Source organism: Massilia luteola (assembly GCF_034420155.1).
Classification (GTDB): domain Bacteria; phylum Pseudomonadota; class Gammaproteobacteria; order Burkholderiales; family Burkholderiaceae_D; genus Telluria; species Telluria luteola.
In genome coordinates, this window is record NZ_JAXOFN010000001.1 from 53,702 (window position 1) to 110,277 (window position 56,576).

At 69.3% G+C, this 56,576-nt stretch carries 52 protein-coding genes (2 of these 52 running past the window's edge); 34 read left to right on the top strand and 18 right to left on the bottom strand.

From position 1 onward, the window contains the following. Positions 1-452, bottom strand: partial view of a response regulator transcription factor gene (locus U9J41_RS00315; RefSeq protein WP_322399611.1) — the 5' portion only. It extends 229 nt beyond the left edge of the window; 452 of the gene's 681 nt are visible here — the first part of the coding sequence; its start codon is at positions 450-452; the stop codon falls past the left edge of the window. Positions 453-801: 349 nt separating this feature from the next. Here U9J41_RS00315 and U9J41_RS00320 point away from each other — a divergent pair, with 349 nt between their 5' ends. The 17 genes from U9J41_RS00320 (at position 802) to U9J41_RS00400 (ending at position 22,259) form a co-directional block, all read left to right on the top strand. Beyond that, positions 802-1,989, top strand: coding sequence for a porin (locus U9J41_RS00320; protein WP_322399612.1), 1,188 nt, complete (start codon positions 802-804; stop codon positions 1,987-1,989). Positions 1,990-2,020: 31 nt separating this feature from the next. Then, positions 2,021-3,043, top strand: coding sequence for an ABC transporter substrate-binding protein (locus U9J41_RS00325; RefSeq protein WP_322399613.1), 1,023 nt, complete (start codon positions 2,021-2,023; stop codon positions 3,041-3,043). An 85-nt stretch (positions 3,044-3,128) separates the two neighbouring features. After that, positions 3,129-5,360 (top strand): ABC transporter permease, encoded by a 2,232-nt coding sequence (locus U9J41_RS00330; protein WP_322399614.1) that lies wholly within the window; start codon positions 3,129-3,131, stop codon positions 5,358-5,360. A 22-nt stretch (positions 5,361-5,382) separates the two neighbouring features. Further along, positions 5,383-6,423: an ABC transporter ATP-binding protein gene (locus tag U9J41_RS00335; RefSeq protein WP_322399615.1), complete on the top strand. Its 1,041-nt coding sequence runs from the start codon at positions 5,383-5,385 to the stop codon at positions 6,421-6,423. A gap of 38 nt (positions 6,424-6,461) precedes the next feature. Beyond that, positions 6,462-8,087 carry a methyl-accepting chemotaxis protein gene (locus U9J41_RS00340; protein WP_322399616.1) on the top strand — a complete coding sequence of 542 codons (1,626 nt, stop codon included), beginning with the start codon at positions 6,462-6,464 and terminating at the stop codon, positions 8,085-8,087. Between the two features lie 20 nt (positions 8,088-8,107). Beyond that, positions 8,108-9,136 (top strand): type I phosphomannose isomerase catalytic subunit, encoded by a 1,029-nt coding sequence (locus tag U9J41_RS00345; RefSeq protein WP_322399617.1) that lies wholly within the window; start codon positions 8,108-8,110, stop codon positions 9,134-9,136. A 459-nt stretch (positions 9,137-9,595) separates the two neighbouring features. Further along, complete coding sequence (gene sctC, locus U9J41_RS00350; protein ID WP_322399618.1) at positions 9,596-11,524, top strand: type III secretion system outer membrane ring subunit SctC; 1,929 nt, start codon at positions 9,596-9,598, stop codon at positions 11,522-11,524. Further along, the gene (gene pilN, locus U9J41_RS00355) at positions 11,521-13,161 is read left to right on the top strand and encodes a PilN family type IVB pilus formation outer membrane protein (protein ID WP_322399619.1); all 1,641 of its coding nucleotides are present in this window, start codon (positions 11,521-11,523) and stop codon (positions 13,159-13,161) included. The genes sctC (U9J41_RS00350) and pilN overlap by 4 nt, the downstream gene beginning before the upstream one ends. A gap of 19 nt (positions 13,162-13,180) precedes the next feature. Further along, positions 13,181-14,461, top strand: a complete 1,281-nt coding sequence (pilO2, locus tag U9J41_RS00360; protein ID WP_322399620.1) for a type 4b pilus protein PilO2 — start codon at positions 13,181-13,183, stop codon at positions 14,459-14,461. Continuing rightward, entirely contained in the window at positions 14,451-14,954 is a 504-nt protein-coding gene (gene pilP / locus U9J41_RS00365; protein ID WP_322399621.1) for a type IV pilus biogenesis protein PilP, read from the top strand. The genes pilO2 and pilP overlap by 11 nt, the downstream gene beginning before the upstream one ends. Further along, positions 14,951-16,540: a GspE/PulE family protein gene (locus tag U9J41_RS00370; protein ID WP_322399622.1), complete on the top strand. Its 1,590-nt coding sequence runs from the start codon at positions 14,951-14,953 to the stop codon at positions 16,538-16,540. Before pilP ends, U9J41_RS00370 begins: the two co-directional genes overlap by 4 nt. Beyond that, positions 16,530-17,606, top strand: a complete 1,077-nt coding sequence (locus U9J41_RS00375; RefSeq protein WP_322399623.1) for a type II secretion system F family protein — start codon at positions 16,530-16,532, stop codon at positions 17,604-17,606. The genes U9J41_RS00370 and U9J41_RS00375 overlap by 11 nt, the downstream gene beginning before the upstream one ends. Before the next feature lie 22 nt (positions 17,607-17,628). Beyond that, the gene (locus U9J41_RS00380; protein WP_322399624.1) at positions 17,629-18,177 is read left to right on the top strand and encodes a type 4 pilus major pilin; all 549 of its coding nucleotides are present in this window, start codon (positions 17,629-17,631) and stop codon (positions 18,175-18,177) included. A gap of 9 nt (positions 18,178-18,186) precedes the next feature. Then, positions 18,187-18,687: a type IV pilus biogenesis protein PilM gene (pilM, locus tag U9J41_RS00385; protein ID WP_322399625.1), complete on the top strand. Its 501-nt coding sequence runs from the start codon at positions 18,187-18,189 to the stop codon at positions 18,685-18,687. A 10-nt stretch (positions 18,688-18,697) separates the two neighbouring features. After that, positions 18,698-19,969, top strand: a complete 1,272-nt coding sequence (gene pilV, locus U9J41_RS00390; RefSeq protein WP_322399626.1) for a shufflon system plasmid conjugative transfer pilus tip adhesin PilV — start codon at positions 18,698-18,700, stop codon at positions 19,967-19,969. Further along, entirely contained in the window at positions 19,966-20,415 is a 450-nt protein-coding gene (locus tag U9J41_RS00395) for a lytic transglycosylase domain-containing protein (RefSeq protein WP_322399627.1), read from the top strand. The genes pilV and U9J41_RS00395 overlap by 4 nt, the downstream gene beginning before the upstream one ends. Positions 20,416-20,483: 68 nt before the next feature. Then, positions 20,484-22,259: a type III effector protein gene (locus tag U9J41_RS00400; protein WP_322399628.1), complete on the top strand. Its 1,776-nt coding sequence runs from the start codon at positions 20,484-20,486 to the stop codon at positions 22,257-22,259. Here U9J41_RS00400 and pyrB read toward each other — a convergent pair. Continuing rightward, positions 22,231-23,250 carry an aspartate carbamoyltransferase gene (pyrB, locus tag U9J41_RS00405; protein WP_322399629.1) on the bottom strand — a complete coding sequence of 340 codons (1,020 nt, stop codon included), beginning with the start codon at positions 23,248-23,250 and terminating at the stop codon, positions 22,231-22,233. The two genes, U9J41_RS00400 and pyrB, sit on opposite strands and share 29 nt — an antisense overlap. 253 nt (positions 23,251-23,503) lie before the next feature. Here pyrB and U9J41_RS00410 point away from each other — a divergent pair, with 253 nt between their 5' ends. The 3 genes from U9J41_RS00410 to U9J41_RS00420 all read left to right on the top strand — a co-directional run bounded on the left by U9J41_RS00410 (position 23,504) and on the right by U9J41_RS00420 (position 26,002). Then, the gene (locus tag U9J41_RS00410; protein WP_322399630.1) at positions 23,504-23,701 is read left to right on the top strand and encodes a hypothetical protein; all 198 of its coding nucleotides are present in this window, start codon (positions 23,504-23,506) and stop codon (positions 23,699-23,701) included. A 96-nt stretch (positions 23,702-23,797) separates the two neighbouring features. After that, entirely contained in the window at positions 23,798-24,892 is a 1,095-nt protein-coding gene (locus tag U9J41_RS00415; RefSeq protein ID WP_322399631.1) for a type IV pilus twitching motility protein PilT, read from the top strand. 126 nt (positions 24,893-25,018) lie between these two features. Further along, positions 25,019-26,002 (top strand): pectate lyase, encoded by a 984-nt coding sequence (locus U9J41_RS00420; protein ID WP_322399632.1) that lies wholly within the window; start codon positions 25,019-25,021, stop codon positions 26,000-26,002. A gap of 44 nt (positions 26,003-26,046) precedes the next feature. Here U9J41_RS00420 and U9J41_RS00425 read toward each other — a convergent pair whose 3' ends face one another. The 12 genes from U9J41_RS00425 to sctU all read right to left on the bottom strand — a co-directional run bounded on the left by U9J41_RS00425 (position 26,047) and on the right by sctU (position 34,832). Further along, the gene (locus U9J41_RS00425; protein ID WP_322399633.1) at positions 26,047-26,262 is read right to left on the bottom strand and encodes a hypothetical protein; all 216 of its coding nucleotides are present in this window, start codon (positions 26,260-26,262) and stop codon (positions 26,047-26,049) included. Between the two features lie 46 nt (positions 26,263-26,308). Further along, positions 26,309-26,764, bottom strand: coding sequence for a CesT family type III secretion system chaperone (locus U9J41_RS00430; protein WP_322399634.1), 456 nt, complete (start codon positions 26,762-26,764; stop codon positions 26,309-26,311). A gap of 104 nt (positions 26,765-26,868) precedes the next feature. After that, the gene (locus tag U9J41_RS00435) at positions 26,869-27,018 is read right to left on the bottom strand and encodes a hypothetical protein (RefSeq protein WP_322399635.1); all 150 of its coding nucleotides are present in this window, start codon (positions 27,016-27,018) and stop codon (positions 26,869-26,871) included. A gap of 101 nt (positions 27,019-27,119) precedes the next feature. Next, positions 27,120-27,353, bottom strand: a complete 234-nt coding sequence (locus tag U9J41_RS00440; protein WP_322399636.1) for a hypothetical protein — start codon at positions 27,351-27,353, stop codon at positions 27,120-27,122. 9 nt (positions 27,354-27,362) lie between these two features. Continuing rightward, the gene (gene hrpD5 / locus U9J41_RS00445; RefSeq protein ID WP_322399637.1) at positions 27,363-28,346 is read right to left on the bottom strand and encodes an HrpD5 family protein; all 984 of its coding nucleotides are present in this window, start codon (positions 28,344-28,346) and stop codon (positions 27,363-27,365) included. A gap of 43 nt (positions 28,347-28,389) precedes the next feature. Further along, positions 28,390-29,241 (bottom strand): hypothetical protein, encoded by an 852-nt coding sequence (locus tag U9J41_RS00450; RefSeq protein WP_322399638.1) that lies wholly within the window; start codon positions 29,239-29,241, stop codon positions 28,390-28,392. Beyond that, positions 29,238-29,498, bottom strand: coding sequence for a type III secretion system export apparatus subunit SctS (gene sctS, locus U9J41_RS00455; protein ID WP_322399639.1), 261 nt, complete (start codon positions 29,496-29,498; stop codon positions 29,238-29,240). The genes U9J41_RS00450 and sctS overlap by 4 nt, the downstream gene beginning before the upstream one ends. A 4-nt stretch (positions 29,499-29,502) precedes the next feature. Next, positions 29,503-30,150 (bottom strand): type III secretion system export apparatus subunit SctR, encoded by a 648-nt coding sequence (gene sctR, locus U9J41_RS00460; RefSeq protein WP_322399640.1) that lies wholly within the window; start codon positions 30,148-30,150, stop codon positions 29,503-29,505. After that, positions 30,134-31,177: a type III secretion system cytoplasmic ring protein SctQ gene (gene sctQ / locus U9J41_RS00465; protein ID WP_322399641.1), complete on the bottom strand. Its 1,044-nt coding sequence runs from the start codon at positions 31,175-31,177 to the stop codon at positions 30,134-30,136. Before sctQ ends, sctR begins: the two co-directional genes overlap by 17 nt. Positions 31,178-31,185: 8 nt before the next feature. Beyond that, positions 31,186-31,836 (bottom strand): type III secretion system protein SctP, encoded by a 651-nt coding sequence (gene sctP / locus U9J41_RS00470; protein WP_322399642.1) that lies wholly within the window; start codon positions 31,834-31,836, stop codon positions 31,186-31,188. A 12-nt stretch (positions 31,837-31,848) separates the two neighbouring features. Next, entirely contained in the window at positions 31,849-33,765 is a 1,917-nt protein-coding gene (locus U9J41_RS00475; RefSeq protein WP_322399643.1) for an FHIPEP family type III secretion protein, read from the bottom strand. 14 nt (positions 33,766-33,779) lie between these two features. Continuing rightward, positions 33,780-34,832, bottom strand: a complete 1,053-nt coding sequence (sctU, locus tag U9J41_RS00480; RefSeq protein ID WP_322399644.1) for a type III secretion system export apparatus subunit SctU — start codon at positions 34,830-34,832, stop codon at positions 33,780-33,782. A 212-nt stretch (positions 34,833-35,044) separates the two neighbouring features. On the opposite strand from sctU, the gene U9J41_RS00485 reads away from it, so the two are divergent. The 10 genes from U9J41_RS00485 (at position 35,045) to sctC (U9J41_RS00530) (ending at position 44,387) form a co-directional block, all read left to right on the top strand. Further along, positions 35,045-35,515, top strand: coding sequence for an HrpB1 family type III secretion system apparatus protein (locus tag U9J41_RS00485; protein ID WP_322399645.1), 471 nt, complete (start codon positions 35,045-35,047; stop codon positions 35,513-35,515). A gap of 9 nt (positions 35,516-35,524) precedes the next feature. Beyond that, positions 35,525-35,932: a hypothetical protein gene (locus U9J41_RS00490; RefSeq protein WP_322399646.1), complete on the top strand. Its 408-nt coding sequence runs from the start codon at positions 35,525-35,527 to the stop codon at positions 35,930-35,932. A 1-nt stretch (position 35,933) separates the two neighbouring features. Further along, positions 35,934-36,701, top strand: coding sequence for a type III secretion system inner membrane ring lipoprotein SctJ (gene sctJ, locus U9J41_RS00495; protein ID WP_322399647.1), 768 nt, complete (start codon positions 35,934-35,936; stop codon positions 36,699-36,701). Beyond that, positions 36,698-37,309: a type III secretion protein HrpB4 gene (locus U9J41_RS00500; protein ID WP_322399648.1), complete on the top strand. Its 612-nt coding sequence runs from the start codon at positions 36,698-36,700 to the stop codon at positions 37,307-37,309. The genes sctJ and U9J41_RS00500 overlap by 4 nt, the downstream gene beginning before the upstream one ends. A gap of 53 nt (positions 37,310-37,362) precedes the next feature. Then, positions 37,363-38,124 (top strand): type III secretion system stator protein SctL, encoded by a 762-nt coding sequence (sctL, locus tag U9J41_RS00505; protein ID WP_322399649.1) that lies wholly within the window; start codon positions 37,363-37,365, stop codon positions 38,122-38,124. Then, complete coding sequence (sctN, locus tag U9J41_RS00510; RefSeq protein WP_322399650.1) at positions 38,121-39,443, top strand: type III secretion system ATPase SctN; 1,323 nt, start codon at positions 38,121-38,123, stop codon at positions 39,441-39,443. The genes sctL and sctN overlap by 4 nt, the downstream gene beginning before the upstream one ends. Beyond that, the gene (locus U9J41_RS00515) at positions 39,440-39,937 is read left to right on the top strand and encodes a hypothetical protein (RefSeq protein ID WP_322399651.1); all 498 of its coding nucleotides are present in this window, start codon (positions 39,440-39,442) and stop codon (positions 39,935-39,937) included. The genes sctN and U9J41_RS00515 overlap by 4 nt, the downstream gene beginning before the upstream one ends. After that, the gene (gene sctT, locus U9J41_RS00520) at positions 39,934-40,764 is read left to right on the top strand and encodes a type III secretion system export apparatus subunit SctT (protein ID WP_322399652.1); all 831 of its coding nucleotides are present in this window, start codon (positions 39,934-39,936) and stop codon (positions 40,762-40,764) included. Before U9J41_RS00515 ends, sctT begins: the two co-directional genes overlap by 4 nt. Positions 40,765-40,970: 206 nt before the next feature. Then, a complete protein-coding gene (locus U9J41_RS00525) occupies positions 40,971-42,419 on the top strand; it encodes a helix-turn-helix transcriptional regulator (protein ID WP_322399653.1) in 1,449 nt (482 codons plus the stop codon). Between the two features lie 12 nt (positions 42,420-42,431). Next, a complete protein-coding gene (gene sctC, locus U9J41_RS00530) occupies positions 42,432-44,387 on the top strand; it encodes a type III secretion system outer membrane ring subunit SctC (protein WP_322399654.1) in 1,956 nt (651 codons plus the stop codon). 410 nt (positions 44,388-44,797) lie between these two features. On the opposite strand, the gene U9J41_RS00535 is transcribed toward sctC (U9J41_RS00530), so the two are convergent. Both U9J41_RS00535 and U9J41_RS00540 read right to left on the bottom strand, forming a co-directional pair. Further along, positions 44,798-45,772 carry a hypothetical protein gene (locus tag U9J41_RS00535; RefSeq protein WP_322399655.1) on the bottom strand — a complete coding sequence of 325 codons (975 nt, stop codon included), beginning with the start codon at positions 45,770-45,772 and terminating at the stop codon, positions 44,798-44,800. A gap of 421 nt (positions 45,773-46,193) precedes the next feature. Then, entirely contained in the window at positions 46,194-46,880 is a 687-nt protein-coding gene (locus U9J41_RS00540) for a hypothetical protein (protein ID WP_322399656.1), read from the bottom strand. A 205-nt stretch (positions 46,881-47,085) separates the two neighbouring features. On the opposite strand from U9J41_RS00540, the gene U9J41_RS00545 reads away from it, so the two are divergent. Together U9J41_RS00545 and U9J41_RS00550 are read left to right on the top strand one after the other, a co-directional pair. Further along, entirely contained in the window at positions 47,086-47,985 is a 900-nt protein-coding gene (locus U9J41_RS00545; RefSeq protein ID WP_322399657.1) for an SET domain-containing protein, read from the top strand. Positions 47,986-47,998: 13 nt separating this feature from the next. Further along, positions 47,999-49,093 (top strand): type IV pilus twitching motility protein PilT, encoded by a 1,095-nt coding sequence (locus tag U9J41_RS00550; protein ID WP_322399658.1) that lies wholly within the window; start codon positions 47,999-48,001, stop codon positions 49,091-49,093. Here the strand turns inward: U9J41_RS00550 and U9J41_RS00555 are convergent. Then, on the bottom strand, positions 49,090-50,400 hold the full coding sequence (locus U9J41_RS00555; RefSeq protein WP_322399659.1) for a diguanylate cyclase: 1,311 nt from the start codon (positions 50,398-50,400) through the stop codon (positions 49,090-49,092). The two genes, U9J41_RS00550 and U9J41_RS00555, sit on opposite strands and share 4 nt — an antisense overlap. After that, complete coding sequence (locus U9J41_RS00560) at positions 50,397-53,567, bottom strand: hypothetical protein (protein WP_322399660.1); 3,171 nt, start codon at positions 53,565-53,567, stop codon at positions 50,397-50,399. The genes U9J41_RS00555 and U9J41_RS00560 overlap by 4 nt, the downstream gene beginning before the upstream one ends. 262 nt (positions 53,568-53,829) lie before the next feature. Here U9J41_RS00560 and U9J41_RS00565 point away from each other — a divergent pair, with 262 nt between their 5' ends. Together U9J41_RS00565 and U9J41_RS00570 are read left to right on the top strand one after the other, a co-directional pair. Beyond that, entirely contained in the window at positions 53,830-55,626 is a 1,797-nt protein-coding gene (locus U9J41_RS00565) for an amidohydrolase family protein (RefSeq protein WP_322399661.1), read from the top strand. A gap of 51 nt (positions 55,627-55,677) precedes the next feature. Next, a protein-coding gene (locus tag U9J41_RS00570) for a hypothetical protein (RefSeq protein WP_322399662.1) crosses the window boundary here: on the top strand, positions 55,678-56,576 show its start. 3,256 nt of this gene lie beyond the right edge of the window; 899 of the gene's 4,155 nt are visible here — the first part of the coding sequence; the start codon lies at positions 55,678-55,680; the stop codon falls past the right edge of the window.

Consider the following 56,576-nt stretch of genomic DNA (forward strand, 5'->3'; position numbering starts at 1 on the left):
GTGAATTCGAGCGGCTCCTCGCCGTTGTAGAACGCGCCCGAACTGCGTTCGAAGCGCAGCCGCCCGCATTTCTGCATCGACTCTTCCCCATTCCCCTTGCGCCGCAGCTGGGCGTGGATGCGCGCCTCCAGCTCTTCCAGGTCGAACGGCTTGGCGAGGTAGTCGTCGGCGCCGGCGTTCAGGCCCGCGACCCGGTCGCCGACCGCGCCGCGCGCGGTCAGCACGATGACCGGGACGCCGATCGACAGGGCGCGCGTGCGCTGGAGGATGTGCAGGCCGTCCAGGGAGGGAATGTTCAGGTCGAGGATGACGAGGTCGTTCGTCTCTTCGCGGATCTGGCGGAAGGCCTGGGCGCCGTCGGCGCAGGTCGTGACCTGGAAACCGCGTTTGTCGAGGGCGCGGGCCAGCGCTTTCGACATGTCGGCATCGTCTTCCACAAGCAGGATTTTCATAGGTCTTCGGGGCGTTGAGTAGTCGGAGTACCGCGAACACTGCTGTTACATCCGCGAATTTACTTGTGCACGAGAAAAAATGGAAGGCGAATGAACTTTCCAAGCGGAAAAAGGTACTTACTGAAAGCGAGTTGAAAGGAAGCTGAAAGCCAGCCGCAAGATTGGCGGGTTTTTGCGGCACCGCAATATCGCAATTCATAAATTGCTTCAATACACTGCGCCCAAGTCGAGCGTCACGCCGCCCCCCCCGGCGGACACATCGGCACAGGGCCCGGCTGTGCGAAGGTTCGCACAGCCGGCTTCCATAACAAGGGATGGGCGCAACTACGAGCGCCCTACAGGAGATGAAATGAAGAAGATGGTGATCAGCGGTATCGCTTTGGCTGTGTCGATGGTGTGCATGTCGGCGGCGTACGCCGAGTCGGCCGTGGCGGCGGGTCCGGTGCGCTTGGCGATCTCGGGCGTGGGCGATGCCCAGTTCGAGTACGTCGACGCGGTCGACGCCGCGGTGCCGGCCCAGGACAAGCCGGGCCGCTTCCGGGTCAGCAACGTCAGTTCCGAGCTGGCCTTCCGCGCCTCGGTGGACCTGGGTGACGGCATGACCGGCCTGGTCAACTACACCACCGGCATTTCCGTCGACAATGCCAACGCCAACACCAGCGGCGGCATGTTCGGCAGCGCGAAAGACGTCTACGTCGGCATCGCGTTCGCCAACGTCGGTACCGTGAAGCTGGGCCGGATGACGGCCGCGGCGCGCTGGAACAGCGGCACCGCCGACTTCTCGCCGATGGGCGCGGGCCTGCAGGACGACCAGGGCATGCTGTCCGGCGCCAGCGGCCAGTCGGCCGTCGGTCCGCAGTTCAACGTCCGCTTCGACAACACGCTGGCGTTCGAATCGGCCAGTTTCGGCGGCCTGTCGGCGCGCGTCTATTACAGCACCAACGAAGGCAAGAGCGCCACGGGCACGGCCAACAGCCCGCACCTGAACGACGGCAGCTTCAGCCTCGGCCTGCAGTACGTCCACGGTCCGCTCGAACTGCGCGTGTCGGGAGAACAGCGCAACGACAAGGGCACGCTGAACGGCACCACCGACCACAACACGCGCGACCGCGACTTCCGCTTCGGCATGCGCTACACCCTGCCGGACGGCACCGTCCTCGGGCTGGGCCACGACCGCATGCGCCTGTCCGACGCCGACGCCACCGGCACGGCCAAGAGCCTGCTGACCAAGCATGGCACCGTCATCTCCGCCCGCCACGCCTTCGGCAAGCATGTCCTGTACGGCGGCGTCGGCGTGGGCAGCGACGTGCGCTGCGAGTACGGCAACGGCAGCGCCTGCAACGGCAACGACACGGGCGCCCGCAACGCGGTCATCGCGTACCAGTACGTGTTCAACAAACAGATGATGTTCGAAACCTTCGCCGCCATCGTCAAGAACGAGGCGCGCGGCCGCTACGACTTCGATTCCGGCGGCGTCGGCGTCCCCACGGGCGCGCAGTCGCGCGCGATCGGTGCGGGCCTGCGCTACGCCTTCTAAGCCATTCCGGCAATACTTAAACGGAGACAACATGAAACGATTTATCGCGGGGGCCGTCGCGGCTCCCCTGCTGGCGCTCGCCGCCGGCCCGGCCAGCGCGTCCGGCGGCACGCTGAACGTGATCTGCGGCGTGCAGGTCGAATGGTGCAGCCTGGTGCAGACGACCTTCTCGCGCGCCACCGGCATCAAGGTCAACATGGTGCAAAAGGGGGCCGGCGAAGCGCTCGCGCAGATCGCCGCCGAAAGCGCCAATCCGAAGACCGACGTGTGGTTCGGCGGCACCGGCGACCCGCACCTGCAGGCGGCCGAGAAAGGCCTGACCCTGGCCTACCAGTCCCCCAACATCAACCTGCTGCGCGACTGGGCGGTGGAGCAGGCCAAGGCAGCGAAGTACAGGACCGTCGGCATCTATTCCGGTCCGCTCGGTTTCGCCTACAACACCGAACTGATGGCCAAGAAAAAGCTGCCCGTCCCGATGTGCTGGGCCGACCTGATCCAGCCGCAGTACAAGGGCGAGGTGCAGATGGCCAATCCGAATTCCTCCGGCACCGCCTACATGGCGATCGCGACCCTCGTCCAGCTCACCGGCGAAGACAAGGCCTTCGAATACCTCAAGAAGCTGCACCAGAACATCAGCCAGTACCCGCGGTCCGGCACGGGGCCGTTGAAGAACGTGTCGCATGGCGAGAACACGATTTCGATCAGCTTCGTGCACGACGTGCCGGGCGAAGTCATCCAGGGTTTCCCGGTGAAGAGCGTCACGCCATGCGAAGGGACCGGCTACGAAATCGGGTCGATGTCGATCGTCAAGGGCGCGCGCAACCTGGCCAACGCCAAGCGTTTCTATGACTGGGCGCTGACCGCGCAGGCGCAGGAACTCGGCGCCGCGGCCAAGCAGTTCCAGCTGCCGTCGAACAAGGCCGCCAAGGTCGATCCGCGCGTGCCGGATGTCAGCCACATCAAGCTGATCAACTACGACTTCGAGAAATACGGCAAGGCGACCGAGCGCAAGCGCCTGCTCGATCGTTGGGAAAAGGAAGTCAACGGCGATTAGAACGCGGCGCCATCCATGGCGCGGTGCCGAGCCGGCACCGCGCCGCGTGCAACATCAGGCTCCGGCCTGGGACTGGAAGACAATCATGAAACAAAAAAACTGGTTCGGCGGTGTCCCGGAATGCTGGGCCTTGCTCGCCATCGCGGCCGCCGCACTACTGCCCTGGTATGGCGTGCCGGACGACTTCAACTGGCTGCGCGACTTCGGCGCGATCCTCCACGACGACACCGCGGCCAACGCCTGGATGCAGGCGGCCGCTTTCCAGCGTCCGTGGCTGTTCCTGCCCCTGGTCGCGCCGTTCGCAGCGCTGGGCGGCCTGTTCCTCGGCGCGCGCCGCGCGCAGGCTTTCGTATTGCTGGGCAGCGCCGGCGCGGGACTGGCCGGCATGCTCGGCGCCGGCTACGCGATCGGCCCGCAAGGCTGGGTGTGGCCTTCGCTGCAGTTGGGCGCGCTGGCGCTCCCGGTCGGCCAGTTCGGATTCGGCTGGGGCGCGACGATCGTGCTGCTGTCCCTGCTGGTGCTGCTGGGGGTCGGACTGGCCCGCCTCGGCTATTTCCAGGGTAACGAATTCGTCGCCGGCGCGGTCGTCCTGTGCGCCGCCGCGCTGATCCTGTTCATCGCGGCGCCGGTGCTCAAATCGCTGAGCGCCGCCCTGTTCGACGACGCCGGGCAGGTCAGCGCGACCGAGGCCTGGGCGCGCCTGTCCAGTGCGCGCGTGTGGAGCCTGCGCTGCGTCACCGGGGAACAAAGCTGCGGCGTGGCGTGGAATACGCTGGGCCTGGCATTGGCCACGGCCACCGGCACCACGATCCTCGGCACCCTGCTGGCGCTGCTCACCGAGCGCGCGCTGGTGCGCGCCAAGCCGCTGGTGCGCGTGATGTCGATCCTCCCCATCGTGACGCCGCCGTTCGTGGTGGGCCTGGGGCTGATCCTGCTGTTCGGACGCGCCGGACTCGTCAACGAGGCGTTGGAACAATTGTTTGGCTTGGAGCCCTCGCGCTGGTTCTACAGCGCCAAAGGGGTGTGGCTGGCGCAGATGATCGCGTTCACGCCGATCTCGTACCTGATGATGCGCGGCGTCACGCAAGCCATCGCGCCCACGCTCGAGGAGGCGGCGCAGACCCTGCGCGCCAGGCCGATGTACGCGTTCATCACCATCACGCTGCCGCTGCTCGGCCCGGGCCTGGCCAACGCCTTCCTGGTCGGCTTCATCGAATCGATGAGCGACTTCGGCAATCCGATCGTCGTGGGCGGCCAGTTCGCCGTGCTCTCGACCGAAATCTTCTTCGCGATCGTCGGCGCGCAGATCGATCCGGGCCGCGCCGCGTCGCTGGCCCTGATCCTCAGCGCGTTCGCGCTCGCCGTCTTCGTCCTCCAGCGCAAGGCGCTCGGCAAGGGCAGCTATACCAGCATGTCGGGCAAGGGCGACAACGGCATCCCGCCCGCGCTGCCGGCGCCGGTGCGGCGCGTCGCCATGGGCGTGGCGGTGCCATGGCTCGGCTTCACCGCCATCATCTACCTGTTCGCGTTCGCCGGCGGTTTCGTCAAGCTGTGGGGACGTGATTACAGCCTGACGTTCCAGCACTTCCACACCGCGTTCGGGATCGACTGGCACGGCGGCATCACGCTGACCGGCGCGGCGTGGCAGTCGCTGCTGACGACGGTGCGCCTGGCCGGCGCGGCGGCGCCCGTGACGGCCCTGTTCGGCCTGCTCGTCGCCTACCTGCTGGCCCGCGTCAAGTTCCGCGGACAAAACATCTTCGAGTTCGGCGCGCTGCTGGCCTTCGCGGTGCCGGGCACCGTGCTGGGCGTCGCCTACATCACGGCATTCAACGTGCCGCCGTTCGAACTGACCGGCACCGGCCTGATCATCATGGTGTGCTTCGTGTTCCGCAACCTGCCGGTCAGCATCCGCGCCGGCACGGCCGCCTTCAAGCAGATCGACAAGAGCCTCGACGAGGCATCGAGCATGCTGGGCGCGTCCACGCCGACCACCCTGCGCCGCATCATTCTTCCCCTGTTGCGCCCGGCGCTGGTGACGTCGCTCGTGTATTCGTTCGTGCGCGGCATGACGACCGTGTCGTCCGTGATCTTCCTGGTGAGCGCCGAAAACGAGCTGGCCACCACGTTCATCATCGGCCGCGTCGGCAACGGCGAGTACGGCGTGGCGCTGGCCTATTGCACGGTGCTGACGCTCATGATGCTCGCCGCCACCTGGGTCATCCAGTGGCTGGTCGGGGAGCGCTCGCTGGGACGCCGCAAGCGCCAGCAGGAGCAGCAGCAAGAGAAGGTGCAGGCAGCGCCGGTGATCTCATAACGAACAACAACGAGGAGCAATCATGAAGCCCGGAATCGAATTCAAGAACATCACCAAGGCCTACACCAAGGACGGCGCCCTGGCGGTCAAAGGCATCAATTTTACGGTGCCCAAGGGGACCCTGACGACGTTGCTCGGGCCGTCGGGCTGCGGCAAGACCACGACCTTGCGCATGATCGCCGGGCTGGAAAGCCCGAGCGGCGGCCAGATCCTGATCGACGGCGTCGACGTGACCACGCTGTCGGCGGCGGAGCGCAACGTCAGCCTGGTCTTCCAGAGCTACGCGCTGTTCCCGCACATGACTATTTTCGATAACGTCGCCTACGGCCTGAAGGTGGCCGGCGTGGACCGCGCGCGCACCAAAGAACGCGTCGACGTCGCGCTCGACACGGTGGGGTTGAAAGGCTTCGGCGCGCGCTGGCCGGGCGAGCTGTCCGGCGGGCAGCAGCAGCGCGTGGCGCTGGCGCGCGCCCTCGTGCTGGAGCCGGCCGTGCTGCTGTTCGACGAGCCGTTGTCCAACCTGGACGCGCGCCTGCGGCGCCAGATGCGCGACGAGATCCGCGCGTTGCAGCAGCGCCTGCAGCTGACCGTGGCCTACGTGACGCACGACCAGAGCGAAGCGCTGGCGGTGTCGGACCAGATCATCGTCATGCGCGACGGCCTGATCGCCCAGTCCGGCTCGCCATCGGACCTGTACGAACGTCCCAACAGCGAATTCGTGGCCGGTTTCATGGGCGAGGCCCTGCTGTTGCCGGCCAACGTGACCCATGGCGGCGAAGTGCACCTGGGCCCGCTGAGCTGGCGCGCGCCGGATGCGGTTCCGTCCGGACGCGCGCTCGTGGCGGTGCGGCCCGAGGCGTGGATGGTGGGCGACGCCGGCCAGTACGGGCTGGCGGCGAGGGTGCTGAAGGCCACGTACCTCGGCGGCTTCTACGAGTACACCGTGGCCACCGACATCGGCGAACTGTTCGTCGTCTGCCCCCACGTCGACCGGTCGCGCAACGTGGCCGACACGGTCAGCCTGGGCATGCACCAACGCGGCGTGTCGGTGCTGCGCGCGTGATGGCCCGCTGACATGCCGCCGGCACCGGGAGGACATACATGCGCACAATCGTCAATCTTCACATCGGCGCGCGGCTGGCGCTGGGTTTCGGCCTCGTCCTGTTGTGCGCCGGTGCCATGCTCGGCGTCGGGCTCGGCAACATGGGCGTACTGCAGAGCGATACCGAGCAAATCGTCGGCAGCCGGCTGGTCAGCCTGAACGGCGCGCTGCGGATGCGGCACGTGGGCGCGGAGATCGCGCTGAGCATGCGCCGGATCGCCGCGCCCACGGATGGAAAAGAGGGCAGCGACGCGGGCGCCGCGCTGGTGCGCCTGCTGGCCGACTACGACCGGGCCGAGCTGGCCTTGGAACACGCGGCGATCGATGCGGCCGCCCTGGCCGAGGTGCGCCGGCGCAAGGACGCGTTGATGCCGGTGGTGCGGACCATCCAGTCCACCGTCGCGGCGGGGAATATGTTCGACGCCGCCGTGATGCTGAAAGCCGATTTCGGCCCCAGGTACGCCGACTGGATCCGCGCGCTCGACACGTTGGCCGACGCCGAGCAGGGCGCCATGGCGCAGACGCGCGACCACTCGCGCACGCGCTACCGGACGGCGCAGATCCACATGCTCGGCGCCGGCCTGGCGATGCTGTTCCTCGGCGCCCTGTGTGCGGTGTACATCACGCGGTCGATCACGACGCCGCTGCGGCATGCGGCGCGTATCGCCGACACCATCGCCGGCGGCGATCTCGACGTGGCCATCGATACCGGCGGCAGGGACGAGGCCGGCCAGTTGATGCGGGCGCTGAAGCTCATGCAGCGCAACCTGTTCACGGCGATCGCGCAGATCACCGAGGGCAGCGAGCACGTGCTCGTGGCGTCGCGCGACATCGCCGCGGGCAACCTGAACCTGTCGGCGCGCACCGAACAGCAGACGGGCACGCTCCGCCAGACGACCGCCGCCATGGCGCGCCTCGAGGACACGGTCGGCGGCAATGCCGAGAACGCGCGGCAGGCGCGGGAATTGAGCACCGCCGCGTACGCCTGCGCGATGCGCGGCAGCGAAGTGGCCGCACGCGTATCGGACACGATGGGGTCGATCAAGGCGAGCTCGGACAAGATCGTCGACATCATCGCCGTGATCAATTCGATCGCCTTCCAGACCAATATCCTGGCCCTCAACGCGGCGGTCGAGGCGGCCCGCGCGGGCGAGGCCGGCCGCGGTTTCGCCGTGGTGGCGGCCGAGGTCCGGGAACTGGCACGGCGCTCGGCCGGGGCGGCGCTGGAGATCGATACGCTGATCCGCGGCTCGGTGACCCAGGTCGATGCCGGCCATGCGCTGGTCGGCGAAGCTGCCGTGACGATGGACCAGATCGTCAAGGCGGTGCGGCGCGTTGCCGAACTGGTCAGCCTGATCGCCACGGCCAGCGCCGAGCAGGGCGCGAGCATCGGCGGCATCAGCGTCGCGATCGACCACATGAACGGGATGACGCGGCAGAACGCGGCGCTCGTCGAGGAAGCGGCGGAGGCCGCGGAAAGTTTGCGCAAACAATCGGCCCGGCTGGTCGACGCCGTGGCCCGTTTCCATATGACCGGCGCGGACCGGACGACGACGGCGCCACCGCCCCGGATTGTGTCATCGAGATTAAGTTTGAATACCGACGATTATCCTGTCGCGGAATAAGTGCGGCATCGGCGAGTGACATGCATATTTGCCATCCGACAAAAAAAGATGTCAATATTATCTTGAGGAAGATGACGAATTTATATCCCTTGATATTTAATGGTATATACAAGGATAAATTATGGGGAGGGCAGAAATTATTCAGCCATCTAGGCAAGGACATTTCGCTGCGGACCCGTTGCGGCGAGTCCTGGGAGCTCAGTGGATTGCCATCGGACGATTCGGTGGTGAAACATGGCGCGCTGGCCGGGAGATCGCTTTCTGATTTACTGAGGGACTATCGGGAAATCCTTATCGGGAAATCCTTATATGCCCGTTTCGGTAATCGTTTTCCCCTGCTCGTCAAATTCATCGACGCGCAGGATGATTTATCGATCCAGGTGCATCCCGACGATGTGCTGGCCGGTATGCGACACGATTCGCCGGGGAAAACGGAAATGTGGTACGTGATCCAGGCCGATCCCGGCGCGACGCTGATTGCCGGTTTCAATCGGCCGGTCAGCGCGGCCCTGTGCCGGGACAGGTTCGCGACCGGTCGGATCGACGACCTCCTGAACCGGCATCCGGTCGCGGCCGGCGACGTGTTCTTCCTGCCCGCCGGCAGGGTCCACGCCATCGGAAAGGGCGTGCTGATCGCCGAGATCCAGCAGGCGTCCGACGTGACCTACCGCATCCACGACTACGGCCGCGTCGACGCGCACGGCCGCCGGCGCGCGCTGGAGACGGACAACGCCATCGCCGCGCTAGACGTGGGCGCCGATCAGGATTGCGGCATTCCATATCAGGAAATCCTGAATGGCCCGACCCGCCTCGTGCAGTGCCGGCACTTCACGACCGATCTATTGGCGTGTTCCGAAACGGTCGTGCGCAATTACGCCTTCGACTCGTTCGTGATCCATGTCTGCGTGCAGGGATCCTATGCGATCGATTATGGCCAGGGGCGCCTGGAAGTGCGTCGGGGCGACTGCGTGTTAATCCCCGCGGCAATTGAATCCGTCCATCTGGAAACCGAATCCGGATTCAAGTTACTGGAGTGTTTTATCGTTTAAGTTTTTCCGGTTTCCCTCATTTTGGGTCGAGCGCGGCCCGGTCCATTCCTATCGCTTTTACCGGCGAGGTCCATCCATTTTCCCAACAAAGCCGCTGCCGTGGCTGTGAAGCGTCATTCCATAAAAAGTACTGAGCTGTATCAAAAGTTCTTGTGAATTTTTTTCTGCTCGGGGTAGACTACGCACCGAATTAAATTGTTTCCTCGTTGAACATTTCTCGCTTCCGGGATCACCGTTACCTGGTCGATAGCGGAGCGGGATTGCGGCGAATGGCAAGCCGGTCGAATTCCGTGCAGCGTTATTTTGGGCGCGCTCCGTGCAGGCGTTCGACTGGTAACAAATGGTAGGAGACAGATTGATGTTTAGCGCTAACATTTCCTGCTCCGTGCGCAGGACGACCCATCGCGACGCATGCCGCATGCCGCATGGGGCGCCATCGAAGGGGGCTGCATGAGTTGTTTGCGACATCGAACGCTGGCGCTGGTCGCGGTGTCCACGCTGGCGACGTCGTTCTGGGCACCGGCCGCGCGTGCCGCGGTCCCGGCGGCCTGGAAGGACCACGGCTACGCGCTCGACACCGCCGGCATGCAGCTGCACCAGGTGCTCGAGCGGTTCGCCCGCGAGTACGGCGTGGACGTCGTGTCCGACGTGCCGGACCGGGCGGTGAAACGGGAAACCTTGCGCGCCGCGGGCGGCGGCGACCTGCTGGAGCGGCTGGCGCAGGCCTATCGCTTCCGCTGGTTCGTGTACGGCGACACGCTGCATGTCGTCCCGCGCGAAGACAATGTGTCGACGCGCCTCGACCTCGGCGCGAACGGCGTGCGGGACGCGAGGAGCGTGCTGGCCGGCGTGGGCCTGTTCGACAGCCGCTTCGGGTGGGTGGAGCTGCCGCGCGAAGGGGCCGTCGTCGTCAGCGGGCCGCGCGAGTACGTCCGGCTGGCGCGCGAGATCCTGTCGCCGGCCCGGTCCGGGGACGCCGCGGACGACATGCAGCCGATGGTGTTCCGCCTGAAGTACGCCGGCGCGACCGACCGCGTGATCGCCGCCCGCGGCAGGACGGAAACCATCCCGGGCATCAAGACGATCCTGTCGAACCTGCTGGTCGGGCCGGCAGCGCCGTCCCAGGCCGGGAACGCCGGCCGGCCGCGCATCGATGCCGACCCCTCGCTGAACGCCGTCATCATCCACGACTCGGCCGCCAGGCGCGCCATGTACCAGGCACTCATCGAGCAGCTCGACGTGCTGCCGCGCCAGATCGAAATCGATGCGCTGATCGTCGACGTCGACCGCGCCCGATTGCCCGGGCTGGTTGCCGGCGCGGCGCCGGCCGGGCCCGGGGCGACGCTGCTGGTCAACGACGCGGCCGGCCTGCTCGCCAGGCTGAAAGACCTGGAAGCCAGCGGCGCCGCGCGCATCGTCGCCACGCCGGGCGCGCTGACGCTGAACAACGTTGCCGCCGTGCTGGACCTGCGCCAGTCGCGGTATATCCCGCTGGTCGGCGAGCGGGTCGCCGACGTGGCCGAGGTGAGCGCCGGGACGCTGCTGCGGGTCGTTCCGCGCATCGTGGACGACGGCGGCGCCCGGGTGCGGCTGGACGTCGACATCGAGGACGGCAACCTGGGCAGCGGCGCCGACGCGCAGGTGACCCGCTCGACCCTCAGTGCGCTGGCCATCGTCGATTTGCGGCAGATGCTGATGATCGGCGGTTACGGGACGGAGGCGATGTCCGGCCACAAGGACGCGGCGGGCGCGCGGCGCGAGCGCCTGTACCTGATCACGCCGCGCCTGGCCGGCGGCGGCATGCCGGCGCTTGCGGCCGCCGGACCGGACGCGGCGCCGCAAGCGCAGCCGCAGCCGCAGCCGCAGCCGCAGCCGCCCGCGCCCGCGCAGGCCATGCTGTCCGCCCAGACGGCTCAGGCGGCACACGCAGCGCAGACAGCGCAGACGGCCCAGACGGCTCAGACGGCTCAGACGGCTCAGACGGCTCAGACGGCTCAGACGGCCCAGACGGCCCAGATGGCTCAGACGGCCCAGACGACCCAGACGGCACCGGCGGCACCGGCGGCGCCGGCACCCGTCGCCACCGCCGTCGTGCCGGTCCGTGCGGCGCCGGCCGCACCCCCGCCCGAGCCGACGTGGGCGGTGCTACAAAGCGATAAAACCCTGAACGGCACCCTGCAGCGGTGGGCCGCCGGCGCCGGCTGGCAACTGATGTGGGAACTGCCCGTCGACTACGCCGTCGCGGCGCGCACCGAACTGCACGGTTCCTTCGCCGACGCCGTCGGCATGGTCGTGAAGGGCATGGAGGGCGCGAACGTACCGATGAAGGCGATTTTCTACGACGGCAACAAAGTGCTGCGGATCGTTGCGAAAGGAAGCGAACCATGATGACCACGCGCTTGTGTGCGGTAGTACCCCTGCTCCTGCTGTCGGCATGCGGCGGCATGTCGGCCAGGCTGGACAAGAAGATCGACGACACCGGCGGCCAGGTGGCCACCCTCGTCAGGGACACCGGCCATACCGCGAACGGCATCGTGGCGAAGACGCCGTCGCCGGTCAGGCACGAATCCGGCATCTGGCTGGGCAAGGACGTCGTCAAGCTGGGCCAGCCCGCGTTGCCGAAGATTTTTTACGAGAACGCGGTGTTCGACAAGACGGTCGCGTCGCTGCCCGAGCTGGCGGAACGGATCGGCGTGCGCACCGGCCTGCCGGTGAAGGTGACGCCCGATGCGCTTGAAGTGGCCGCGACCATGCGCGGCGCGGCGTCGCCCTCGGGTCGTGCCGTGCCCCTGCCGCCGGGCGGCGTGCCGCCGGCCCCGTCGGCCCCGTCGGCCGCGCGCGATGGCGGTGTCCGCATCTACTACACGAACGGCAACCTGCGCGGCCTGCTCGACACGGCGGCGGCGCGCTTCGGCGTGTCGTGGAAATATGCCGACGGCGCGATCCAGTTCTTCCATACGGATTCGCGCACCTTCCAGATCAACACGCTGCCCGGCGATTCGACGTTCAACGCCAGCGTCACCAGCGGCGCCACGTCGAGCCCGGGATCGAGCGCCGGCGGCGCCGCCGCGGGGGCGGGCGGCGGCGCGGGAACGACGAACGGCGTCACCGCCAACAACAGCCAGAACACGGCGGTGGCGTCCAAGCTGTCGGTCTACGGCAGCATCGAAAGCGTGATCAAGGCCATGTTGTCGAGCTATGGCAAGGTCGTCATCTCGCCCGCGACCGGATCGATCACGGTGGTCGACACGCCCGACTCGCTGGACCGGGTGGCCGCGTACATCGACAACGAGAACAAGACCCTCGAGCGCCAGGTGGTCATCAACGTGACCGTCCTGTCGGTCAGCCTGAACGACAGCGAGGACTACGGCATCAACTGGAACCTGGTGTACACCACGCTGCGCCAGAAGTACGGGTTGTCCGGCGGGGTGCCGGCCGGGCTGGACGCGAACCGCGTCTTCGCCGGCATCGTGGGCGATTCGCGCTTCGCGGGCAGCACGGCGATCATCGACGCGCTGTCGAAGCAGGGCAAGGTGCGGCGCCAGACCACCGCGTCGGTGATCACCTTGAACAACCAGGTGGTGCCGCTGCAGGTGGCCAAGCAGACCTCCTACCTGCAGCAGTCGCAGACGACGGTGGTGCCCCAGGTCGGCACCACGACGACGCTGATCCCGGGCACCGTCACGTCGGGCTTCAACATGAGCATCCTGCCGCATGTGCTGGCCAACGGCACGGTGCTGCTGCAATTCTCGACCGACATCTCGGCCCTGAACGCCATCCGCGAAGTGCAGAGCGGTACCAGCAAGATCGAAACGCCGGAGATCGATACCCGCAACTTCCTGCAGCGCGTGGCGATGAAATCGAACGAGACGCTGATCATCAGCGGGTTCGAGCAGACCGACGACAACCTCGACCGCCAGGGCGTGGGCAGCGCACGCAACGCCGCGCTCGGCGGCAACCTGAAGGCGGCCAGCGCCAAGGAATCGATCGTCATCCTGATCACGCCCACCACGGTCGGCTCCTGACGCGAAGCGATCCGGCATCATGGCCATCCACATCATCCAGATCGACAAGCACCGGTTCGTGTGCGGCCTGTTCTGGCAGTCGCTGTCGCGGCCGCGCGAACTGGCCAGGGAGGCGCGCGAACTGGGCGCGAAGATCGATTCCGACCTGTACGTGCTGCGCACCGACCAGTCGACCGCGCAGGCCGGCTTCGGCCAGAGCGCGGACGGGGCGCGCCGGGGCATGTTCTCGCTGGGCGCGATCATCTCGAAGACCTTGGCGCTCGAGGGCGCGTTCTATGACGGCGACAAGCAGCGGGTCCATAACTGGCTCGCCGCGCTCAGGCTGCCCGACGGTATGTGGGCCTATTTCGCGGCGCGCGACGCGAACTTCCTCCCCAACGGCGACTTCGCCGGCACCCGCGAGGAAGTCATGGAGCGCCTGCACGGCGACTACGGCCTGGGCGGCTGGAACGTCGTCCTCGGCGACGCCGAACTGGCCGACTACGGTTTCCACAATTTCGAAGCGCGCACCATCGAGAGCTTCATCCCGCACCGCAAGGACGGGCGCATCCGCGCGCACCGCTGGTGGGGCCTGCAACCGGTGCGCACCCGGCGCAACCATTGGCCGTGGCTCGCGGCGGCCCTCGTCGTGCTGGCGCTCGCCGGGGGCTGGGGCTATCTGCAGCGCGTGCGGCGCCAGCAGGCCGAGCAACTGGCCGAGGAGGCGCGCCGCGCCGAGCGCCAGCACGTGCTGCAGCGCGCGGCGCCGTCCGTGCAGCCGCCGCCGTGGGGCGGCAAGCCCAAGCCGGCGAGCCTGGCCAGGGCCTGCGTGGACAAGCTGGGCTTCCTGGCGGCCGGGGGCTGGCTGCTCGACGAGTACGTCTGCACCGGCGACAAGGTCAGTTATGCGTGGTCGCGCCACGGTTCCACGCTGGCGCTGCTGCGTGCCGAGGTGCCGGACGCCGTGTTCGACCTGAACGGCGAGAAGGCCAGCCTTGCCGTGCCGCTCCGGCTCGCACGGGACGCGCCCGAGGCGCTGCTCGACCGCAAGGAATTGATGGAACCGATCATCTCCGAGATGCAACACATTGGCATCGGTTTCAAGATCGCCGGCCTGCCGCCGTCCGCGGCGCAGCGAGCGCCCGCGGCGACGCCGCAGGCGCCGGCGCCGCGCTGGCAGGCGTATTCGTTCAGCTGCGACTGCCGGGCGCTGGCGCCGACGGCGGTGGCGGGGTTGCTCGACCGGCCCGGCGTGCGTATCGACCGGATCGCTTACCGGACAGGTCAATGGTCAATCGAAGGAGTCATGTATGTCAAATAAGTCCCTTTGCTGCGCGGTGCTCGTATCGATGCTCGGTTGCGCGCACGCCCACGCCGATCCCACCGCCGAAAAGCTGAGCCGGATCGAAGGCGAGACGCTGCTGCTGAAGGCGCGCGAACGCCAGCTGGACGTACAGGGCAGCATCCTCATGAAGCAGAACCAGATCGCCGCGATCCAGGCGGCCACCAGCGCGCTCACGCATACGCCCGGCGCGGGCGATCCGCAGGTGCGCAGCGTGGAGGGGATCGGGCGCGCGGTGTTCGCGACGCTGCAGCTGGGCGACGGCGCCGTCATCGAGGTGCAGCCCGGCGACATGCTGCCGAAAGGGATGCAGGTGGTGTCGATCGCGCCGGGCAACGTGATCGTCAGGAAGGGCCGGCAGCGGGTCCGCCTCGCGCGGGCGGCGCCGCAGCCGCAATCGGGTCCCGCCCTGCCGCCGGTGCCCGCCGTCCCCGGCCCGCCGCCGGGCATGCCCGCGGGGGTGGTGCGATGAACCTGCTCGCGGTGGACCGGACGGAACAGCGCGCCGCCGGGCGCGGCGAGCAGCAGGCCGGTGCCTGCGACATCGGCACGGCCGTCGTCCTGAGCAGCGCGGGCACGTTCGAGGCCAGCGCCGAGGAGCGCAAGCTGCTCTGCCTGCTGAGCGATGGCCGCCTGCTCGTCGCCGATGGGCAAAGCCTCAACCGCCACGTGGTGTCGTATATCGGGCGGCTGGAAAAGATGCGCCGGCCGTTCCAGGTGACGTTCGCCCGGATCGAGGTCATCGCCCGCGCCTACCAGGGCGGCGGCGCGGGCGCGCAACCGCAGCACGAACACTCGCTCATGCAGGTGACGGCCAAGGACCTGCTCAACCGGGCCTGCCTGGCGCGCGCGTCCGACGTCCATATCCGCGTCCGCAAGGATTGCACCGAAACCTGGTTCCGCATTCACAACGACCTGGTGCCGAAAGGCGTCCAGACGCGCGAATACGGCGAGCGCCTGCTGGCGACGCTGTACGGCGCGATGACCTCCGTGTCCGACAATTCGTACAAGCCGATGGAGCGCCAGGACGCGGCGATTTCCGACCGCGACAAGCTGCCGCCCAGGCTGTACGGCGTGCGCATCGCCACCGCGCCCACCAGCGAAGGCGCGGTCATGGTGCTGCGCCTGCTGTACAACGACGCCGGCGACAACGTCGACCTGCGTCCGCTCGGCTTCAGCGACATCCACGCCGGCCTGCTCCAGCAGATCAAGGAACAGCCGGTCGGCATGAACATCATCAGCGGTCCCACCGGCTCGGGCAAGTCGACGACCCTGCAGCGCATCCTGACGGGCGAAATCATCGAGGCGGGCGGCAAGCTGCACGTGCTGACCGTCGAAGACCCCGTGGAATACCCGATCGAGGGCGCGGTGCAGACGGCCGTGACGAATGCCGGCACGGAAGCCGACCGCGCGCGCCAGTTCTCGGCGGCGATCTCGAATGCGATGCGGCTCGATCCGGACGTCATCATGATCGGCGAGATCCGCGACGCCGCGTCCGCGCAGAACGCGCTGCGCGCATCGATGACGGGCCACCAGGTGTGGACGACGGTGCACGCCAACAGCGCGCTGGCGATCGTCGACCGGCTGGTCGACCTGGGCCTGCCGTTGAGCCTCGTCGCCGACCACACGATCATCACGAGCCTGATCAGCCAGCGCCTCGTCAAGGTATTGTGCCCGCACTGCAGCCTGCCGCTGGCGGACGTGCCGGACGCGCTGCCGCCGGCGCTGTACGCCCGCGTCCGGCAAGCGGTCGGCAGCGCGCTGCCGCGGGTGCGCGTGACCGGCGCCGGCTGCGAGCATTGCGCCATGCATGGCACGGTGGGGCGGTCGGTGCTGGCGGAAGTCATCGTGCCGGACGATCAGTTCTTCAGGTTCATCCGGGCCGGCGACAAATGCGCGGCGGTCGCCTACTGGCTCGGGCACCTGGACGGGCGCACCATGCTGGGACATGCGATCGACAAGGTCGCGGCCGGCCAGATCGATCCGCGCATGGCGGAAAAAGTGGTCGGCCATCTCGCGGCGCCGGCGTCCCGGCCGGAGGCGATCCATGCGGATTGACGTCACCCGCGCATGGGCGAAGACCCAGTTCCCGGCGGCGGCGCGCGTGCGCCTGTACCGCAAGATCGCCAAGATGCTCACCAACGGCCTGCCTTTGCTGCGGATCCTGGAAGTCTTGCGCGAACGCGCGTCGGACAACGGCCGCAAGCCGCAGGAGCCGCTGGCGATCGTGCTCGACGACTGCCGCCGGCAGGTGCAGAACGGCCGCATGCTGTCGGAAAGCCTGGAAGGCTGGGCGCCCCGGCCCGAGCGCATGATCCTGCTGGCGGGCGAACAGTCCGGCAACGTCGAGGCCGCGCTGCTGGCCGTCGTCGACGTGGTGCAGGCGCAGCAGCGCATCCAGGCGGTCATCGTCGGCGGGCTCGTCTACCCGAGCTCGATCCTGGCGCTGATCCTCGGCTACGTCTACCTGTTCGGCACCCGGGTGATCCCCGAGTTCACCCGCATCACCGACCCGACGACCTGGCATGGCCCGGCCCGGTCGCTGTACCTCATGTCCGAGGTGGTCCAGCACTGGATGTTCGCCATCGTCGGCGCGCTGGTGCTCGTCGTGGGCGGCATCGCCGCGGCGCTGCCGCGCTGGCGCGGCAACCTGCGCGTGTTCGCCGATCGCTTTGCGCCGTTCTCGATCTACCGGCTGGTCGTGGGCAGCGGCTTCCTGCTGGCGTTCTCGGCCCTGCAGACGGCCGGCGTCACGGTCGAGAAGTCGCTCAGCCGCCTGTCCGACATGGCCGATCCCTGGCTGCGCGAACGCCTCGACGGCGCGCTGCTGGGGGTGCGCTCCGGCCTCAACTGCGGCGAAGCCATGCGCAACGCCGGCTACGGTTTCCCGTCGGCCGAAGTGATCGACGACCTGTGCGTGTACGCCGAGTTCCGCGGATTCGGCGAAGCGCTCAAGGTGCTGGCCGACGAATGGCGGGACGAGGGTATCGAACAGATTTCCAATCAAATGAAGATCCTGAACGGCGTCGCCATCCTCGTGATGGCGGCCGTGATCGGCTGGCTGGTGACGGGCTTTTTTGGCATCCAGCACGAAATCGCAACGATGACACGCGCAGTACATTGATTCCAACACAAGGAGATACGACATGATTGCTACCATGCCCCAACGCCGTGCCCGCCTCGCCCGCCTGCAGCGCCAGCGCGGCGCCTCGCTGCTGGAAGCCATCGCCTACCTGGGCGTCGCCGCACTCGTGGTGCTCGCCGCGGTATCGCTGCTGCAGAACGCCTTCGGCAGCGCGCGGTCGAACCAGACCACGGAAGAGATCACGGGCTTGCGCACCAACGTGCGCAAGATGTATGCGGGCCAGCCGTACAACGACACCGCCATGTTGGCCAACCTGGTCACCGCGAAGGCCATACCCGGTACGCTGTCGGTCGCCAGCGACGGCAAGACGATCAACAACACGTGGGGCGGCACCGTGACCCCGGCGTCGGCGGACGCGGCCACGTTCGCCATCACCTACACCAAGGTACCGCAGGACGTGTGCATGAACGTCGTCAGCGGCGCGACCGGCTGGACCCGCATCGCCGGCGCGTCCGACGCGACGCCGATCTCGGCATTCCCCGCCGCCGCGGCCGACGCCGCGGCCCTGTGCAACGCGGCGTCGAACACGATCGTATTCACGGCGGACTGAGCCGATTAAATGTGGGCTGTCCTGATCGTCGTCTTCGCGGTCGCGCTGGGTGGCTGGTACGGCTGGCCGGCCGAGCAGGGGCGCGCGGCCGTGGTCCGGCAGCAGGCCAGCGAGGATGCCGGGAGCATGGGGATCTACCGCGAGGCGGTGATGGCCTGGTTCAAGGCCAACGACGTCACCGATACCAGCGTGAGCCTGGCCGACCTGAAGCTGGCCGGCGTGCTGCCGGCGTGGTCCAGGCTGGCGACTGGCGCGACGGCCGCGGCCTGGACGAATTACCGCGACACGGCGGGGCAGATTTACATCTTCCCCGCCGCGGCGGGCACCCGGCCGATCGTCGCGGAACTGTTGGCGCTGTCGCGCAACTCACTCAACGTCGGCATCTACCGGGCGGCCGACCATACCCTGGTGTCCCCGGTGGACGGGACGCGCATCGCGCTCCCGCCGCTGGGCGGCGCCGTGATCCCGGACGGCGCGCCGGTGTGGCTGGCGCCGGTGGGCTGCGATTGAGGAGGCAACGATGAACACGATGCGGCGGCAGCGCGGCATGACCCTGGTCGAAGTCCTGGCCGCGCTCGCCATCGCGTCGGCGCTGCTGGTCGGCCTGTCCCGCATGATCGGCGACTCGATCGACGAGCTGAAGGAACAGCAGGCCGCCCTGCAGCAGGCCCAGGTCGTGACGGCTGCGGGAAAGTACATCGCGGCGAATTACGGCGACCTCGTCGCCGGCACGGGCGGGGGCGCCGTCACGGCCGTCACCGTGGCGCAACTGAAAACGGCCGGCTTCCTGTCGGCGGGTTTCGCCGTGACCAATCCGTACCAGCAATCGACCTGCGTGCTCGTCCGCCAGCCCGCGGCCGGCAAGCTCGACGCGCTGGTGGCCGGCTTCGGCGGCACCGCGATACCGGACCGCGCCATCGCATCGGTGGCCATGATGGCGGGGCAGGGCGGCGGCTACGTCAGCGCCGCGCAGCCCGGCACGGCGCGCGGCGCGTCCTGGGAACTCGTCACGACGGCCTATCAGGGCGTGGCCTGCGCCGGCACGACGGTCCTGGACGGCACCGCCGCCCACGACGGCGGCCACCTCGTGTCGAGCCTGTTCTACGACGGGCCGGGCCAGTTGTCGACCGATTTCCTCTACCGCGACACCGTACCGGGACGCCCGCAACTGAACCAGATGAACACGCCGCTGGGCTTCGCCGGCGCCGCGCTCGTGACGCCGGGGACGGCCTGCGGCAGCGCGGCGGCGATCGGCATCGACAGCGCGAGCAGGACGGTGGTGACGTGCGGGACGGACGGCCTGTGGCAGGCGGCGTCGACGTGGAAGGCGCCGGTGACGGATTTCGCCGACCTGCCCGCCACGGGCAACACCGTCGGCGACGTGCGCATGGTCACGGCGCTGAACCGCGGCTTCACGTACAGCGGCACCGCCTGGGTGGCGCTGGCGGTCGACGAGAGCGGCAACCTGCGCGTTCCCGCGACGGTGTACGCCGACACGGTCGACACGGCCACGGCCATCGTCACGGCCGGCACGATCACGGCAGACAAGACGATCTCCTCGACGAACGGCGGAATCGCCAGCAACTGGGTGGTCGGCAGGAACTGGCTGGAGGGGCCCACGATGTATCTCAATCAGGCTACCGCACCGGGCACGCCCTGCAATATCCCGAACGCGGACGGCAGCGTCACGTACGCGATCGGCTCGTTCAAAAAAGATGCCAACGGCGTCCTGCTGGCGTGCCAGCCACCGGACAACGTCTTTAAATATCTGAATGGAACGTTGACCCCATGAGCGGAATATCCACACCGCGCCGGGCGGCGGCACTGCTCGCGTGCGCGTTCGCGTGCGGCCGCGCGCACGCGTGCTGGGACGACGCCGGCGCACGCTACGGCGTGAACCCCTATCTGCTGTATGCCATCGCCAAGACGGAATCGAACCTGAATCCCGCCGCGATCGGTCCAAAAAACAAGAACGGTTCCTACGATATCGGGCTCATGCAGATCAACAGCAGCTGGCTGCCGACCCTGCGCCGCTACGGCATCGGCGAGGCCGAGCTCATGGATGCCTGCACGAACATCGAGGTCGGGGCGTGGATCTTGTCGGGGAAGATGCAGCAACTGGGCAATTCATGGACGGCCGTCGGCGCCTACAACGCCGGCAAGCCCAAGCTGCGCATCGCCTACGCGCAAAAAGTCTATCGCAACCTGCCGCGCGCGGCCATCGAGGCCCAGCGTTGATCGGTTTGCGCCGCATACATCATTGTTGAGACGTCCGCGCGGCTGCGCGCATGACCTTGGAAGTTGATATGAAAACGATTTCATCTACGGTGGCGCCGCTCGGCGACAGTCCGGTTGCCGAGACCGCGTCCAATGCCAGGCCCGAGACCGGCCGCGCGCCCAGGCGCACGTTCGGATTCTCCTTGCCGGTGCTGGGTCGGCGCCCGAAGACGCAGCCGCCGGCGGCGACCGTGCAGGCACCGTTGCAGCGGCTGGAGCAGTTCAGCGCCCGCCACGCGCAGGCGCAGGCGCCGGCGCGGGTCACGCTGGCGCAACTGATGCGTGCGCCGGAGCATCCGACGCTGGCGGACCTGATGCGGGCGGATGACGAAGCGCGTGCCCCGTCCGCACCTGCGCCTGCGCCTGCGCCTGCGCCCGTGCGCACGGAGGCCGCGCCGGCCGCGCGCCCGAAGACGTTCGGCAAACTGGCGTCGGGGCCGAAGATCGATTGCATGGCGGACACGCTGACGTCGATGCATCGCCTGGACGACCAGCAGGTGTCGCAGATCACGGAAGCGCTCGGCATGGGACCCGCCGCCGCGCCGGGCCGCGAGCGGGATGCGCAACTGAAAGCCGCGGGCAAGTTGCTGCGCGCACCGCTGGATCTCGATCCGCCCATGCCGGACAGCGCGTCGATCGGCCGGACGCAATTCGGGCGGGGCATGCCGCCCGACGCGCTGGCGTCCCTGTCGCGGGCGGCCCGGGCGGCCAATTGCTTCATCGGCGAGCGCCAGGTCACCGGCCCCGACGGGAAGACCGTGAACATGTTGCAGGTGCATTTCGCGAACCGGGCCGACCAGGAAGGCGAGCCACTCGCGTCCCAGCCGGACTCGGCCGGCTTCGTCGCCGTGCAACGGCTGGCGGCGCGCTTTGCCGAAGCGCTGTCGCCGATCGTCCGGACCGACGACAAGGCGTACCGCATCGAGTACGTGGCGTGCCTGCGTACGCAGGGCGGCAGCGCCGACGTGTTCGCGGACCAGCTCGCCCGGCAGATGCCGATGACCTACCGGCCCGCCCGCACCGAACTGACTTCCCGGCACTACATGGACGCGACGATACGCACGTCGCGCCTGTTCAGCCTGCTCCCCGAGGGCGAGCGGGAGAAGCTGGTGCGTGCGGCCCACGTCGCGCACATGGTCTGGGATGAAAAAATCGGCACGGACGAGCACGGCAACCAGCGGCTCGAGGTGCGCGTGATGTTCGGCGGAACGCAGAACATGCGCGACGTGGGCCAGGCCTTCAGCAGCATCGGCCAGTCGGTGGGCAAGGTATTCAAGGCGAACCACGAGGCGGCCGTGCTGGTGGCGCAAGCGGTCGAAGACGCCTACGGCAAGGGGCGCAACGTGAAGTTCGACTTCATCGCCGGCGGATCGATGGGCGGCGCGAGCGCGCAACTGTTCGCCGCCGCGGTCGAGAGCCGGGTGAAATTGCACGACCCGGCGCCGCTGATCCTGTTCGATCCGCAACTGCCGAACCAGACCCAGGCCAACCATGCCATCAAGGACGGCAAGCTCGGCTATGACTACGCCAAGCCGCGCGGCATCGCCATCACGCTCGACTACGCGGAGCGCTCGCGCAAGAGCCTGATGGGCCGCATGAAGGGGCTGGGTTTCAAGTCGCCGGGCCTCGTGCGCCTGAAGCTGGGCCTGAGCGCCTACGACCGGACCAAATACCTGCCCGACGGCGGGACGGAACTGCGTCCGCCGCGCACGTCCGGACCGCCGGGCATGGGTTACCATGCGGATCCGGGCCTGTACAGGATGGCCATCAACCGGTTCACGGGGCTGGTGGGGTTGCAGCGCTGAGTTCGGCGGCGCCGCCCTGATCCGGTGCGGGCGAAAGCGATTTGTCGAAGTCAGCCTCCTTGCCCAGAACGAGGAGCAGGAGTGCCATCCGGATCAGGATACTGTTCGCCGCCTGGCGAAAATAGGCGGCGTTCGGCAGGCTGTCGACGTCGGTGTGCAGCTCGTCGATGCGGGGCAGGGGATGCAGGATTACCACGTCCTTCCGGCAGCAGGACTCCACTTTGGCGCGGGTTAATACATACTTGCCGCGCACCGCCGCCAGTACGTTCCTGTCGTCGATCCGCTCGTCCTGGATGCGCGTCCAGTAGACCACATCGGCCTCCTTCAGCGCGGAGTCCAGGTCGCTCGTCCGGATCGCTTCGAATCCCTGGTCGCGCACGCTGCGGAGAATCGGATCGGGAATCTGGAGTTCGGGCGGCGCGACGAACAGGAAACGCACGCCCGCATGGAGGCATAGCAGGATCACGAGCGAAGGCACGCATCGGCCAAACTTCAAATCGCCCACCAGGGCGATCGTCACCCCGTTGACGCCGCGACCCTGCCGTTCCTCGATGATGGTGAACAAATCCTGCAGCGCCTGCGTGGGATGTTCGCCGGAGCCGTCACCGGCATTGATGACCGGCACGCTGGAATACGCGGCCGCGTCCCTGGCGGCGCCGAGCTGGTGATGGCGCATCACGATCACGTCGCAATAGGACTGGATCATGGTAATCGTGTCGGCCAGCGTCTCGCCTTTGGCCAGCGACGAGTTGACGGTCCCGGTCGTACTGTTGACCTGGCCGCCCAGGCGCATGAACGCGCTGGCGAAACTCATCCGTGTCCGCGTGCTGGGCTCGAAAAACAGATTGCCGAGGATGTAGCCGTCGAGAATTTTGCTCCTGGCCTTCCGTGCGGCGACGGGCTTCATCCGGCGCGCCAGGTCGAACAGGGTATCCAGCCCGGCAAGGTCGAATTGATTCACTGAAACGATACTGCGGTTCTCGAATTCCAAGGCATTCTCCGTTGTCCACCAGGCCGGTCAACCGCGCATCCTAGAAGAGAACCTGGCAAAGATCCAGACGCCACCTCGGAGAAATATTCACTGCGCATCGCTTTGAAAGCAGGTTGACGGCATATCGACAGCAAACTGCAAGCTTGTCGGGCCGGGCGCGGCACGGAACCGCCTCCGACCCGGTGGCCACTCACGGTACGACGCGCGCCAGACCCGATGCGGCGCGGTGCGTAACCATGGACGAGGAGAAGACATGTTCAAGTTGTATTGCGTGGCACGCCGGGCGCTGATCCACTGGCAAATCCACCGGCTCGAGCGGCAGGCGGATCATATCGTCGCAGCACGCCAGGCCGCGCTTGACCGGCTGAAGGAGATCCAACGCGCCTGCGTCGAAAAGCAGGTGCGATTGCGCGGGTATGCCTACCACCTGGGCGCGCGCGACGCATGGTGATGGCGGTCCGCGCCACCTGGCTCGACCGCCGGACGACTGGTCAGTAAAAGGCAGCCGCGCTATACTCGAACAAGTCCTACATTACCCAGGTGCATCATGTCCGACGATTTTTCGATATCCCGTGAATTACTGGAGGAGCTGATCGCCCTCGTCAATTCCGGCCAGAGCTTCTCGGATATTCATATCGAGCAGGACATGCCCGTGATGATCAAGTCGCCGCGCGGGTGGTGCCAGGTCGGTACCGAACCGGTCACGCTCGAGGACATGCTGCCCGTGCTCAACGCCATCGACGAGGATTGGGAAGACAAGATCGTCGAAAGCGCCATCGACCGGCCGTTCATCCTCACCGACTACCGGCTGCGCTGCAACGTGTTCCGCTCGTCGTCCGGATCGAAGACCACGATCTCGATCCGGCGCCTGCCGCTGCGGCCCATCGCGCTGGAGCAGACGGGCCTGCCGCACTACGTCAAGACCGTGCTCGAGGCGACCCGCGGCATCATCCTGATCACGGGGCCGACCGGCTCGGGCAAGACGACGACCATCGCCTCGATGCTCGACCACATCAACGCCACGCGCAGCGCCCACATCATCACGATCGAAGAGCCGATCGAGTATCAGCTGCGGCGCAAGCAGTCGATCGTGTCGCAAAAGGAAGTCCCGACCGACACCGCGACGTTCTCGTCCGGCCTGCGCGAAGCGCTGCGCCAGAAGCCGGACGTGCTGATGGTGGGCGAGATCCGCGATTTCGACACCGCCGACACCGTCCTGCACGCCGGCGAATCCGGCCACCTCGTGCTGGCGACGATGCACACCAACAGCGCCGTCAGCGCGATCTCCAAGCTGCTGGGCTTCTTTCCCGCCGAGCAGCGCGAGCAGCGCGCGGCCGGGCTGTCGCAGTCCCTGGTCGCGGTGATTTTCCAGACCCTGCTGCCGAACGAGCAGGGCGACGACGTCGTGCTCGCCTATGAAATGGTGTTCAACAATAACCAGCAGGTCGCGCAGTACATCGCCGACCCCGGCAAGCTGCACCTGATCGGCGACTTCATGCGCCGCAAGGAAGACAGCATGTCGCGCAGCCTGAACGACGTCCTGGTCCAGCTGATCGCGAAGAAGGCGGTCAACGCCAAGGACGCCATGCGCGCCACCTACAACCGTCTCGAGCTGCACGAGATGGTCAACGCCAAGCGCTGACACCCGCACCCGTTCCGCGCCCGCTTCGCACGCGGGCGCGCCGCTTCGCCGGCCCCGCCCGCCGGCGGCGCATGTGCCGTCATCCTGTAGAGGGACCCTCCCTCAACCAACCGTACAGGTACCGACATGAGCACGTGCGTGCATGCCCATTATCCCCCACAGAATCTTCCCGACTTCCCCAAGCCCCCGGCCGGGCCGTCCCCGCAGCAGCAGACGGACGAATGGGTCAGGCGGCTCGACCACCTGTCCGTCAAGCTGAAGCAGCAGGCCAGGGACGACGACCACGAGCACCGGCCCAAGCGCAAAGCCGACGCGCCGGCGCCGGCCCATGACGATGCCGACGGCGAACCGGAAACCAAGCAAAAGAAGACGTCCCAGCCGCCGGCGCACACCGGCGTACCCGGCGGCGCCAGGCCGGAACGGGGCCAGCCCATGCCGCAACCGACCGGCGTCGTCGACGTCGACAAGCCCATCATCGTGAAGGCCGGCGAGACGTTCGACGGCGGCGGCAAGTACTACCGGCCGACGAAGGCGCTCGGCGACGGTTCCCAGGGCGAGCACCAGCAACCGGTATTCATCCTCGAACCGGGTGCGACGCTGAAGAACGTCCAGTACTCGGGCGCCGACGGCATCCACCTGATCGGTAGCGCCAACCTCGACCACGTCGTCAACCGCGACATCGGCGAGGACGCCATCACGATCGACGGCGCGAAGAACCGCATCCACGACGCGAAGCTGGCCGGGATGTCGGCCGACGACGTGCCGAAAGGGCCGGCGAAGGTCGTCATCACGAACAGTTCGTTCTACAACGGTTCCGACAAGGTGGTGCAGGACAACGGCGACGCCGAGGTGCTGATGAAGAACGTCTACGTCAACGGCGCCGGCAAGGTGTTCCGCACGAACGGCGGCCAGCCGATCACGAGCCGGCTGACGGTGGAGGATTCGACGTTCGAAAACGTCAAGGAGTCGCTGTTCCGCACCGATTCGAAGACGTCGAGCGCCAGTTTCTCGGGCATCGACGATGGCGGCATGAAGGTGGATGCACTGACGCCGGACGCCGCCCGGATCAGTGGCACCGGCAAGGTCTCGTACAAGCCATATTCGGGGTGAGGTTGCAGCGGGCGGCGCGGCGGCGCCGCCCGTGCCGGGCGGGATCAGAACGCGTCGGGATCGTCTTCGTTCATTTCGGCGCGGCGCCGCTTGGCGCCTTGCAGGACCTTCTGCAGCATCATGATGCCGAGCGTGCCGATAGCCTGGTCCAGCGAGTCCTGGTCGGCCTTGTCCTTGTCTTTGTCCTTCTTGTCGTTCGTCTTTTCGGTCTTCGGCGGCGGCGAAGGGGGTTTGCTGCCCGTCCTGCTCGTGGATGTCATGTCGTCCTCCTGAAAGTGTCGGTTGCCGGTGGTGGGGATAGGCCGCTCATGCGCGCAGCCAGACGTAGTCGCCGCGCGCGAGGTTCTCGAACATGTCGTCGCGCGCCTTGAAGATGTTGTCGCGCCAGTAGCGCCCGTGTTCGACGTAGTGCTCGATCATGGCGAGCAGCCACTTGCCGTCGACCTCGTCGTTGAGTGCCACGCGGGCAATCAGGACGATGGCGCCGGTGGCGACTTCCAGGCCGAGCTGCGCCTGGTCCTGGGCGTAGACGGCCAGGTTGGCTTCGAGCAGCAGGCGGAACACCCGCAGCGTCCGGCCCGCCGTGACGACGCCGTACTGGAACGTCACGTACACCGCGTCGCCGTCTTCCTCGAAATGGTCGACCGCCACGTCGAAGCTGTCGATGTCGAGCACGCCGCGCGCGAGCACCTCGTCGGCGCCGGGCACGTCGCGCAGCACGCAGATTTCGTGGATCAGTTGATCGCGTCGTTCGAGGCTCATCGTTCGCTTTCCGTCGCACCGGTGGAATAAAAAAAAGCCGGCCGGGAGCGGGTTGCGGCTCCCGGCCGGCGCGCCATGCGCGGCCCGATGGCGCGCCGAGGACCTTACTGGACGATGTCCTTGGCCGCCTTCAGGCCCATGGTGTTGATCTTGGCGTGCAGGGTGGCCAGGTTGATCGCGTTTTCGGCTGCGGCGGCGGCCTCGATCGCTGCGATCTGGGCGCCGGTGTTCAGAGTGACGGGTGCGTCTGCCATGATGTTTCTCCTGAAAGTAAGTGAACTACTGCTGGATATGTGTGCGGTACTGCCGCACACGCTGGTTTGCCGGCCGTGCGCTTGGCACATGGCTGGCGGGACTACTGGATCGCCAGGCGGCACAACTGGGCCGCGGCGCGGAATCCGTCGGCCACCGCGCGCCCGGCCTGGGCTTCGGTGCTCGCCGTGTCGGTCGAGCGCGCGGCGCAGGCGTCGGCCAGGTCGTCGAGGGCCTGCGCCGCGGCGCGGACCTCGTGGTGGCGCCTGGCCTGGCCGCCCGCCTGGGGCAGGTCGTCGAGCACGTCGATCAATGCTTCGGTCATGACTTCGTACATTGCGGTCTCCTATTGCAAGGTGGTGTTGCCGGAAGCGTCGGCCTGGAAGTTCTTGGTGCCGTCGCTCGATTCGATGTAGCGCACGCTGTCGGCGTTCAGGGCCGAATCGACCTTGCCCGCGACGGCCAGCTCGTCGATGCGCTCGACCTTCACGCCGACCGTGAGCGCCAGCGGCGCCATGTCGTTGCGGAAGCGCTCGACCACGTCGCGCACCGCGCCGGGCTGGCGCGCCGTGCCGGTCACCTCGAAGCGCGCGGCGCCGGCGTAGCGCACCGTGACGTGCGGCTCGTGCAGCGATTCGGCCAGTTCGCGGGCGATGTCGTCGGCCGGCTTGACCTGCCAGCGCAGGCGGCTGCCGGCGACGCTGCGCAGGCTGGCGTGCGCCTTGCGGGCCGCCGCGCCGTTCGCCACGATGCCGCTGGCGACGAAACCGTCCGCCTGCTCGCGCAGCTCGATGCCGGGTTCCCGCAGGCGGTCGAGCGCACCCCGCACGTCGGCGATGCCGACCTGGGCGAGCGGATGCGTGGCCGCCTGCGACGTGTTGCCCACGGCCAGCGCCAGGGCGCCGGCGCCGACCGAGCCGACCAGCATCGCCACCAGCCCGGTACGCGTCCACGAGCCACGCGGGGCGGGCGGCACGTGCACGGGTCCGTCCGTGGCGGCATCGGCATCGGCGGCGGCCGGCGCGGTGAGCATCGTTTCGAGCAGCCGCACGTCCGACGGCCACGGCGCGGCGGACGGGCCGGCGCACAGCACCACGTCGCCGAAGCGGCGCGGCGTGAAATCGTCCAGCGTCGACGGGGCGCCGGCCGTGCCTTCGGCGGCGATCGTTACCCGGTCTTGCGCGTCGGTTGCCAGTTGCATGGTGCCCTCGTTCCAGTCCTGGATCAGGATGTCGGCCGTCGTTTCGGAACCGATCGACATCGTCGTTGGATTCAACTGTATCCGGGCGCCGGCGTGGAAGCCGGTCAGGATGCGAAGTTCTTTGGTCATGAACGAATCTCCTATTCAGTGTGATGCGGTTGCGGCAGCCGGATCACCAGCCGCGGCCGCGGCGGATCAGGGCGGCGAGCGCGGACATGCCGAGCGCGCGGCCTTCGCGCGTCCGGTGGCGCCCCAGGTTCAGCAGGACGATCGGCAGCAGCAGGTTGACCGACTCCTCGGCGTCCGACAGCGGGCGTGCCGCGCCGGCCGGCCTGGCTGCGGCGAGCAGGCGGTCGCGCACGTCCGCCAGCGTGGCGGGACGCGTGCGCTCGGTCTCCGGGATCGCGAGGAATGCGCGCACGATGGCGAGGATCGGGTAAGTCGGGCTGGCGGCCGGGCCCGCGCCCGGCGCCGCGGCGCGCTTCACCACCGCGGGCAGCGCCAGCAGCGCGCGTTCGGCGCGAGCCCGAGAGTCCCTGGCCGTGGCCGCGGCCCGCCACTGGGCGAGCAGGCGGGTGTCGTCGCGCGCCGGACGCGCCACCGCGCGCATCGTCCAGCGGGGGCCGGTGCGCGGCCCGGCATCGGCGGCGGCCTGCTGGCGGGCGAAGCCGCCGGCGCCGCCGGGGTCGCGCCCCTGCGACGACGACTGCTGGTCGCGCGCGTTGCGTTCGCCGGTCTGCGCCACCTGGCGGTCGTCGCGCAGCAGGTGTTGCTCGAGCATCATGAGCAGGTCTTCGCTTTCGGCGCCGGGATCGGCGCCGTGCGGATTGTCGGCGTCGCGCTTCTTGCGGCTGGCCGCGCGGCGCCGGGCCGCCAGGCCGGGCCCGTGGCGGCGCAGGTGCGGCAGCAGCGGCAGCGGTTCCTGCGCCGCTGGCTGGTCGGTCTGGGTGGCCGGCCGGGGCGTGTCCGGCGCGGCGGCGGGGAGCGGTGGCAGCCAGCCGCCGCCGATGCGCGGGATGCTCATACGAACATGACCTCCCACAGGCTGCGCGCGAAGCCCAGCACCGCCATGCCGCCCCAGGGCGCGCTGACCATGATGGCGACGGTGACGATCACCAGCTTCACGCTTTGCGAAATGCTCGAGTCCTGCAGCGACGTGATCGCCTGCAGGAAGGCGACGGCGAGGCCCGTGAGCGCGGCCACGGCGACGGCCGGCAGGGACACCATCAGGCACAGCTTCAGTGCCTGGGCGGTCAGGTGGGTGAGGTTATCGTATTCCATGACGTCACTTGTAGGTGGAGATCAGGCCGTGGACCAGCATCGACCAGCCGTCGAGCGAGACGAACAGCAGCAGCTTGAACGGGATCGCGACGTTCGTCGGACTGACCTGCGACAGGCCGAGCGCCATCAGCACGTTCGCGACGACGAGGTCGATCACGATGAACGACAGGTACAGCAGGAAACCGATCTTGAAGGCGGCGGTCAGCTCGCTCAGGATGAACGCCGGGGCCAGCACGATCAGGTCGTCCTCCTTGAGTTCGGCCGCGCGCCCGGGCGGCCAGACCTGGCGCGCCGAGCGCAGGAAGAACGCCTTCTCGCGCGCCGTCGCATGGGCCTTCAGGAAGGCCCGGAACGGCTCGCGCCCGGCGTCGAGCAGCGGCATGACCTGGGCCCCGGCCGCCGCGTCGCCCTGCAGGTGGGCGCGGTGCATGGCGTCCATGCCGACCGGCGCCATCACGAAGCAGGTCACGATCAGGGCGACGCCGTTGAGGACCGAGTTGGGCGGCACGCCTTGCAGCCCGAGCGCGTTGCGCAGCAGGCCCAGCACCACCACGATCTTGGTGTAGGACGTGACCACCATCGCCACGAACGGCAGGACCGCGAGCGCGAGCGCGGCGATCAGCAGCGAACCGACGTCAGGCGCGGCGTTCATCGGCGCTCGCGATACGGTGGATGTGCAGGCCGAGCTGGTCGCCGATGGCGACGAGCTCCCCGAAGGCCAGGGTCTGGCCGTGCGCGACGAGCCGGATGTCGGCGTCGGCCAGCGCGACCGGCAGGGTGAGGAGGTAGCCCGGCTGCAGGGCGGCGATCTGCCCGATCGGCAGGTTCACCGTCACCACTTCGATGTGGACCGGCAGTTCGACGTCGCTGACGTCGATCGGGGTGGCGGCGGCGTCCGGCGCGGCGCGCAGGGACAGGTCGGGATCGTGGCTCATGGTGGCGGGATGGCTTTCCAGGATGACGTTGCGGGAATCGATGCGCGCGCGCGCATGGACGGCGTGACCGTTGGCGGCGCCCCACAGCAGGGTCGCCCGGTCGAGTGTCGCGTGCGGCTCGAGGCCGGGTGCGGCCGGCCAGCCGAGCAGCACGTCGCCCGCACGCAGGGTGCGCAGCAGCGCGGGCGTGGCGTGGCGGGTGCGCAGGCGCAGCGTGGTCGGCAGCGCCAGCGTGGCCAGCGCCGGGGGCAGGGCGGCGCGGCCGCGCGGGCCGATGCGCGCCGCCAGCGCGGCGGCCAGCGTGCCGGACACCGCGGCCACGGTGGCCGTGGCGGTGGCGCCCTCGTGGTCGTATTCGAGATGCAGTACGCCGGTGCGGCCGGCGGGCGGCGCGGCCAGGCGCAGGTCCTGCACGGCCGGCCGCGTCATGCCATGGCGCGCCAGCGCTTCCAACGGGCCCGCCAGGTACAGGCTGGCCACGGCGGCGCGGCACGCCGCCTCCGGTTCGAGGGCGATCGCTTCGAAGGCGGCGCCGGCCTCGACGTACAGGTGCAGCTCGCCCTGGTCGCCGGCGATGGCCAGGTGCGCCGTCTTGCCGGTGCGCGCCGGCCCGGCGGGCAGGGCGCGCACGGTGCCGTGCAGCGCGCCGCGGGCGTCGTACAGGGTGCGCGCCAGGCCGGCCAGCGCCGGTGTGTAGTGGCGCAGCCTGTCCGCGAGCGGGATGGTTGCCGTGGTGGTTTGCATGGGCTTCCTCAGTTCACTTCCACATGGACCGCGATTTGGACCGTGATATGCGCGCCGAGGCGCGCTTCCAGACGGCTTTGCAATGCGCCGCCGTGGTCACAGATTAGCTGGCGGGCCCTGGCGTCGCGGGCGCCGAAGCGAAGCGCCAGCGTGCCGTCCGAAAGCAGCAGGTGGAGCCGGGTGCGCGGCAGGATGGCCGGATCGAGTTCGACCACGACCTCCCAGCGCCCGCCGGCGTGTTCCAGCGCGGGGCTGGTGCAGAAGCGGGCGATGCGTTCGGCCAGGTGGTCGGCCACCAGCTCGGCCTCGGCGGCGCGGGCGCAGTGGGCGACGAGCCGTGCGCCGATGGCCCGGGTCGGGTCGTCCCGCGCGGCGCCGGGCAGCGGCGGGCGCGGCGGCGGGGGCAGGGCAACGCCGTGGTCCGGCGGGCTGCCGTCGCCGTCGCCGCCGTGCCGTTCCTGGCCGGCCTCGCCGTCGTTCTCGCGCGCGTCGTCGCCGGCGGGCCGATCCCTGTCGGGCACGACCCTGTCGGGTACGACCCGGTCCGGCAGGTCCAGCGCCTGGCGCGCCTGGTCGAGCAGTTGGCCGAAGCGCGTGCCGGCGGCCGCCGGTTGCGCCACCACGATGCGCAGTTCGCGCGGCGAGCGGATGCGGGTCATCGGTGCCTCCCGTTACAGGCCGAGCTGGCCGACGGGGCGCAGGTCGATGTCGCCCAGTTCCTGGAACGAATACACCTGCAGCCAGTGCAGCCGCTGCGCGATCATGCGGCGGAAATAGCGCCGGATGTCCATCGACGTGACGACCGCGAGGTTCGGCGGCGGATTGGCGCCGACCAGGTGTTCCAGCGATGCCAGCAACTGGTCGATCTGCTGCGGTTCCAGGGTCAGGTAATTGCCGGCCGGGGTCTGCTTGATCGCCTGGCGGATGGTCTGCTCGACTTCGACGTCCAGCACGATCGCCGCCAGCTGGCCGCCGCCGGCGGCGCGGTGGGCGATGAAGCGGCCGAGGTCGCCGCGCACGTATTCGGTGAGCAGCAGCAAGTCTTTTTCCTTGGCGCCCCAGTTCACCAGGCTCTCGAGGATGGCGCGCTGGTTGCGGATCGGGACGTGTTCCTCGAGCAGGCGCTTGAGGACCTCGGCGATGCGCAGCACCGGCATGACTTTCTGGACTTCTGCCACGAGGCCCGGATACTCGGTCCCGACCCGGTCGAGGATCCACTGGGTTTCCTGGACGCCGATGAACAGGTGGGCATGCGCCCGCACCGCCGCGCCCACGGCGTCCGCCAGCGCGCGTTCGGGACGCTCCGGCCGGGCCGGCAGTTCGGTCGCCGGCTGCGGGACGTCGTGCAGCATGATCTCGTACGCCATGCCGGCGAGGGCGTCGGCCGTCCACACCGCGGCGCGCGGGAACGGCAGGCCCAGTTCGTCGACCAGCGCGGTGCGGGCGATGTTGAATGCGCGGTTCAGCTCGGCGGTATCGAGCCGCTGCGCGAGCGCGGGGGAAAGGCGCACGGACAGCGGCGCGGAGAACGCCGGCGCCTGCGCGGCGATGGTCGGGGCCTGGCCCTTGGCGCCGTCGGCGCGCAGCGCGGACAGTTCCGGGCCGGCGGCCGGCTCGCGGTCGAGGACCTGCTTGCCCATGATGCGCGCGGCGGCGAACAGCGCGGCCGCGAGCAGGAGGAACATCGGCCACGGAAAGCCCGGCACGAGCGCGAAGCCGAGCAGCATGGCCGCCGCGCTGTACAGGGCGCGCGCATTGGTGCCCAGTTGCTTGACGATCTCGGTGCCGAGCGAGCGCGGCTTGCTGTGCTCGTCGGACACCCGTGTGATGAGCACGCCGGCCGCGACGGAAATCAGCAGCGAGGGGATCTGCGAGACCATCGCGTCGCCCACCGACAGCACGGCGAAGCGGTCGGCCGCGTCGGCCGCCGACATGCTGTGGTAGGTCACGCCGATGACGATGCCGGCCACGATGTTGACCATCGTGATCACCAGCCCGGCGATGGCGTCGCCCTTGACGAACTTCATGGCGCCGTCCATGCCGCCGTGCAGCTGGCTCTCGATCGACAGCATGGTGCGGCGGCGCTGCGCCTCCTCGGCGGTCAGGTTGCCGGCGCGCACGTCGGCATCGATACTCATCTGCTTGCCCGGCATCGCGTCCAGCGTGAAGCGGGCGCCGACCTCGGCCACCCGTTCCGACCCCTTGGCGATGACGATGAACTGGACGATGGCGATGATCAGGAACACGACCAGGCCGACGACCAGGTTGCCGCCGACGACCAGCTCGCCGAAGCTTTCGATGATGTGGCCGGCCTCGGCGTGCAGCAGGATCGACTTGGTCGAGGCGATGTTCAGCGACAGCCGGAACAGCGTGGTGAACAGCAGCAGCGACGGGAACGAGTACAGCGACGTCGCGTTCGGGATGTACAGCGTGACCATCAGCAGCAGCACGCTGATCGTGATGTTGAGCGCCAGCAGGGCGTCGATCAGGACGGTCGGCAGCGGCAGGATCATCAGGGCGATCACCGCGACGATGAGCACCGCGATCGAGACTTCCCCTCCCAGGTCGTTCAGGCGGAATGATTTCATGGGCGTCCTCTTTGTCATGGGTTGGGGCTCGGGGCCCGCATGTCCTCGACCCACGCCAGCACGGCGGCGACCGAATCGAACAGCGGTTCCGGAATGGCGTCGTTGACCGCCACGAGGTACAGCGCGCGCGCCAGCGGCGGGTTGCCGACGATCGGCACGCCGAAGCGCATGGCCTGTTCGCGGATCACCCTGGCGTCGCCGTCGACGCCCTTGGCGATCACGCGCGGCAGGCCGGTCTCGCCGGGGTCGTAGCGCAGCGCCACCGCGTAGTGGGTCGGGTTGACGACCACCACGTTGGCGTTGGCCACCGGTTCGTTCGGCGCGGCGTTGGCGAATTCGCGCCCGAGCTTGCGGCGCTCGTTCTTGATGTGCGGGTCGCCCTCGGAATCCTTGTTCTCGCGCTTGACCTCGTCCTTGCTCATCTTGTGGTCGCGTACGAACAGCCAGTGCTGGATGCCGTAGTCGGCCACGCCGACGATCGCGTACAGCACACCGGCGATGCCGAACACCTTGCACAGCACGCCCCAGGCGGCGTCGGCCAGGCCCCCGACCGGCTGGTAGACCACGCCGAGCATCAGCGGCACCAGCAGCATGCCGGTGCGGTACAACACGGCGCCGATCAAGAGGGCCTTGAGCACGGTCTTGAGCAGGTCGATCAGCGAGCGCACCGAAAAGATGCGCTTCAGGCCCGAGGCCGGGTTGATCGCGTCGAACTTGAGTTCCAGCGGCTTGAGCGAGGTCTGCAGGCCGACCTGGGCCACCAGCGCGCCGGCCGCCGCGAGCGCCGCGACGGCCACGACCGGCAGCACCAGGATCAGGCCGCGGGTGGCCGCGGCGACGAGCGCGTCGCCCACCCGCAGGTCGTCTTGCGCGCGCTTGACGTCGAGCCCGCCGAGCAGCAGCAGGCGCAGTTGTTCGGCCATGCGCCCGCCGGCGAGCGAAAAGCCCAGCCAGGCGCACAGCAGGATCGCGGCGAACGGCAGGTCGGTACTCTTGCTCGTCTCGCCGTCGCGGCGCGCGTCGCGCAGCTTCTTGTCGCTGGGTTGTTCGGTTTTTTCGTCGGACATGGCGGCTCCTTCCGATCGGCATTGTCGGCGCCGCGGCGCGGCCGGCCGGCGCTCCGCGCGAAGCGGCGGCCCCGCCTGCGAAGTCCGGGGCGGGCGCGGCGGGGCCTTCGTTTGGCGCGCGGGGACTTCGTCTTTGGTCCGCGGGCGGCGCCGGGCGGACGGTAAGGTGTGCGTCATGCCGCTCGACGCGGCCCACCCAACAGGAGCGAACCATGTCCGTGTCCCAATGCAGTAACCGCCTGATAGCGGCGTTGATCGAGGTCTTGATGTTCGGCGCCAAGCATGGCCATCTCGAGCAATCCGAACGGGTCCTCACCGCCTTGCACATCCTGCGCCCGAATTTCGTCGAGCTGCACGCCTACGATGCCTGGATGCTGATCCGCCGCCACGACTTCGCCGGCGCCCTGCGCTACCTGCGCGACCTCGAACAGCGCCCCCTGCGCGGCGCGTTCGGCCCGTACGTCAACGCGCTGCTGGCCGTGGCCTTGTACGGGCTGCAGGACCCGTCGTGGCGCGCGTACGCCGACGACGTCATCAACCGCAACGAGGACCAGGATTCCGTCGACATCGTCAACGCGCTGCTGGGCAAGGCCGGCACGCGCCGCGCCGCCGCCCGCGCCGAGGCGCAGGTCGACCTCGTCGACATGCAGAAAATGATGCAGCAGCGCCACCTGCGCGCGTAGGAGCCCGCCATGACGATCCCCATCCAGCCCCTGCCGCCGATCGGCACCCTGGCGCCGCCGTCCGCGCCGCAGGCGCTTGCCCCGGCGGGCCCGCGCGCGCAGCCCGCCAGCGAACTGGTCGACCTGTTCCGCGGCAAGCTGGACGCCGCGCGCCTGGCGCCCCCTGAGGCGTCGCGCGTGCACGGGCCGTCGGCGATGACCGAGGCCGTCACGCGCCAGGACCACGCCTTCGCCGAATTCGGCGGGCGGATCGACCGGTTCGCCGCCGAGGCGCCCTTCATGTCGCAGCAGGAACTCGTCGGCGCGACCACGAAGATCCAGTTCGAGGCGGCGCAGATGGCCTGCAAGATGTACGGCGGCCAGATGGTGGCGCAAGGCGTCAAGACGTCGGTGCAGACCTTGATGAAGAACCAGTGATATGGCGACCCATGCGAAACTCCTGAAGGCGTGCGTGCTGGCGTGCGGCACGGCCTTGCTGCTGAGCGGTTGCAGCAAGCAGCTGTTCGCGCACCTGCCCGAGCGCGACGCCAACGAAATGCTGGCCGTGCTGCTCGAGGCGCAGGTCGACGCGTCGAAGGCGTCCGACGACGGCGGCAAGACCTGGAACGTGGACATCGACGGCGACCAGTTCGCCCGCGCCATGGACGTGCTGCGCGCGCACGGGCTGCCGCACCAGCGCTTCCAGAACCTGGGCGACATGTTCAAGAAGGACGGCCTGATCTCCACGCCGACCGAGGAGCGCGTGCGCTTCATCTACGGCGTGTCGCAGCAGCTGTCGGAGGTCTTGTCGCGCATCGACGGCGTGGCGTATGCCAGCGTGCAGATCGTCCTGCCGAACAACGATCCGCTGGCCGCCACGGCCAAGCCGTCGTCGGCCGCGGTCTTCATCCAGTACCTGCCGGGTACCGACGTGGCCACGCTCACGCCGAACCTGAAGAACCTGGTGGTGCACGCGGTCGAGGGGCTCACCTACGACAACGTCAGCGTCACGATGGTGCAGGGCGTGGCGGCGCCGGAGGCCCTGCGCGAGTCGAACAAGGGCTCGCCGGCCTGGCGCTGGGGCGGCGCCGCGCTCGGCCTGCTTGCGCTGGCCGCCGCGCTGGCGTTGCTGGCGCGCCGCTTCGGCATCTCGCTCAAGGCGGCGGTCCAGCGCGTGCTCAAGCGTTCCGGGGCCCACGCCGCATGAACGCCGCGCCGCCGCCGGAACGCCTGGCCGCCTGGCTCGCCGCCTACGAGCGGCGGGTGGCGGCGCTGGCGGCCGCGCTGGGCGAACGCGCCTGCCGCCGCGTCGGCGTGCCGGTGCCGCACGGCGCGGGGCGCGCCTGGTACGGCGCGCGCGCCGCCTGGCTCGGCGCACCCGCGCCCCTGAGCGGCTTCGCCGCGCACGCCAATCGCCTGGCCCTGCTCGACGAGGACGCGCTGCCGCGCGTGCTGGCCGCCCTGCGGCTGTATCCCGCGCGCGGCGCGCTGCGCCGGATCGTCTCCGGCGCGCAGCGGCGGCTGCTCGCCGGCGCGGTGGGCGAACAGGCGTTCGACGCGCTGGTGCGGCTCGGCCTGCAGGCACCCGGGGCCGACGCGGCACCGCCGGCCGAGGCGGCGGATGGCACGCTGGCCGCCGCCGGCCACGCGATGCTCGTCGCGGACGGGGCGTTGACCCTGGACGTCGCGGCGCGGCTGGTATCCCTGACCCTCCAGCATGCGGCGGACGCGCGCCCCGCCGCAACCGGCGCGAGCACGCCTTTCCTGGCGGACGCCGCGCTGATTTTTCCGGAGTTCACATGGTTATTTGGTTGAGATCGCCGCGTGGCGGCATCGGCGTCGGGCAGGATGTCCTGCGAGCCGGCGATATGGCCGGACTGGTCGCCCTCGACGGCGCCGCCGAGCAGTGCCGGCAGCAGGGGGACACGCTGATCGCCGCCGCCGAGGAAGACGCCGAGGCGCTGCGGCAAGCCGCGCGGGACGAAGCCGCGCAGCTCATCGAGGCGGCGCGCGGCGAGTACGACACGGCCGGCCAGCGCGGCTACGCGGCCGGCCAGGCGCGCGCGCTGGAAGACGCGCAGGAAACCATGCTGCGCGCCGCCGCGGCAGAACACGACGCGCTGCTGGCGCTGCGCGCGCGCATCGCCGACGTCGTGCTGCGCACGGTCGCCCGCACCCTGGGGGACGCCGATCGCGACGCGCTGTTCGCGCGCATCGGCGCCGACCTGTCGCGCCACCTCGACGACGCGTCTTACCTGTCGGTCCGCGTGGCGCCGGAAGACGTCGATGCCGCGACCCGCGCGTTCCGCGCCGTGTGCGAAGAGCACCGCTGGCCGCTGAATCCGGCGGTGAGCGCCGATCCCGATGCGCAAGCGGGCAGCTGCGTGTGCGAATGGGACCACGGCATCGTGAGCGGCGGCCTGCCGCTGCTGCTGGACGCGCTCGAACGGGCCATCGGCGCGCTCGAGGCCGGCGCCGCGGCGCCCGACGAGGACGCCGCCGAGGCGGACGAGGAAAACGAAGACGGCGAAGACGAAGACGAAGCCGAAGCCGAAGCCGAAGCCGAAGCCGAAGCCGAAGACGAAGACGAAGACGAGGCGTACGACGACACCGACTGGGACACGCCATGAAGGACGCCATCGCCTTCCTCGACGCGCTGGGCGGCGCGCTCGACACCGCCGGGACAGTGGTCCGGCACGGCAAAGTGGTCGAAGCGGTCGGGACGCTGCTGAAGGTCGGTGGCATCGACGTCATGCTGGGCGAACTGTGCGAGCTGCGCGACGCGCGCGGCGCCCTGCTGCAGCGCGCCGAGGTGGTCGGTTTCACGCGCCAGTTCGCGCTGCTCGCGCCGTTCGGCGACGTGACCGGCCTGTCGCGCGCGACCCGCGTGGTGGGCCTCGGCCGGCCGCTGTCGGTGCCGGTGGGCGAAGCGCTGCTGGGACGCGTGCTCGACGGGCTCGGCCAGCCGATCGACGGCATGCCGCTGCCGTCGGACGCGCTGCTGCGCCCCGTGATGGCCGCGGCGCCGGATCCGCTGACGCGGCGCATGGTCGACACGCCGCTGGATACCGGCGTGCGCGTCATCGACGGGCTGCTGACGGTCGGCGAAGGCCAGCGCTTCGGCATCTTCGCGCCGGCCGGCGTCGGCAAGAGCACCTTGCTCGGCATGCTGGCGCGCGGCGCCGCCTGCGACGTCAACGTGATCGTCCTGATCGGCGAACGGGGCCGCGAGGTGCGCGAATTCATCGAGCTGATCCTGGGCGAGGACGGCATGGCCAGGAGCGTCGTCGTGTGCGCCACGTCGGACCGCTCCGCCATCGAGCGGGCCAAGGCGGCCCACGTCGGCACCGCCATCGCCGAGTACTTCCGCGACTGCGGGCTGCGCGTGTTGCTGATGATGGACTCGCTGACCCGCTTCGCCCGCGCGCAACGTGAGATCGGCCTGGCGGCCGGCGAGCCGCCCACCCGGCGCGGCTTCCCGCCGTCGGTCTTCGCCGAACTGCCGCGCCTGCTCGAGCGGGCCGGCATGGGCCCGGACGGTTCCATTACCGCCTTTTATACGGTGCTGGCCGAGGACGAGGAGGGCAACGATCCCGTCAGCGAGGAAGTGCGCGGCATCCTGGACGGGCACATGGTGTTGTCGCGCAAGGTAGCGGCGCGCAACCGCTACCCGGCCATCGACGTGCTGCACAGCCTGAGCCGGGTCATGACCCTCGTCGCCACGCCCGAGCATTGCGCCGGGGCCGGCCACGTGCGCAAGCTGCTGGCGAAGTACGACGACGTCGAGCTGTTGCTGCAGATGGGGGAATACCAGCAGGGCACGGACCCGCTGACCGACGAGGCGATCGCGCAGCACGAGCCGCTCGACGACTTCCTCAACCAGCGCACCGACGACTTCGCGGACGGCGCGGACACCCACGAATTCGTCGCAGGGTTCGCGCCGCAATGAGTGCGGCGGCCATCGGCACCTGGCGCGCGATCGTCGCCGCCAAGACCCGGCGCCGTGGGCGCATCGAGGAAGAAGCGGCGCGCGACCGGCAGGCGCTGGCCGAGCGCGAGGCCGCCCGCGACGCGGCCCGGCGCGAGGTGGAGCAGGCCCAGGCGCGCTGCGGCGCCCACGCCGACGGCACGGCCGCGCGCTTCCGCGGCGCCGCCGCGCTGTCGGTGGCCGACTACCTGCGCCACGAGAACTGGCGCGGGGTGCTCAAGGACGCGCTCGACGCGGCCCGCAAGGACGAGCAGAAGGCGGCCGGCGCCGTGGAACGCCACCAGGACAGGGTGCGCGCGGCGGAGGCCCGGCTGGCGCGCGCCGACGCCGCGCTCGACCGGTGCCGGGCCAGGCTGGACGAGGTGCGCCGCGCGGCCGCCCACGCCGCCGAACTGGCCGCCGACGAGGAAGCGCTGGACAACCTGCTGGCCCGACGTTATGCGAGTAAACGATGACCTACGATACCCACGCCTGGCTCCGCGCCCTGATGGACTGGTACGACGCCTACCACACGCTGATCGTGCTGGTGCTGCTCACCGGCATCCGCATCATGGTGGCCTTCATCGTGCTGCCGGCCACCGGCGACACGGCGCTGCCGGGAACCGTGCGCAACGGCGTCGTGTACGTGCTCGCCTTCTTCGTCGCGGCCGGGCAGTCGCCGCAGGCGTTCGAGACGGCGGGCAGCGCGATGCTGATCGTACTGGCCTGCAAGGAAGCCTTCCTCGGCCTGGCCTTCGGCTTCGCGGCCGCGCCGGTGTTCTGGATCGCGCAAAGCGTCGGCACGCTGATCGACGACATGACCGGGTTCAACAACATCCAGATGACCGATCCGCTGCGCGGCGACCAGAGCACGCCGGTCTCGAACCTGTTGCTGCAGCTGGTGACGACGCTGTTCTACGTCGGCGGCGGCATGACCTTCCTGCTCGGCGCGCTGTTCCAGTCGTACAAATGGTGGCCGCCGCAGGTGATGCTGCCGACGCTGGCCGGCGCGGCCGAAGCGTTCCTGATCGGCCGCACCGACACCGTGTGGACCGCGCTCGCCAAGCTGGGCACGCCGGTGATGCTGGTGCTGGTGCTGGTCGACGTCGGCCTCGGCATCATGGCCCGCTCGGCCGACAAGCTCGAGCCGAACGCGCTGAGCCAGCCGCTGCGCGGCATGATCGGCATGGTCATGCTGATCGCGCTGGTGGCCGTGTTTGCGTCGCAGGTGGTGGGCGACGTGCTGCTGGGCGACCTCGGCTCGCAACTGGCGAAGGGCATGCTCGGCGCGCCGGCTCCGTAGGGTGGGGTGATTGATGCCGGGGGCATCAATCACGTGCCCACGCGCGACGATGGCGTTGGCGTTGGCTCGGCCTCGAATGACCCGAGAGTTGAGGTTTGTTGTGGATTGCGCTGCGGTTTGTTGAGATTTGCTGGCTCGTATCGCGCTTACCATGATCTTGTCGCCGGGATAACCCGGCAGCAAACAGATCAACCGGGAGGTGCACCATGTTTTCGACCATTTATTTCGCCCTGTGTTCCGGACTTGCGCAACGCGGCACCTTGCCCGACTATGCGGCCGCCATCCTCGACGGCGCCGCCGAGCGCGCGTACTGCGCCGTCGACGAGGTGATCGACAGCGCGGCGCGCAGGCTGGGCGAAGCGGACGTCGCGCGCCTGGTGGCGGCCGGCGACGCCTCGCTGCTGCTCGGCCACGACGAAGACGCCGAGGACCTGTACCGCCGCGCGCAGAAATTCACCGTCAACGACAACGACCGCCTGCGCATCATGTCGTGCCGGAACACCGGCTGGCAGCTGATGATGCGCGACCGCTATGCGACGACGGCGAAATGCTTCGCCCGCATCGTGCAGGACGGCGCCGCCACGGCGGGCGAGCGCATCGAGGCGCTGATCGGCGTCGCCCTCGTGCAGCACCAGCTGGGCCTGCAGCGCGACGCCGACAACGCCCTGCTGGAGGCGGCGACGCTGGCCGACGGCCACGCGGAGCCGGGCTGGCGCATCGTGATCGGGCTGCTGGCGCGCGAATTCGACGTCCAGCTGCGCATCCGCACCTCCACCACCTTGAACGACCATGCGTTCTGGAGCTCGGCGCAGCTGGTCCAGACATACGCCGGCAACCAGCGCGCCGAGGTCACGCGCAAGCTCGTCGCCACCACGGCCATCCTGGCGCCGCTGCCGGCCCTGATCGCGCAGCGCAACGATTATCTGGAGCGCCTGGCCGCGCTGGCCGACGGCGACCGCCTGGCCGCCGCGCCGCTGATCGCCATCGCCCACCGCGGCCACAATTTCCGCAGCGGCATCCAGGGCCTGCTGACCAAGATCGATATCGCGCTGGCGGCGTTCGCCGGCGGCCTCGACGACGTGGCCGAAGGCGTGATGGGCAAGCTCAACCGCGCCGAAACCGACCTGGGCACGCGCCGCTGCAACTTCGACTACCTGTATTGCGTGGCCCGCATCGCCGCGCGCCAGGGCAATCCGGTCCAGGCGCTCAAGCTCTACGCCAACTACACGGCCGAAGTGCTGCGCTGCCTGCGCAGCGAGGCGCCCGAGTCCGGCACGGTCCATCCGCAGGCCGGCCGCGCGCTGGCGGTCGACGACCTGTCGGCCCGCCTGCCGGCGAAATACCGGCGCGCGTACCGCCACATCGTCGAAAACCTCGAGCGCGCCGACCTGAGCACGCGCGAAGTCGCCGCCCAGATCGGCGTGACGGAACGGGCGCTGCAGATGACCTTCAAGAGCTCGATCGGCATGACGCCGGGCGGCTTGATCCGCAAGCTGCGGCTGGACGGCATCCGCGACGACCTGCTCAGCGGCGCCCGGGTCAACAGCTCGATCGTCGACACCGCCAGCCGCTGGGGCGTGAAGAGCCGCTCGGTGCTGGCCAAGGGATACCGGCGCCAGTTCCACGAGTCGCCGTCCGAGACCATCTACGGTTGAGGTGCCGCCGTCATGAGCCCATCGACTCCCGCACGCCGCCGGCCCTCGCGGCTCGCCATGTTCCTGGCGGTCGCCGCCGCCGTCGCGGCCATGACCGCGCCCGCGCCCGCCCACGCCGAGCGCATTCCCTGGCAGGGCAACCGTTTCGATTACGTCGCCGACCGCAAGGACCTCAAGGACGTGCTGCGCGATTTCGGCGCCAGCCAGCACGTGATGACCTGGATCTCGCCGCAGGTCGAGGGGAACGTCACCGGCCGCTTCAACAGCGCGCCGCAGCAATTCCTCGACAAGATGGTCGCCTCGTTCGGCGTGCTCTGGTACTACGACGGGGCGGTGCTGCGCATCTACGGCGCCAACGAGGCGCGCAGCGCCACGCTGGGCCTGCAGCATGCGGGCACCGCCGACCTGCGCCAGGCGCTGGCCCGGCTGCGGATCGACGACCCGCGCTTCCCGGTGCGCTACGACGACGTGTCGCGCACGGCCGTCGTGTCGGGGCCGCCGCACCTCGTCGACCTGGTCAGCGACGTCGCGCGCCTGATCGACCATGCCGAGGTCAAGGGCGACACGGTGGTCGTGAAGCGGTTCCCGTTGCGCTATGCCTCGGCCACCGACAAGACCATCACGATCAATGGGCGCAGCGTGAGCGTGCGCGGCGTCGCGGGCCTGCTGCGCGGCCTGTACGGGCAGGCCGCCCCGGGCACCGGCGCCGAGCCGGCACCGGTGCGGCGCGACACCTACCGGCTGCCGAGCATGCGCGACACCCAGGACGACGCGGCGGCACGCCTGCCGGGCAACCGGGTGCCGCCGCTGCCCGCGCCGTCCGGGTTCGCGGCCTTGATGCCGCCCGCCGCGTCCGCCGCCATGCCGGCCGGTGCGCCGCCCGGGATGTCGTCCGGGTTGCCGCCCGCGGTGCCGCCGCAGGCGCGCGCGCAGGAGGAGGAGCGCGCGCCGGCGGCGGCCGGACCGTCGATCGAAGCGGACCCGCGCGGCAACGCCATTTTGGTGCGCGACCGTGCCGAGAACATGCCCGCCTACGCCAGCCTGATCGAGTCGCTCGACATGCGCCCCGGCGTCCTGGAGATCGACGCGACCATCATCGACATCACCGACAACGCCCTGAACGAACTGGGCATCGACTGGCGCCTGCACTCGGGCCACCTCGACCTCCAGACCGGCAATGGCCAGCAGCCGCAGGCGGCCAATCCGGACTCGCTCAATCCCGGCGGCTTCGGCGTCTTTCCGGTATCGGGCGCCTTGCCCGCCACGCCCCAGGGCGCCGTGCTGACGACGGTGATCGGCAACGCCGGCCGCTACCTGCTCAACCGCATCAGCGCCCTGCAGCAGAAAGACCAGGCGCGCGTGACCGCCAACCCGCGGGTCGAGACGCTCGACAACGTGGAGGCGCTGATGGACAGCAAGAAGACGTTCTACGTGCAGGTGGCCGGCTACCAGTCCGCCGACCTGTACAGCGTGTCCGCCGGCGTGTCCCTGCGCGTGCTGCCGTCGATCATCACGGCGCCTGGCGGGGGCCAGCAGATCCGCATGGACGTGCACATCGAAGACGGCAAGCTGACCACGCAGCAGGTGGGGCAGCTGCCGGTGGTGAGCAACAGCACCATCGACACGCAGGCCCTGATCAACGAGGGCGAGAGCCTGCTGATCGCGGGGTATTCCGTCACCCAGGACGACACCACCGAAACGGCGGTGCCGGGCCTCTCGCGCCTGCCCGTGATCGGCGACCTGTTCCGCTATCGCAAGCACGAAGGGCAGCACTACCAGCGCATGTTCCTGCTGACCCCGCGGGTGCTGTCGCCGGCCATCGGCGGCGTCGGCGCGGCCGAAAGCGCTCGCCAGGCCGGCGCGCCGCGCACTGCCGCGCTGCCGGCGTCGCCGCAGCCCGCTCCCGTCCGGAAGCCGCGCCTGGCATGCCGCTGGAAGCGTGCAGCCGCGCCCGCGGCCGCTCCCTGATACGCCGCTGCGCGCGGCCGGCCAACATACACGGCGCCCTCGGGCGTAACGCCGTTCAGTGAAGACTGAACGGCGTTTTTATTGGTGTGCGCCGCCTGCTCGTTCGCCCGGGGCCGAGTAACTTGTCAATGGCCTGCATGTACGACGGTGCGCTTTACGGCGAACAGTACCTTGCCGGTCCTGATGTGGGCCGCTCAAACGGCCGAGTGGATTTTCCACACGGGTTCAGACCGGAAGACAACGAACGGCTCGTGTGCGTGTACGGTGGAAGCGGGCGGAGCCGAAGCAGGCGGCACGTCATCGGCGCCGCGGATTACGTCTTGTGTCCAGAAAATTCGAAAGCCGAGCACGTCGACGAGTCCTTCGACGTCATGCCGTCCAGCTGAGACTGGACGGCATGCCGGCAGGTCCTACACCCGCTTCACGTTGCGCGTGAACGCATCGTTTTTCGTCGGCAGGACGAAGATCCGGGGCGACTTGTCGCTGCCCTGGTCATTGTCCTTCCCGTCTTTCTTGTCCTTCTTCTTGTCGTCCTTGTGCTCGGTCTTGTGCTCGCCTTTCGACGGCTTCGGCGGCGCCGTCGACACGCGGCTGGTCGTGTGGCCGCCTTTCTTGCCGCGTCCGCCCGGAACGAGGGACGCCGCCGTCAGCACCGCAGCACCGCCGAAGACCGCGTCGCTGGCGGTGCCGTTCGCCAACGCGGTCGCGCCCGCGTTCGTGCCGGTTTCCACCGCCGACTTGACCACCTTGCCCACACTGCCATGCATCAGGCCGGCAATCGCGCCATTGATCTGGTCGTTGCCGATGTGCAGCGCCGACAGGGCCGAGGCCGCGATCGTGCTGCCCATGCCTTCCGGGGTCAGGTCGGCGGCCAGGTTGAGGGCGTCCTCGCCGACGTGGCCCAGTTCGCCCATCATGCCCTTGAGGTCGCCATGCGCCAGATCCTTGACGGCGCTGAGCGAGTGTTCGACGATGCCCTCGGCCGAATTGACCAGGTCCTTCAGGCCGGCGTCGGTGCCCTTGTTGATCGCATCCTTGACGGTCTCCAGGCCTTTTTCGACGTCGTCGACGAGATGGTCGAAGCCTTTGCCGAGGTGGAGGTCGCCGAGCGTCTTGAGGGCCATGTCGGCGGTGCCGGTGGCCGCGTCCGCCGCCGTCTTTTCCAGGTCCGAGCCGAGCTTGGCCAGGTCCTGCAGCGCCAGTTTCATGTTGCCCTCCATGAGCGCTTCGGTCAGGTCGAGCGCATCCTTCAACACGTTCAGGACGTCGTGCGCCAGTTTCTTCGCGAGGTCCTCGACGCCGTGGGCGACCGCACCGGCGGCCTTCTCGATATCGTGGCCGAGATGTTGGAACGCGTGTTTCATTTTTGTAAAAATACTGCTCATGCTGTGCTCCTCGATGCGCAGGCGCGCGTTGGGTTACGGGAGAGTGAAAAAACTTGGCCGCGCAGAATCGCGAACGCGATCCTCCTGGACCGTAGCGTAAGGGAGCGGTCCTTCCTGGCCGGGGCGGGATGCGAAGACGTGCGGTTGGCGCCGAAGTCCGGCCGGCGCTTCGTCGAACGGCCCGTCGACCTGTCGTGGGCGCGCATGGCCCGCCAGATCATGTTGCGCATCGGTGCGGGCGTGGGCGCGGCTGATCGACGATCATCCGGACCGCTTCCTGTTCGGCTCGGGGGTGCTCGATGCGTGGCCGCGGCAGCGACGGCCCACGCTACGATCCCGGCGCCTTGTGCGCCGTACGCGATGCGGCGTATGCGGGCGCGGGCGTGGATGCGGACGGCGCGTCCCCGGCTTGACCGCCGGCTCAGACGCCGCCGTTGCGGCGTCGGCGCGGCAGGAACCGGTTGGGCAGCCCGGTCAGCAGGTCGGTCATCCGGCCCGCAAAGTACGAATGACGGTTCTCGCGCGCGAACGGGTCCGCGTAGACCGGGTTCGGATTGTGGTTGAGGTAGTAGAGCGGCTGCCGGGGCGCATGCGCTTGCGGCGTGGTCGGCGCGGGCTCGGACGCCGGCGGCGGCGCGGGCTGCGTCATATGACTGAGAACGTATAGCGGCTGTGGCGGCGTGGCCGGTGCAGGCGTGTCCGTTGGTGCTGGCGCGGGTTGCGTCATGTGACTGAGAACGTACTGCGGCTGCGGCGGCGTGGCCGACGAAGGCCCGGCGGCCGGCGCCGGCTGTGTCATGTGATCGAGGACGTACTGCGGCGCAGGCTGCCGCGTGTGACTGAGGACGTACGCCGGCGCCGGCGGCGCCTGTTCGCACCGCATGCGTTCCGAGAACGCCGCGAATTTCGCGCCGAGGTCGACGCGCGCATGGTCGCGGTTCAGTGTCCCGGTCGCATAGGGCTGCGGCGCGCGCGCCTGCAGTTCCGGCGCCACCGTGCCGCCGCGTGGGGCGCGCGGGGCGCGGGCGGGTGCCGGGTCCGGCGCCGGGGACGACGGCCCCGGATCGGTCACCGGTCGAAAATAATCCGTGATGCGAAGTTGTGGCATGGGGAACCCGGTTGGTTGGTCGGCACGTCCAGCGTAGGGCGCCGCGCGTGCCCGGTGCGGTGGGGAAGCGATCCGGCCGCGCCGCCAGCGAAGTTTCGCATTCCCGGCGCCGCGCTTCGCATCCACGCCGCCGGCCGCGCGCCGGGGCGGCTATCGTGGCGCCACTGCCGACCAGCCCGGCCCACCCGAGAAAGCGAGAGACCCCATGACCGCAGCGACCGACCCCCGCGTGCAATCCATGATCGAGACGATCGACACCTGCCTGGCGCAGGCCGAACGCCTGCCCGGCACGGCGGCGCACGATGCGGTATTCGACAGCGTGCCGGCGCTCAAGGCGCGCATCGGCGCCACGCTGGCCGGCGACGCACACGCCGCAGCGCAAGCGCTGGCCCACCTGGCCGCCATGTTCGAGCGCTTCAAGCAGCGCCGCCCGGTCACGCGGCTGCCGTATTCGCCGCTGCTCGACGGGCGCTACCCGTTCCGCGACGCGGCGCACCGGCCGCTCCACATCGTCGCCGTGTCGGACGGGCCGGACCGCTTCGGCGCGTGCGAGGACCCGCGCCGCGAGGCGGTGCTGCCGTTCGTCGATCCCGATGCCGGCGAGGCGGCGCTGGCCGCCGCCTACCGCGAGCGCCTGGTCTGCCGCGCCATCACGGCCGCCGACCTCACCGATCCGCGCGAGCGCGTGCTGGTCGGGCAGCTCGGGGTATTCGCCGCGCGCCCCTTGCGCTACGGCGAATGCCTGGGCGTGTACGGCGGCCAGCTGCTCACGCCGGCCATGTACTTCGCGTGCGCCGACGATGCGTTCATCCTGTCCGCCGTGTCGGGCGAACATCTCGCCTTCGTCGACGGCGAGAACATCCTGGCGATGGCCAATACGCGGCTCGCCTACGACGCCGGCGGCCTGCCGGTGGCCCAGGCCGGGGAGGGCTACAACCTGAAGGTCGTGCGTTTCCACGTCATCGCCGAAGGCGGCCGGCGCTTTTCGATCGGCGCCTTCTTCGCCGCCGAAGACGTCGCCGCGGGCACCGAATTGCGCTGGAATTATGGCCATTCGGCCGAGGTCATCGGCGCGGTGTACCGGCCCATGTACCTTGCCGGCTAGCGCGCGGCGCCCCATGCCCAGCGACTTCAGCCTTGTCCGCGACCTGCTCGACGAACTGGTGTCCCTGGTGAATTCCGACCAGATTTTTTCGGACATTCACCTGGAACAGGACATGCCCATGATGATCAAGACGCCGCGCGGCTGGCGCCAGGCGAGCGCCGAACCGGTCACGCTCGAGGACATGGTGCCGGTGCTCGGCGCGATCGACGAGAACTGGAAAGGCCGCATCGCCGACCGCGCCATCGACCGGCCGTTCGCGCTGACCGACTACCGGCTGCGCTGCAACGTCTACCGGTCCGCGGGCGGCGCCAGGGTCACGGTGTCGATCCGGCGCCTGCCGCTGCGTCCCATCCCGCTGGCGCAGACCGGGCTGCCGGCCCACACGCGGACGATGGTCGAGGCGGCCCGCGGCGTCATCATGGTCACCGGTCCCACCGGCTCGGGCAAGTCGACGACGATCGCGTCGATGCTGGACCACATCAATGCCACGCGCAGCGCCCACATCGTCACCATCGAGGAACCGATCGAGTACCAGCTGCAGCGCAAGCAGTCGATCATTTCGCAAAAAGAAGTGCCGACCGACACGGCGTCGTTTTCGTCCGGCCTGCGCGAAGCGATGCGCCAGAAGCCGGACGTGATCATGGTCGGCGAGATCCGCGACGTCGACACGGCCGAGACGGTCCTGCACGCGGGCGAATCGGGGCACCTGGTGCTGGCGACGCTGCACACCAACAGCGCGGTCGGCGCGCTCACCCGGCTGCTGGGCTTTTTTCCGGCCGAGCAGCGCGGCCAGCGCGCGGCGGGGCTGGCGCGGTCGCTGGTCGGCGTGATCTTCCAGAGCCTGGTGCCGAACGAGCGCGGCGACGCCGTGGTCCTGGCCCACGAAATCCTCTTCAATCACAACCAGCAGCTGGCGCGCTTCATCGCCGATCCGGACAAGATGCACCAGATCGAGGACGTCCTGCGGCGCAGGGAAGACACCATGTCGCGCAGCCTGAACGACGTGCTGGTCCAGCTGGTGGGACAGAAGGCCGTCGCCGCGCGCGACGCCATGCGCGCGGCCTACAACCGGCTCGAGCTGCACGACATGCTGGGCAGCATGCGCTAGCCGCGGCCGGCCGCCGCGTGCGCCAGCGCGACGCGGTTGCGGCCCCCATGCTTGGCGTCGTACAGGGCCTCGTCGGCCAGGCGGAACAGGGCGGCAGGATCGGGATCGCCGCCGGCGGCGTCCAGGTCCGCCACGCCGGCGGAAAAGGTGGCGTGGAACACCGTCTCGTCGGCCTTGTGCGCCACGGTGCCGAACAGTTCGCGGATGCCGTCGAGCACCTGCGCCGCCGCCGCCGCGGTCGTCGCCGGCATGATCACGGCGAACTCCTCGCCGCCGTAACGGCCGATCAGGTCGCCGTGGCGCAGGCGCTGCTGCAGGAGGTGGGCGATGGCGCGGATGACCTGGTCGCCGACCGGGTGGCCGTAGGTGTCGTTGATCTTCTTGAAGAAATCCAGGTCGACCATGGCCAGCGCCAGCGGACTGCCGTCGCGTTTGCTGCGCGCCATTTCGCGCAGCAGTTGTTCCTTGATGGAGACGTGGTTGTACAGGCCGGTCATGCCGTCGCGCATGATCAGGCTGCGCAGCGCGCGCGAGCGCTCGACGCGCAGCATGACCGCGACCGCCAGGTCGGCCCGCGCGCCCGGCGGCGCCAGGAAATCGTCCACGCCGGCCGCCACCGCGCGCCGGCGCGTGGCGGGATCGCGGTCGTCGGACAGCACCAGCACGGGCAGGTCGAGGAAGGCGGGATCCTGCCGGATCAGCATGGCCAGGTCGATGCCGGTGCAGGCGGGCGTGTCGACGTCGATCACGATCGCGTCCGGATGGTGCCGGCTCAGGGTGGCGACCAGATCGAGCGGCTTGTGCAGGCGCAGTGCTTCCATCCCGGCCTGCGCCAGGGCCTCGTCGATCCCGTCGTGGCGGGCGGCGTCGCTGGCGACCACCAGCACCCGGCAGGGCGGCTGGTCCAGGCGCCGGGCCAGGGTCTCGATCCGTGCCTTGAGTTCGTCGATTTCCAGCGGCCTGGCGAGGAATCCGTCCACGCCGGCGCGGGCCGCGGCGAGGCGCGCCTCGAACTTGTTCAGGGGAGCCAGCCACAGGATCGGCACCGGCACCGCGCACCGTGCGCGGATGGCGGCGGCGCAGGCCGGATCGGCGAAGCGGCTGCCGTGGCCGGCCGGGTCGACGACGATGCAGCACAGGCCTTCCTGGGCGGCGAGCTGGTCGACCTGTGTCGCGACCGCGACGTCGAAGCCCGCCGCGCGCAATTGCAGCGCGGTGTCGCGGGCGAGGAGGGCGTTGTCGCCGAGCAGGCAGACGCGCCTGGCCGGCTTCGGTGCAAGCGCCGGCACCGCGGGCAGGGCGGTCATGGACGCTCGGCCGGCGGCACCGGACGTTCGGCGCGCAGCACGCTCAACTGGTGCGGATGCGCGACCTCCGACACTTGCTGGCCGGTCACCATGAAGTTCGGCCCCACCGCGCGCGACTCGCCGGTGATTTCCAGCGAGTAGAAAAAGCGTTTGTCCCAGCTCCGGTTCGATTCGAGCAGGGCGCTGATCTGCGCGTTGCGTGCGGCGATCTGCGCCGCCTGGTCCCGGCTTGGCTGGGCGTCCGGCGCCACCAGCGCGTCGCGCAGTTCGCGCAGCACGTTGATCTGGCGGGCCGCGTCCGGACGCAGCCACACGCGCTCGGCAAACAGCTGGTTGCCCGCCGTCGCGTCCTCCTCCACACGGTCGAGGTAGGCGTCGATCGGCTCGGCCGGATCGGGCGTATCGGGCGGCTGGTTGGGGTAGACCGCATCCCAGCCGGCGCGGCGGCTGTCGACGTAGCGCTTCATCTCCTTCATGCTGGTAAAGGTCGTGTCGCGGTAGGTCAGGGCCGGGTCGATGTGGCCGTCCTCCTCGGCGATGCGCCATACCGAGCCGGTTTCCGACTGCAGGATGGTGGTGCCGACGCCGACGATCGATGCGCTCGGCAGCACCATCGAGGCGACGTGCCCGGTCTCCCCGGAAAAGCTGCCCAGCGGCGGGGCGGCGGCGACCAGGGTGGCCGCGACGCCGACCTGGCGCGAGCTCGCGCTGCCGGCAAATTCGGCGCGCAGCGGTCCTGGCGTTTCCTGGCGGCGCACCCGGGTCGACCAGGTCCTGGTGGTGCCGGCCTGGAGATTCGGCCCCACCTTGTAGCCATTGTGCTGGAAGCGCGCGCCGGCCGACGCGCCGATCGAACTCGATACCGAGCTGGCGCGCGACTCGAGCCAGTTGAGCGACACGTCGGGGTCCTTGTAAAAGGTGTGCGACAGTGCATCCCACATGGAGTTGACGTCGGTCGGCAAGCCACCGCTCGGTCCGCTTGCGGTCGCGGTATCGACCACCGACAGCAGCTTGGCACGCCACGGATCGGGATGGCCGGCCGGCGCCGGGCCGATCGGCTGGAAGCGGCAGCGCACCATCACCCCTTTCGGGCTGGCCGTGTCGACCATGAGCGGCAGCGCCTGCACCGTGCCGCTGGCGACCAGGCGCTTGCCCAGCAGGGTGACGCCGGCCGTGGCGCTGGCGCCCAGATGGCCGGAGACCCGCCGGTCGCTGCCGATGAACAGCTGCCCGTGGTTGGCCGACGAGCCGCCGTTGATCATCGCCATGCGGCCGTGCACCAGCTTGACGTCCGGACCGGCCAGCGCGAAGGGCACGAACGGGATGTGCTTGATCACCGGGAGGTTGAGCATGTCCGCCACGTTGAAGTTGACGCCGTACTGGCCGCCGTTGGTCAGCCGCACGTCATACGTCATGCGCGGCTCGGTGATCACGCGCCTGAAGTTCTGGAGCACCGTTTGCGGGGTGGAGGTGTCGAGCGGCACTTCGCCATTGTGCTCCAGCGTGGCCAGCTGGTCGGCACCGGCGTGCAGGGCGGCGGCTTCGGCGCCGTCCGGCTCGCACTGCCCGATCCACTGGCGCAGGGTGGCCACGTCGAGCTGCGCGCCGCCGCGCGGGCGCAGCACGGAGCGGGTCCCCTTGAGCTCCCGATAGGCGGGGTTGAGTTTGACTTCGCTCACGCTGACGCCGGCCAGCTCGGCGGCGCGCGCGGCGATGGCCTTGCGCATGGACGGCGTGACGGTGGTCTTGTCGCGCCAGCCCTTGTGCGCGGTGCGCGCGTACCACTGCTCGAGCGCGGCGCCCTTGAGCGCGGCGTCGATGCGCCCGTCGAGCGGGGCGGTGCCGCGCGCCTGCGCCCGTTCGGTCAACACGTCGCCCAGGTCCTGGATCACCTTCGCCTTGAGGAAATCGTCCTCCGGCTGGCGCAGGCTGGCCCCGCCGGTGCCCATGGACAGGGCCGACATGGGCGACTTGTTGAAGCCGAACGCGCGCCGCAGGGCCGCCAGCATGCCGGGGTTGCTGGCGCGCCGTGCATAGCGCGACAACTTGAACATGCGCGCCTGGGCCCGCGCCAGCGGGGTGCCCGGGCCTTCTTCCGTGAAGCCGCAGCGCCAGGAAAAATACGCGTTCTTGAGATGGCGTTCCGGCTCGGCTTCCGGGCTGGCGGCCAGTTGGTGCGCGGCGAGGAAGGCTTTGGCCGCCAGGCTGACGTTGCCCTTCATCGGCGCCGGCGGCGCCTGCGACGGCGTGCCGTGCGGGCGGTCGTGCGGCGCCAGCGCCGCCACGGCAATCGCGCTGACCTCGGCCAGGCTGGCCGGGCGCGGCGCGCCCTCGGGCAAGGCGTCGATCAGGGTGTTGGCGGCCGTGAAGGCCAGGCGCTGGGCGTCGTTGCGCATGGCCGCGTCGAGCGCCGTATCGGCGGGCCGCGCGCGGTCCAGTGCGCACAAGGCGTTCAAGGTCGAATGGCCGAGCGCCGTGGCGGCCAGCCGGCGCGCCAGCTCGAACGCGCCATCCTCGACGGCCAGCGGCGTGGGGGCGGCCACCAGGCCGTCCAGCGCACCGCGGGCAGCGGCGGCGTCGTCGCCGAAGGCCTGGGACATGCGCCGCAGCACCAGTTCCTGGCGCCCGGCCGCCTCGGCCGCCACGTCGGCGCCGGCGTGCCGCGGCGCGGCCAGGTAGAGGCGCAGGTCGGCCGCGATCCGGGCCGGCAGCTCATGGCTGTCGCCCAGGCCGGCGCGATTGAACAGGCTCGCGGCCACCGCCTCGGTGCCGCCCGGTTCGACGATGGGCGTGTCCGGCGCCACGCGCGCCGGACCGGTCTGGGCGGCGCCGCCGACGGTCTGGGCGACGTTGCGCCCGTGGCGCAGGGCGGCCGCCTGGGTGGTGGCGTGCGGGTCCGGCTTGCGCGCGTCGTCGGGCGCGAGGCCGAGCTTGGCGCGCGCGGTCATGGGACGCGCCTTGGTGACACTGCCGAGCAAGGAACTCGACGTGGTCATCGGACGCGGGGCGAGCTTGCGCTTGATGGCCGCGATCCAGCCGTCGTTGCGGCGGCTGGGCGGGGTCCGGGTCGGCGCCGGGCGCGTGGGCTGCGCCGGCGTGTCGTTGGGGTGGGCGATCTCATGGGTGTCGGATGAGCTGGCGCCGGAAAGTCGGGTCGATGATGGCATGGGCGTCTCTACGGAAGTGGGGGCACGTGCACGAGGCAGGCTGCCGAGGCAGGCCAAGTATGGGGCGGCGCCGCGCGCCGGCGGCGGGCGCGCGGCGAACTGCCGTGGCTGCCAGCGAAGCGGCGCGCGCGCCCGGCCGGCGCTTCGCTGGAGGTGGTGCCGCTTCGCTGGCGGTGCCGCGCGCGCGCCAGTGGCTGATTAAGCTTTCCCGCGCCCCACCGCTTTGCGCGGGGCATCCATCACTTCTGCTTAAGGAAACCATATGACACGCGTTAACCAGGCACCATCGCATCCGATCCCGCCGGCACCGGACTCGGCAGGGAACCCGACTTCCGCCTCGCGTCCGCCGCGCGCCTCGCGCAGCAAGGGCGGCTCGCCGCTGGCCGCGCCCGGCGCGCCGGGCACCTCGGCGCCGACATCCTCCGCCGGCGGGGGCAACCGGGTCCGGATCGCCACGACCCGCATCTTCGACGACCTGAGCGCATCGGTGACGGTGGCCGAGCTGCCCGCGCAGGCCGCGGGCGCGCAAGTGGGCTCGCCGCGCAAGTCGGCCGAACTGGTCGGCGCCGTGACGACCACGCTCGCGAAGATGAAGCAGGGCGACGTGCAATCCCGCCTGCCCGGCGCGCAGGCCGACAGGCTGACGACGGGCCACTGGATGTCGGATTCGCACTTCCACCCCACCAACTACACCCAGCAAGGCATGGTGCCGCGCCAGATGCTCGCGATGATGGACCAGGTGGGTATCCACCGCTCCGTGATGTCGCCGATCCCGACCGACGTCATGCCGTGCGGCGACCACGGCGATCACAACCACATCCCGGCCGAGTCGTACTACGTGCCGGCGCAGTTCGCCAACATCAAGCCGCAGGAATTGACTGCCGAGGTCGAGCAGACCATCAAGGGCAGCGCGCACCTGATGCTGAACCAGCAGGTCGATGCGGACACGGCGCTGTTCATGAATATTTCCCAGCTGAGCCACGCCGAGCGCGACCGGCTCGATCCGATGGTCACCGGCCTGCACCTGGGGTCGCCGTTGAGTCCCCAGGCGCTGCTGTTCAAGCTGGCCACGCATCCGGGCATGTTCACCGGCGTGGGCGAGGTGACGATACACAAGGAACTGGTGCAAAGCCAGTACGAAGGCGCGCGCCAGGCCAACCTGACCGACAACGTGCAATCGTTCAAGAATCTGGTGGCCACGGCCGGCGTGGTCGGCATGCCGGTGGTGCTGCACTGCGACGTCGACTCGACCGCCAACCAGCGCGCCAATGGCGTTGGCCAGCCGGCGCACCTGGACAACCTGAAACAGCTGTTCGCCTCGCCCGAAACGCGCGATACGACCATCATCTGGGCGCACTGCGGTGGGGTCGGACGCTTCGTCCAGAAGCCGGTCGACCATGCCGACAACCTGCGCGCTATCCTGTCGAATCCGGAAATGAAGCACATCAACATCGACATTTCGTGGTCGCGCGTGGCGCGCCAGATCGTGCTCAAGACCGATGCCGAGGGCAAGGAGGTGCCGGACCATGAATCGGTGCAGGCCTGGGCGCAGCTGATCAACGATCATCCCGACCGTTTCCTGTTCGGCTCGGACGCGCTCAACCCGCAGGAAAAGGCGACCTGGGAAGAGACCGGGGTTCTCTACCAGCCGCTGCTGGACAAGTTGACGCCCGAGGCGCGGATCGCCGTCAAGACCGGGAACTACGAGCGCCTGCTGGTCGACGCGCGCCCGAAGGTGCGCGCGTTCGAGCAGCATGTGCTCACGCCCGGATTCGTCGAGCAGCGCCTGCGCGCGTCGGGCGACGGCCGTGTCAATGCCGGGCCCCACATCGATCCGGGCGCCTTGCGCGCGGCGCGCGATGCGGCGTATGCCGGCGCGGGCGTGGACGTGAACGGGAAACGGCTTGCCGCCGCGCCGCGCCCGAAGGAGACGCCGGCCCAGGTCAAGGCGCACCTGGAGAAGATCAAGGCGCAGCAGGATGCGCGGGTGGCGGCGCTCACCGCCACCGATAAGAAATCGCGGCCGTCCCGTCTGCGCCGGATGTTCGGCGCCGCGTAAGCACGTCGCCGCCGTTGCCCTCGTCCCGCAGTCGCACATCAGGAGAATCAGATGACCAAAATTAAGGCCCCAACCACGGCGAGCCTTGCCGCCCAGCCGGGCGGTTTGCCGTCGGCACGGACGATCAAGCCGAGCAACAAGATCACGATCAGCAAGCTGGGCGGCACCATCGGCCTGAACGTCTTCGGGACGAAGGGCACGGAGAACACATGGAAGTTCAACGGCGACAAGAAAAAGATCAGCTCGAACTGGCGCACGTATGACCTGCCGCCCGCCAGGACCGGCGCGTCCGGCACTCAGAGCCTGACCACGATGCTGGCGCGCGCCGAGCAGCGCAACCAGACGCGCATGCCGGACCAGGCGCGCCAGGTCGTGGCGCGGACGGATGCCGTCGTCGAACGGTTGGCCGTCCTGGAAGCGCGGCTGAAGACGGCCAACGAGATCGCCGATACGGCGCCGTCCGATTCGCCCATCCACGCCACCGTCGCCACGCTCAAGGGGGAAGTGGCCGAGCTGCGCCAGCAGTCGCAGACGCCCCTGGCCCAGCGCGGCGTCGCGCAGCGCGATATCGCCGCCGACGCCATCGACGACGTGCGTGCGGCGGCCGACCATGCGCTGGCGGCGTTCGCGCACGAGCCGTCCGAGGCGACGAAGACGGCCTATGAGAGTGCGCGCCTCGACCTGGTCGGGGCATCCGTGCAAAAGTTTTTCCAAGGCTACCGAACCCTCAACGATCACGTGAGCGACCAGGGGCGCGCCAAGGGCATGGCGTTGATGATGCCGGCACTGGCCCGCCAGCTGGAGCTGCCCGCCAAGTACCTGGAAGGCGTGGCCGCGATGGCGGTCGCCGAGCCCAGGCTGGAGAACCGGTCCGCGCCGGGCGAGCTGGACGAGAACCGGGCGGCGGTGCGCGATGCGCTGGTGGGCCGCCGCGTGCGCGACCTGACCGC

What these genes read in the sequence shown, in the direction of transcription:
- U9J41_RS00320 (WP_322399612.1), top strand. Translation starts at nt 802, where the DNA reads ATGAAGAAGATGGTGATCAGCGGTATCGCTTTGGCTGTGTCGATGGTG.
- U9J41_RS00325 (WP_322399613.1), top strand. Translation starts at nt 2,021, where the DNA reads ATGAAACGATTTATCGCGGGGGCCGTCGCGGCTCCCCTGCTGGCGCTC.
- U9J41_RS00330 (WP_322399614.1), top strand. Translation starts at nt 3,129, where the DNA reads ATGAAACAAAAAAACTGGTTCGGCGGTGTCCCGGAATGCTGGGCCTTG.
- U9J41_RS00335 (WP_322399615.1), top strand. Translation starts at nt 5,383, where the DNA reads ATGAAGCCCGGAATCGAATTCAAGAACATCACCAAGGCCTACACCAAG.
- U9J41_RS00340 (WP_322399616.1), top strand. Translation starts at nt 6,462, where the DNA reads ATGCGCACAATCGTCAATCTTCACATCGGCGCGCGGCTGGCGCTGGGT.
- U9J41_RS00345 (WP_322399617.1), top strand. Translation starts at nt 8,108, where the DNA reads ATGCATATTTGCCATCCGACAAAAAAAGATGTCAATATTATCTTGAGG.
- pilN (WP_322399619.1), top strand. Translation starts at nt 11,521, where the DNA reads ATGATGACCACGCGCTTGTGTGCGGTAGTACCCCTGCTCCTGCTGTCG.
- pilO2 (WP_322399620.1), top strand. Translation starts at nt 13,181, where the DNA reads ATGGCCATCCACATCATCCAGATCGACAAGCACCGGTTCGTGTGCGGC.
- pilP (WP_322399621.1), top strand. Translation starts at nt 14,451, where the DNA reads ATGTCAAATAAGTCCCTTTGCTGCGCGGTGCTCGTATCGATGCTCGGT.
- U9J41_RS00370 (WP_322399622.1), top strand. Translation starts at nt 14,951, where the DNA reads ATGAACCTGCTCGCGGTGGACCGGACGGAACAGCGCGCCGCCGGGCGC.
- U9J41_RS00375 (WP_322399623.1), top strand. Translation starts at nt 16,530, where the DNA reads ATGCGGATTGACGTCACCCGCGCATGGGCGAAGACCCAGTTCCCGGCG.
- U9J41_RS00380 (WP_322399624.1), top strand. Translation starts at nt 17,629, where the DNA reads ATGATTGCTACCATGCCCCAACGCCGTGCCCGCCTCGCCCGCCTGCAG.
- pilM (WP_322399625.1), top strand. Translation starts at nt 18,187, where the DNA reads ATGTGGGCTGTCCTGATCGTCGTCTTCGCGGTCGCGCTGGGTGGCTGG.
- pilV (WP_322399626.1), top strand. Translation starts at nt 18,698, where the DNA reads ATGAACACGATGCGGCGGCAGCGCGGCATGACCCTGGTCGAAGTCCTG.
- U9J41_RS00395 (WP_322399627.1), top strand. Translation starts at nt 19,966, where the DNA reads ATGAGCGGAATATCCACACCGCGCCGGGCGGCGGCACTGCTCGCGTGC.
- U9J41_RS00400 (WP_322399628.1), top strand. Translation starts at nt 20,484, where the DNA reads ATGAAAACGATTTCATCTACGGTGGCGCCGCTCGGCGACAGTCCGGTT.
- U9J41_RS00410 (WP_322399630.1), top strand. Translation starts at nt 23,504, where the DNA reads ATGTTCAAGTTGTATTGCGTGGCACGCCGGGCGCTGATCCACTGGCAA.
- U9J41_RS00415 (WP_322399631.1), top strand. Translation starts at nt 23,798, where the DNA reads ATGTCCGACGATTTTTCGATATCCCGTGAATTACTGGAGGAGCTGATC.
- U9J41_RS00420 (WP_322399632.1), top strand. Translation starts at nt 25,019, where the DNA reads ATGAGCACGTGCGTGCATGCCCATTATCCCCCACAGAATCTTCCCGAC.
- U9J41_RS00425 (WP_322399633.1), bottom strand. Translation starts at nt 26,262, where the DNA reads ATGACATCCACGAGCAGGACGGGCAGCAAACCCCCTTCGCCGCCGCCG.
- U9J41_RS00430 (WP_322399634.1), bottom strand. Translation starts at nt 26,764, where the DNA reads ATGAGCCTCGAACGACGCGATCAACTGATCCACGAAATCTGCGTGCTG.
- U9J41_RS00435 (WP_322399635.1), bottom strand. Translation starts at nt 27,018, where the DNA reads ATGGCAGACGCACCCGTCACTCTGAACACCGGCGCCCAGATCGCAGCG.
- U9J41_RS00440 (WP_322399636.1), bottom strand. Translation starts at nt 27,353, where the DNA reads ATGTACGAAGTCATGACCGAAGCATTGATCGACGTGCTCGACGACCTG.
- hrpD5 (WP_322399637.1), bottom strand. Translation starts at nt 28,346, where the DNA reads ATGACCAAAGAACTTCGCATCCTGACCGGCTTCCACGCCGGCGCCCGG.
- U9J41_RS00450 (WP_322399638.1), bottom strand. Translation starts at nt 29,241, where the DNA reads ATGAGCATCCCGCGCATCGGCGGCGGCTGGCTGCCACCGCTCCCCGCC.
- sctS (WP_322399639.1), bottom strand. Translation starts at nt 29,498, where the DNA reads ATGGAATACGATAACCTCACCCACCTGACCGCCCAGGCACTGAAGCTG.
- sctR (WP_322399640.1), bottom strand. Translation starts at nt 30,150, where the DNA reads ATGAACGCCGCGCCTGACGTCGGTTCGCTGCTGATCGCCGCGCTCGCG.
- sctQ (WP_322399641.1), bottom strand. Translation starts at nt 31,177, where the DNA reads ATGCAAACCACCACGGCAACCATCCCGCTCGCGGACAGGCTGCGCCAC.
- sctP (WP_322399642.1), bottom strand. Translation starts at nt 31,836, where the DNA reads ATGACCCGCATCCGCTCGCCGCGCGAACTGCGCATCGTGGTGGCGCAA.
- U9J41_RS00475 (WP_322399643.1), bottom strand. Translation starts at nt 33,765, where the DNA reads ATGAAATCATTCCGCCTGAACGACCTGGGAGGGGAAGTCTCGATCGCG.
- sctU (WP_322399644.1), bottom strand. Translation starts at nt 34,832, where the DNA reads ATGTCCGACGAAAAAACCGAACAACCCAGCGACAAGAAGCTGCGCGAC.
- U9J41_RS00485 (WP_322399645.1), top strand. Translation starts at nt 35,045, where the DNA reads ATGTCCGTGTCCCAATGCAGTAACCGCCTGATAGCGGCGTTGATCGAG.
- U9J41_RS00490 (WP_322399646.1), top strand. Translation starts at nt 35,525, where the DNA reads ATGACGATCCCCATCCAGCCCCTGCCGCCGATCGGCACCCTGGCGCCG.
- sctJ (WP_322399647.1), top strand. Translation starts at nt 35,934, where the DNA reads ATGGCGACCCATGCGAAACTCCTGAAGGCGTGCGTGCTGGCGTGCGGC.
- U9J41_RS00500 (WP_322399648.1), top strand. Translation starts at nt 36,698, where the DNA reads ATGAACGCCGCGCCGCCGCCGGAACGCCTGGCCGCCTGGCTCGCCGCC.
- sctL (WP_322399649.1), top strand. Translation starts at nt 37,363, where the DNA reads ATGGCCGGACTGGTCGCCCTCGACGGCGCCGCCGAGCAGTGCCGGCAG.
- sctN (WP_322399650.1), top strand. Translation starts at nt 38,121, where the DNA reads ATGAAGGACGCCATCGCCTTCCTCGACGCGCTGGGCGGCGCGCTCGAC.
- U9J41_RS00515 (WP_322399651.1), top strand. Translation starts at nt 39,440, where the DNA reads ATGAGTGCGGCGGCCATCGGCACCTGGCGCGCGATCGTCGCCGCCAAG.
- sctT (WP_322399652.1), top strand. Translation starts at nt 39,934, where the DNA reads ATGACCTACGATACCCACGCCTGGCTCCGCGCCCTGATGGACTGGTAC.
- U9J41_RS00525 (WP_322399653.1), top strand. Translation starts at nt 40,971, where the DNA reads ATGTTTTCGACCATTTATTTCGCCCTGTGTTCCGGACTTGCGCAACGC.
- sctC (WP_322399654.1), top strand. Translation starts at nt 42,432, where the DNA reads ATGAGCCCATCGACTCCCGCACGCCGCCGGCCCTCGCGGCTCGCCATG.
- U9J41_RS00535 (WP_322399655.1), bottom strand. Translation starts at nt 45,772, where the DNA reads ATGAGCAGTATTTTTACAAAAATGAAACACGCGTTCCAACATCTCGGC.
- U9J41_RS00540 (WP_322399656.1), bottom strand. Translation starts at nt 46,880, where the DNA reads ATGCCACAACTTCGCATCACGGATTATTTTCGACCGGTGACCGATCCG.
- U9J41_RS00545 (WP_322399657.1), top strand. Translation starts at nt 47,086, where the DNA reads ATGACCGCAGCGACCGACCCCCGCGTGCAATCCATGATCGAGACGATC.
- U9J41_RS00550 (WP_322399658.1), top strand. Translation starts at nt 47,999, where the DNA reads ATGCCCAGCGACTTCAGCCTTGTCCGCGACCTGCTCGACGAACTGGTG.
- U9J41_RS00555 (WP_322399659.1), bottom strand. Translation starts at nt 50,400, where the DNA reads ATGACCGCCCTGCCCGCGGTGCCGGCGCTTGCACCGAAGCCGGCCAGG.
- U9J41_RS00560 (WP_322399660.1), bottom strand. Translation starts at nt 53,567, where the DNA reads ATGCCATCATCGACCCGACTTTCCGGCGCCAGCTCATCCGACACCCAT.
- U9J41_RS00565 (WP_322399661.1), top strand. Translation starts at nt 53,830, where the DNA reads ATGACACGCGTTAACCAGGCACCATCGCATCCGATCCCGCCGGCACCG.